The sequence below is a fragment of the Novosphingobium sp. UBA6272 genome, from assembly GCF_002440635.1.
In the GTDB taxonomy this organism is placed as follows: domain Bacteria; phylum Pseudomonadota; class Alphaproteobacteria; order Sphingomonadales; family Sphingomonadaceae; genus Novosphingobium.
In genome coordinates, this window is sequence record NZ_DJUW01000028.1 from 110914 (window position 1) to 168584 (window position 57671).

Genomic DNA, 57671 nt, shown 5'->3' on the forward strand with positions numbered 1-57671 from the left:
CCGGTGCCGCGCGCGATCTCGCCATGGCCGCCACGATCTTCGACTGGGCGCTGCACCCCTGGGCGATCTTTGCCGTGGCAGGCCTTGCCATGGCTCTGTTCGCCTATGATTTCGGCATGCCGTTTTCGATGCGATCGGCGTTCTATCCGCTGATCGGCAAGGCTGCCTGGGGCCGGACCGGCGATGGGATCGAGATCCTGGCGGTCTTCGCCACGATCTTCGGCCTGGCTTCGTCGCTCGGCATAGGGGCGCAGCAGGCAATGGCGGGGGTGACCTTTCTCTACGCGATACCCAGCTCGCCATTGTCGATCCTGGCATTGATCGTGATCATGGCCTTCATCACCTTCCTGTCGGTGCGCGGCGGGATCGATCGCGGAATCCGGATCCTCAGCGAGGCCAATATGGTCATGGCGGTGGTGCTGGTGCTGTTCATCATGGTGACCGGCCCGGCCCTGGCACTACTCGGCGATCTGGCCCGCAACACCTTCCTTTACCTGTGGCACCTGCCCGCGCTGTCCAATCCGGTCGGGCGCGAGGACCAGGGGTTCTACCGCGACTGGTCGGTGTTCTACTGGGCCTGGTGGATCAGCTGGGCGCCGTTTGTCGGCACCTTCATGGCGCGGATCTCGCTGGGCCGCACGGTGCGGGAATTCATCGCCGGGGCGATGATCGCCCCCAGCCTGCTGGGGATCATCTGGCTGACCGTGTTCGGCGATGCCTCGATCGCGGCAATCGTTTCGGGCCAAGCGGCGGACTTGAGCTCGGCCAGCCTCGAAACCCAGCTGTTCGTGCTGCTGAAGTCGCTGCCCCTGGCGCAGATCACTTCGTTCGCTGCGGTGGTGTTGATCCTGGTGTTCTTCGTCACCGGCTGGGATTCGGGTACCCTGGTGATCGATACCATGACATCGGGCGGACGCACCGATACGCCGCTGCGGCAAAAGGTGTTCTGGCTGCTGGCGGTTGGCGGAATCGGTGTCGTGCTGCTGCTCAGCGGCGGGCTAAACTCGCTGCAGGCCGGGGCGATCGCTACCGGTTTGCCGCTCGCGCTGATCCTGCTGGCGATGTGCGCAGGGACTCTGAAGGGACTACTCGCCATCCACCGCCGGCAATAAAGTTAGGCCTTGAACATACTTTGTTGCGGATATGGTTTCATATGAAATCCGCATGGTCTTGAAGTGACCGGTCGCTGCTGCCAATCCAGACCCGGATTGGAGGCAGTCTGGCCATGCGCGATGCGTTCTACACCGGGGTCGCCAAGACCCTCGCGGAAATCGAAGAGCAGGGGCTGACCAAGGCCGAGCGCCAGTTGGTTTCAGCCCAGGGCGTCGAAGTTGAGGTCGATACGCCAGCCGGGAAGCGGCGCGTGATCAACTTCTGCGCCAACAATTACCTTGGCCTCGCCGATCATCCCGAGCTGGTCGCCGCAGCCCATGCCTATAGCCAGAGCCACGGCTTCGGCATGGCCTCGGTCCGGTTCATCTGCGGCACGCAAGACATCCACCGCCAGCTCGAGCGCCGGATCGCCGCATTCTTCGGCTATGAAGACAGCATCACCTTCGCCGCCTGTTTCGATGCCAACGGCGCGGTGTTCGAGCCGCTGTTCGGCGCGGACGATGCGATCGTTTCGGACAGCCTCAACCATGCCTCGATCATCGACGGGGTGCGGCTTTCAAAGGCGCGGCGCTACCGCTTCCAGAACAACGACATGGCCGATCTGGAGGCGCAGCTGAAACTGGCGGCCAGCGAAGGCAGCGGCACAACGGTGATCGTCACCGACGGCGTATTTTCGATGGACGGGTTCATCGCCCAGCTTGGCGCGATCTGCGATCTGGCCGACAAGTATGATGCGCTGGTGATGGTCGACGATTGCCACGCCGCCGGCTTCATGGGCGAAACCGGCCGCGGTACGATCGAGCATTGCGGGGTGATGGGCCGTATCGACCTGCTGACCGGCACACTCGGCAAGGCGCTCGGCGGCGGCATGGGCGGCTATATCTGCGCGCGGCAGGAAGTGATCGACTTGCTGCGCCAGCGGGCCCGGCCCTACCTGTTCTCCAACGCGCTCGCCCCCGGTCTGGTCGGGGCGAGCCTGAAGGTGTTCGACATGCTGGAGGCGGGCAATCCGTTTCGGGCGCAACTGTTTGCCAATGCCGCGCGTTTCAGGGCCGGAATGGAACAGGCCGGCTTCACCCTGCAACCGGGCGAGCACCCGATCATCCCGGTGATGCTGGGCGATGCCCGGCTGGCCCAGCAAATGGCGGCGCGGCTGCTGGACGAGGGGATCTATGTGACCGGATTTTCTTTCCCGGTGGTGCCGCGCGGGGCCGCGCGGATCCGCACTCAGATGAGCGCCGCCCATACATTCGACCACATCGACCGCGCGATTGCCGCCTTCACCAAGGTCGGCCGCGAACTGAAGGTAGTCTGACATGACCAACACCATGCCCGCGCTGGTCAAGGCCAAGCCCGAACCCGGGATCTGGCTGCAAAACGAACCGATCCCCGAGCCCGGCCCCGACGAGGTCCTGATCCGGGTCCACCGCACCGCGATCTGTGGCACCGACATCCATATCTACAACTGGGACGACTGGGCCCAGCGGACGATTCCGGTACCGATGATTGTTGGCCACGAATTCGGCGGGGAAATCGCCGCGATCGGCGATCATGTGAAACGTCCGCTCCGGATCGGCCAGCGGGTTTCGGGCGAAGGCCACCTGATCGGCGAAAAGAGCCGCGCGGTCCGCGCCGGACATTTCCACCTCGATCCCGAAACCCAGGGGGTCGGGGTCAATCGCCCCGGGGCTTTCGCCAAGTACCTCTGTATCCCGGCCTTCAACGTCATCGCCCTGCCGGACCATGTCGATATGGACGTGGCCGCCATGCTCGATCCGCTCGGCAACGCGGTCCACACCGCCCTCGCCTTTGACCTGATCGGCGAGGACGTGCTGATCACCGGTGCCGGCCCGATCGGGATCATGGCCGCTGCGGTCGCCCGCCATGTCGGCGCGCGCCACGTGGTGATTACCGATATCAATCCCTACCGGCTCGAACTCGCCGGCAAGATCGCCGACTGCCTGCCGGTCAACGTAGCGGAGGAAGACCTCGCCTCGGTCCGGCACAAGCTGGGCATGACCGAAGGCTTCGACGTGGCGATGGAAATGTCAGGCGCGGGCCAGGCGCTCGACCAGATCGTCGACAATATGGTGATGGGCGGCAAGGTCGCCATGCTGGGCTTCCCGCCGGGAGAAACCAAGATCGAGTGGAGCAGAATCGTGTTCAAGGCGCTGACCATCAAGACGATCTATGGACGCGAGATGTTTGAGACCTGGTACAAGATGCTGGCGATGCTCGGCTCGGGCTTGAACGTGTCCGGCCTGATCACCGACCGGATGCCTTACACAGATTTCGCGCGCGGGTTCGAGACGATGCGCTCGGGCAAGTCGGGCAAAATCATTCTCGACTGGACCGGGGCCTAGCCAAGCAGCCAGTCACGCACCTGCTCGGTGGCTGGAGCCAGCGTCTGGCCGCGCGGCCAGGTGACGTGAAAGCCGCGTCCGGTCCTGAGCGCATGGCCGGTCAGCCGCACCAGCACGCCCTTGGTGACGAGATCCTGGACCAGATGGTGCCAGCCGAGTGCAACGCCCTGCCCTTCAATCACCGCCTGGATCACCAGTACGTAATCGTTGATCTGCAGCCCGCCCGGCACCCGCGCCGCCGGGATGCCGCAGGCGCCGAACCACTCGGCCCAGCTGGCGGCGGTGCGGAACGGCTCGTCGAGGTGGATCAAGCGGTGGCTCAACAGGGCCTCCGGATTATCTGGCCGGGCATGCCGCCCGAGATAAAGCGGGCTACAGACCGGGTAGATCTCCTCCCCGGCCAGCTCGCGACTGTCCAGCTCGGGCCAGTCCGCCGCCCGCCCCCCGCGAATGCCAAGTGGAATACTTTCTCCGACCAGATCGAGGTCGCGGTCGGCAGTCTGAATCCGCAGGTCGATTCCCGGCAGCTGCTCGCGCAGCGCCTGCATCCGCGGCACCATCCAGTAGGCGGCAAAGGCGGTCGAGCAGGCCAGCGTCACGTGGCTGCCGGCGGCAGCGCGCAGGTTGGCGGCAGAGCGCTGGATATGCAGCAACCCGATCGAAACGTCCGCGTGGAAACGCTGACCGGCTTCGGTCAGATGGACCCGGCGAAACTGGCGGTGGAACAGCGCGGTGCCCAGCTGTTCCTCCAGCCGGGCAATCGCATAGGAAACCGCCGCCTGACTGACCCCCAGTTCGCGGGCCGCAGCACTAAAGCTGGCGAGCCGCCCCGCCGCCTCAAACACGGCGAGCGCATTGAGCGAGGGAACGGTGCGACGCAGGATTTCCATAAGCTGATCTTATCAAATTTCATGAACCTTTTCCAGCGTTACAGCGCGCCGGTCCGCTTCTATCTTTCCGCCAAACTTATGGAGGGATGGCGATGAGCGAAGCAGGCGTAGCAAGCCGGCCCCAGCGCGGTGGACGCAGCGCACGGCGCGAAGCGCGCAGCGGCGGGCCGCAAGGGCTGCACCGCCCCTACATCGTCCGTAACATCCCGACCTACGACATCCTCGGCGAGGAATCCTTGCTGCGGATCGAGGCCACCGCCGACCGGATCCTGGCCGAAGTCGGGATCGAATTCCGTGACGATCCGGCCACGCTGGAGCTGTGGCGCAAGGCCGGGGCCAGGGTCGACGGCCTGTTGGTGCGGTTCGAGCCGGGGATGCTGCGCGAACTGCTCAAGACCGCCCCGCGCGAATTCACCCAGCATGCCCGCAACCCGGCCAATTCGGTGCGGATCGGCGGAAAGAACGTGGTCTTCTCGCCCTCTTACGGCAGCCCCTTCGTGATGGATCTCGACAGGGGTCGCCGTTACGGCACGATCGAGGACTTCCGCAATTTCATCAAGCTGGGTCAGGCTTCGCCCTGGCTGCACCATTCGGGCGGAACGATCTGCGAGCCGACCGACATTCCGGTCAACAAACGCCATCTGGATATGGTCTATTCGCACCTGCGCTATTCCGACCGGGCATTCCTGGGATCGGTCACCGCCGAAAGCCGGGCCGAAGATTCGATCGCCATGGCCCAGATCGCTTTCGGGGCCGAGTTCGTCGATGCCAACTGCGTGATCATGGGCAACGTCAACGTCAATTCTCCGCTGGTCTGGGACGGGGTGATGACCAAGGTGATCCGCGCCTATGCCCGCGCCAACCAGGGATCGGTAATCGTGCCGTTCATCCTCGGCGGGGCGATGGGACCGGTCACCAACGCCGGGGCAATCGCCCAGTCGCTGGCCGAGACCATGGCCGGCTGCGCGCTGGCGCAGCTGGAGCGGCCCAGCGCGCCGGTGATCTTCGGCAACTTCCTTTCGACCATGTCGCTGCGTTCGGGCAGTCCGACCTTCGGCACGCCCGAACCGGCGATCGGTTCGATGGTGGTCGGCCAGCTCGCCCGCCAACTTGGCCTGCCACTGCGCTGCTCGGGCAATTTCACCACCTCGAAGCTGCCCGATGCCCAGGCGATGAACGAAAGCACCATGTCGATGCTGGCGGCGGTGCATTGCGGGGCGAACTTCCTGCTCCATTCCGCCGGGTTCCTCGATGGCCTGCTGTCGATGTCATACGAGAAGTTCGTGATGGACACCGATTTCTGCGGCGCGCTCCATTCCTACCTCGACGGGGTGGTGGTCGACGACAATAGCCTGGCCTTCGATGCCTTTGCCGAAGTCGGCCCGGGCAATCACTTCTTCGGTTCGAACCATACCCTGAAAAATTACGAGACCGCCTTCTGGGACAGCGAATTGGCCGATAACGAGGCCTTCGAGAACTGGGAGGAAGCCGGATCGGTTGATGCCGCGACCCGGGCCAACAAGCGCTGGAAGAAGGTGCTGGCCGAATACGTGGCCCCGCCGCTCGACGAAGCAATCGACGAGGAATTGAACGCCTACATGGCGCAGAAAAAGGCTTCGATGGAAGACATGTGGTACTGACCCCGATGACCAACGATCCGCTGCTCCAGCCCTACCAGCTCAAACACCTCACGCTGCGCAACCGGGTGATCCTGACCGCGCATGAACCGGCCTATCCCGAGGACGGGATGCCCAAGGGCCGCTACCGCGCCTATCATGTCGAGCGGGCCAAGGGCGGCGTCGCGCTGACCATGACTGCGGGTTCGGCCGCCGTCTCGCTCGATAGCCCGCCGGTGTTCAACAACATCCTCGCCTGGAAGGACGAGGTGGTGAAATGGACCCGCGAGCTGACCGACGCTGTGCACGAACAGGGCGCCGCGGTGATGATCCAGCTGACCCATCTCGGCCGCCGCACCCGCTGGGACAAGGCTGACTGGCTGCCGGTGGTATCCCCCAGCCACAAGCGCGAGAGCGCACACCGCGCTTTTCCCAAAAAGATGGAAGAATGGGACATTGCCCGGATCATCAAGGACTATGGCGACGCCGCCGAGCGGATGCAGGCCGGCGGCATGGACGGGATCGAGCTGCAGGCATACGGCCACCTGATGGACCAGTTCTGGTCGCCGCTGACCAACGAGCTCGATGCTCCCTACGGCGGCAGCCTCGACAACCGGCTGCGCTTTACCTTCGACGTGCTGACCGAGATTCGCAAACGCGTCGGGCCGGATTTCATCGTCGGGGTGCGCTATACCGGCGATGAGATGCTCGATGGCGGGCTGACCAGCGAAGACGGGATCGCGATCTCGCAGCGGCTGAAGGACAGCGGCCAGGTCGATTTCCTCAACGTGGTGCGCGGCCATATCGACACCGATCCCGGGCTGACCGACCTGATCCCGATCCAGGGCATGGCCAGCGCCCCGCACCTTGATTTCGCAGGCGCGATCCGCCAGGCCACCGGCTTTCCCACCTTCCACGCCGCGCGCATTCCCGATCTCGCCACAGCGCGGCACGCGATCGCTTCGGGCCTGCTCGACATGGTCGGGATGACCCGCGCGCACATGGCCGATCCGCACGTGCTGCAGAAGCTGATCGAGGGCCGCGAAGAGGATATCCGGCCCTGCGTCGGCGCGAACTATTGCCTCGACCGGATCTATCAGGGCGGGCTGGCGCATTGCCTCCACAACGCCGCAACCGGGCGCGAAGAGACCATGCCGCAAGTGATTGCGCCGGCGGCCAAGGCCCGCAAGGTGGTGATCGTCGGCACCGGCCCGGCTGGCCTCGAAGCGGCGCGAGTCGCCTCGCAGCGCGGCCATGCGGTGACCGTGTTCGAAGCTGCCGACCGCCCCGGCGGCCAGATCCGCCTGACCGCGCAGAGCATGCGGCGGCGCGAGATGATCGGGATCATCGATTGGCGGATGAGCCAGTGCGAAAAGCATGGCGCGAACTTTCACTTCAACACCTGGGCCGATGCCGACACGGTGCTGGCCGAAGCGCCCGACGTGGTGATCGTGGCGACCGGCGGCTTGCCGCACACCGATGTGCTGGCCAGCGGCAACGAACTGGTCGTCTCAAGCTGGGACCTGATCAGCGGCGATGTCCGCCCCGGATCGAACGTGCTAGTCTATGACGATGCCGGCGATCATGCCGGGCTGCAGGCCGCCGAGGTGATCGCCAAGGCCGGCGGGCGGGTGGAAATCATGACCCCCGACCGCAGCTTCGCGCCCGAGGTCATGGCGATGAACCTGGTCCCCTATATGCGCAGTCTGCAGGCACTCGACACGGTCTTTACCGTGACCTGGCGGCTCGAGGCGGTGGAGCGCGACGGCAACGCGCTGATTGCCCATATCGGTAGCGAATATGGCGGGGTCAGCCAGACCCGCCAGTTCGATCAGATCGTGGTCAACCACGGCACGATCCCGCTCGACGATCTGTACTTCGCGCTGAAGCCGCTCTCGTCGAATCTGGGAGAGGTCGATCACAAGGATCTGGTCGCGGGGCGTCCGCAGACGCTGGTCAGCAATCCGGCCGGGCAGTTCCAGCTGTTCCGGATCGGCGATGCCGTCGCCGCGCGCAATACCCACGCGGCGATCTATGACGCGCTGCGGCTGATGAAGGACCTTTAACGCAGGCCAACCGCCCAGGAATGGGTGGCCCAGACCAGCGCCGCGCAGGCGATCAGCGCCAGGTAGGGCAACATGCCAGCCTTGCGCACCACGACCTCGCGCTCGAACGGATCTTCCGCCGTACCTTCGCTGACCGGGAACTTGCCCTTGTCCTGCACATAGTGGCGGAAGGCAAAGACCGGGATGATCAGCAGTGCTGCAAGCAGACCGTTGCGCAGCGTGCCTTCACCCCAAACGTCTGCTCCGGCCCCCATCCACAGCATGTTGACGAAGCCGAACAGCGCGCCGGCAGCCAGCAGCCAGTTCGGGCAGCGATATGGCCGGGCCCAGTCCTTGCGGTCGATCCGGTGGATCCAGCCGGCCTGGAGGTTGAGGAAGTTGAAGATGAAATAGCAGACATTGCTCATCATCAGCACGGCGAAATAGTCCGAGGCCATCAGCAGGATCAGGTTGAACCCCAGGTCGGTCCACATCGCCGCGGTCGGCGCGCCGTGGTGATTCACCCGGCTGAGGTACTTGGGCAGCCAGCCATCGACCGAGGCCTGATAAAGCGTGCGGCTGGAACCGAGCATCGATGTCATCACGATCAGCAGCAGCGACAGGATCAGCATGACGATCACCAAGTTGCCGATCACCGCCCCGCCGCCGACGATCGTCGCCAGCGCCTGGGCCACGCCCGAACCGTCATAGATCGCCGGATCGAGCATGCCTTTGAGCCCGAGCGAGGCCTGGAAGGCCAGCGGCACCAGCGTGAAGATCGCGATGCACAGCAGCCCGGCGGCGATGATCGCCTTGGCGGTGTCCTTGGCCGGATTGCGGAATTCGCGGGTATAGCAGACCGCGGTTTCGAACCCGTAGGTTGACCAGCCCGCCCCGAACATCGCCCCGGCCATCAGTGCGAGTCCGGCTCCGTCCCAAGTGCCAAAGCCGACGTTGCCCGCCGCATCGCGGGCGATCGGCAGCAGCGGCAGCAGGTTCTCGCGCGGGAGGTCGCCGGTGATCAGCGGCACCAGCCCGACCAGCAGCAGCGGAGTCATGCAAACCAGCCCCAGCACCTTCTGGAAGTTCGCCGCGCGGGCCGCGCCGTGGTGCTGCAGCAGGAAGGTCAGCAGCAGGAACAGGCTGGCGATGATCGAGATCAGGTTGATCCGCACGTGCAGCCCGTCTCGGACAAAGCCGAGATCGAGCAGTTGCAGCTCCCAGGTGCGGATTGCCGCATCGGCCGGGAACAGGCTGACGGTGACATAGGCCGCGGCCAGGCCCGTCCCCAGCGCCAGTACCGGCGACCAGGCCAGCCAGTTGCACCACACCGAAATCGGCGCGATGAACTTGCCATAGGGCAGCCAGGCCGCCGCGCCGTAGACCGAGGCCCCGCCCGACTTGTTGGGATATAGCCCGGCGATCTCGGCATAGACGAAGCACTGGATGAAACCCATGAAGATCGAGGCGATCCAGATCACCCAACTCGGCTGGCCGATGATCGTGGCGATCCCGCCCATGGTGAGCAGCACGCCTGCCGGCACCCCGCTCGATGCCCAGAAGGCATCCTTCCAGTCGAGCTGGCGGCGCAGTTCGAGTTGTGCTGCCGCTGCGCTGGGCTCTGCCTGACTAGCCACGCTCTATTCCCCCCATCTCGAAGTGACAGGGGCCCGCCTTCGGATCAGCTCCAAAGGCGGGCCCCCAATGGCATCCGTCCCGGTGGGCTCAGTTGCCGAAGTTGTAGCGCAGGTTCACGCCCCAGGTCCGCGGCTTGGCATAAACGCCCAGCGTATCGCCCCAATAGAGCGACCCGTCGAAGGCGTAGACCCGGTACTCGCGGTTGAACAGGTTGTTGACGAACAGGGCCACGGAAAGCCGCCCATCGCCCGGCTCAAAGCCCAGCCGCAGGTTCTCCACGTGGTACGCGCCCTCTTCTTCGACCGGGGCGCACATTACCGTGAAGCAGGTGCTGCTCGAGAACATCGAGTCCGCCTGAAGCGAAGCCGTTCCGCCCGCCAAGGGGAATTCATAGCGGATCATCGCGCTGCCCGAGAAGCTTGGCGCCTGCGGCAGGTCATGGTTCACCAATGTGGCGCCATCGGGCAGCAACACATCCTTGACCTCGCTGTCCTGGAACGCCACATTCAATTGCAGCGTCAGGCCCTTTACCGGGCGTGATGTCAGCTCGGCCTCGATCCCCTTGTTGCTGGCCGGCAAGTTGCGAACCACCTGGCTGAAACCAACCTGCACGAAGGCCTGGTAGTCCTTGTAGTCGTAATAGAAGGCGGTCAGGTTGAAATCGGTGTTCGATCCGATCCGCGTTTTCAGGCCCAACTCATAGGCATCCAGCTTCTCGGGATTGTAGGGGATGTTGTTGATCGTATCGATCACATACTGCCCCAGGAACGGCGTGCCGGTTGAGAAGGTGAAGCCGCCCGATTTGGAGCCGCGGTTGAAGCTGGCATAGATCAGCGTGTCGGGGCTGGGCTTGTAGTCGAGCCCCATGCGCCAGGTCAGCCCGTCAAAGCTGGGCGTGGCCGCAGCCGGGGTGACGGTAACCCCGGTCAGAGGCGTGGTGCCGGTAGGATCGTTGTAAGTGATGGCATCGGGCCCCCAATGCATGGTGAAGCCCGAATGGAACTCGCTGGCGTCGTATGTCCCGCGCTTGCTGTCCTTCCAGTAGCGCAGACCCGTGATCAGCTTGAGCTGATCGCTGAACTTGAACTCGTTCTGCGCGAAGAAGGCGAATGACTCGGTCTTCTGCTTGATCGCCACGTCGGGATCGTAAAGCTGGAACGGGGTGGCATATTTGGCCTTGAAATCACCATCGATGATCAGCCCGTAGGCACCGACCACGAGATAGTTGTTGTCGGTCGACCAGGCGGCGCGGAGCTCCTGTGAATACTGCTTTACGTCGGCATCCTGGAAAAAGATCGTGCCCGAGGGATAGCAAGAAACCGACTGCGCGGGCGCAGGACAGGGAGCGGTGAAGTAGGCAAACGGATAGACTGGAGGATTGGCAAAGTCGTACGGCAGCTCGGGCACGCCATCGCCGCCTTCGATGTAAAACTTCTTGAGGCTCTGGAAATCGCTGATCGAGGTCAGGGAGACCGCGCCCACGTCAGCATCTATACGTAGTGTCGCGCCGAAGATCTTGCGGTCGACATAGGCCAGGCCTGTCCCGGCAGTCTTCCAAGGATCGCCGCCCTGCGATGGCGTGATCGCCGGATTGGTGTAGCCGTTGCCCGTCGACCCTGGAACACCGCCGTTAAGCGACGACCCGAAGTAATTGTTCCAGTAGTCGCAGACCTGATTGGCAGCCAGAAACTCGCCCTGGAACTGGGCATTCGGGCAAGCCGGAGCAAGCGAGTAGATCCCGGCCTGACGCTCCTTGTCGGCCTGGGCATAGCGCAGGGTCAGCTTGGCCGTGAAACTGCTGGATGGCTCGAACGCCAGTATTCCGCGCAGCGCCCAGTGATTGTTGGCCCCGCGATCCTTTTCGCCGGGCGTGATGTTTTCCATGTAACCGTCGTCACGGTTGTAGATGCCCGAAATGCGGGCCGAGAGGCTTTCGCCCAGCGGGCCGGACAGCGCCCCTTCGAAGATCGTCTGGTTGTAGCGGCCGTAGGTCAGGCTGGCATAGCCTTCGAATGTGTCGGTCGGCTGGTTCGATACGAACTGCACCGCGCCGCCGGTGGCATTGCGGCCGAACAGCGTGCCCTGCGGCCCGCGCAGCGCCTCGACCCGGGCGAGGTCGAAGACCGGGAAGCTCGCCGTGGTGATCGAGCTGGCGTAGCTGTCATCCTGATAGACCGCGACCGGCGGCTCCTGCTGGTCGCCATAGTCGTTCTGCGAAACCCCGCGGATGTTGAAAACCACCTGGGAGGAGCCATAGGCGTTGTACTTCAGATTGGGGATCGCACGGACGACATCAATCGCATTGTTGATGCCCATGCGCTGAACGTCTTCCTCGCCCACAACCGAAACCGCGATGCCCACATCGCGCAGCTTCTGCTCACGCTTCTGCGCGGTGACCACGATATCGCCGCCGTCGGCCTCTTCAGCTTCGGACGCGGTCTGCGCCGTGGCCGCAGTGCCGCTCAGTCCACTGGCGACAATCGCGAGCGAAGCCCCTGCGCGCAGCACAGTGGCGGACTTCGAAGAATGCGAACGAATGGCCATGGTTACCCTCCCGTTTAAGGGGCGACCCCGGGCTAGTGCACCAAAGGGTGGCCGCCTTCTGACCTTAATCCTGCGCAAGAGGATGATACATATTGAACGCACGTGCAAGAGGGCTTGGCTGTAGCCTTCCGCGAGCCATCGCCGCTCCCGACCGCAAATCTCGCTCGCGCTGCGCGATGCCCTCGCAAAAGCCTGCTTTTTGGGCGTGTTTTCCTTCTGCAACGATAGCTTCTGCCTCGGTCTAATGCGCCTTATCAATTCACCTAATGCGAAGCCTCAAGGCTTACGAATCTCGTGGCGCAGATGCCTTTCGCTTGCTATTGAACGCATGTTCAAGACGCTTGGGAAAGGGAATGCCGATGCGCCGACGCGAACCGGAAGACCGCAAGGTCCAGTTGCTAAAGGCGGCGCTTGCCGCGCTGGCTGAGACCGGCATCGAGCAATTCACCATGGCCGAAGTCGCGCGCCGGGCAGACGTTTCGCCCGCGCTGGTGGTTCATTACTTCGGTGATCGCGACAAGCTGATCGAAGCGACTTTCCGCCAGCTGGTCGAACGCGTCACCACCCTGCCGATGAAGGCGCTGGCCGGCGGCGAGGAACCCGAAGACCGGCTGCGCGCTTTCGTGCTCGCCCACCTCAACCCCGGCGAACTCAGTTCGGAAAGCTCGCGCGCCTGGCTCTCGTTCTGGGGGCTGGCGCTCTACACCCCTGCCCTCGCCCGCCTGCAGCGCGTGCACCAGGAGCGGATGGTCTCGAACCTCAAGCATGAGCTGCGCGCACTGGTGGTGCCGGACGCCGTGAACCGGATCGCCGAGACAATCGCGGCGCTGATTGACGGTTTCTGGCTGCGCGCGGCATTGGCGGGCGCATGGAAGCCCGACGTCGAGATACCGGTCGAATGGATCTTCGAAGCAATCGACCGTGATATCGCCACCGCGCGGCTGCCCGCCACCGGCGCGATGGAAACAAACAGCACGTTCGATACGCTCAACCCGGCGACCGGCGAAGTGCTCGCCACGATCACAATCGATGGCAAGGCCGAAGTCGACAAGGCGGTTGGCCGCGCCGCCGAAGCGCAGAAGCTGTGGGCCCGCACCCCCGGTGTCGAACGCGGTCGGATCCTCAATCGTGCCGCGCAGCTGCTGACCGAGCGCAACGAAAGCATCGCGCGGCTCGAAGCGCAGGACACAGGCAAGCCGATCCAGGAAACCATCGCTGTCGACGTCCTCTCCGGTGCGGATGCAATCGAATACTTCGCTGGCATTGCCCGCACCCTGTCGGGCGAACATTTCGATCTCGGCCCTGGCGCCTTTGGCTATACCCGGCGCGAACCGCTCGGCGTGGTCGCCGGGATCGGGGCGTGGAACTATCCGATCCAGATCGCCTGCTGGAAAAGCGCCCCGGCGCTGGCCTGCGGCAATGCGATGATCTTCAAGCCGGCCGAACTGACCCCGCTGACCGCGATCGAGCTGGAGAAGGCCTACCGCGATGCCGGCCTGCCCGATGGGCTGTTCCAGGTGGTCCAGGGCAAGGCCGACACCGGTCGGCTGCTCAGCCGCCATCCCGGCATCGCCAAAGTCTCGCTGACCGGCGAAGTCGGCACGGGCAAGAAAGTCATGGCCGATGCCTCCGCGACGTTGAAGGTGGTCACGCTGGAACTGGGCGGCAAATCAGCGTTGATCGTGTTTGAGGATGCCGATCTGGATGAGGCCGTATCGGGCGCGCTGCTCGCCAATTTCTATTCGGCAGGCGAGGTTTGCACCAACGGCACGCGGGTGTTTGTGCACCGTAAGGTCCGCGATCAGTTCCTCACCAAGCTCAAGGCGCGGACCGAGGCGATGGTGGTGGGCGATCCGCTCGACCCAGCCACCCAGATGGGCGCATTGATCTCGCAGGCGCATATGGAAAAGGTGCTGGGCTATATCGAGCTGGGCCAGCAACAGGGCGCGACCTTGCTGACCGGCGGCAAGCGCGTGACCCGAGGTGACCTGGCCAAGGGTGCCTTTGTCGAGCCGACGATTTTCACCCAGTGCACCGACGACATGGCGATCGTCCGCGAGGAGATCTTCGGCCCCGTCATGTCGGTGCTTGATTTCGAGGAAGAAGCCGAAGTCGTCGCCCGCGCGAACGATACCGATCTTGGCCTGGCCGCGGGAATTTTCACCAACGACCTGACCCGCGCGCACCGCGTGATCGCGGCACTGGAGGCCGGAACCTGCTGGATCAACACCTACAACGTGACCCCAATCGAACTGCCGTTTGGCGGCAACAAGCAATCGGGGCTGGGGCGTGAGAACGGCAAGGCCGCGATTGAATATTTCACCCAGCTGAAGAGCGTCTATGTGGCGATGGAGCCGATCGATGCCCCATACTGACAGCTATGATTTCATCGTGGTTGGCGCTGGGTCCGCTGGCTGCGTGCTGGCTGACCGGCTGAGTGCTGACGGCACGAACAAGGTGCTGCTGCTGGAGGCCGGCGGATCGGACCGGTCGATCTTCATCCAGATGCCCGCGGCTCTCGCCTATCCAATGAACACCAAACGGTGGAACTGGGGCTATTATTCGGAGCCCGAGCCGCACCTCAACAATCGCCGCCTGCACTGCCCGCGCGGGCTGGGACTGGGCGGGTCGAGCTCGATCAACGGCCTCGTTTATGTACGCGGCAACGCGCTCGACTTCGAACACTGGAAGGACGATCTGGGTGCGGCTGGCTGGGGCTATGCCGATGTGCTGCCCTATTTCAAACGCGCCGAAACCCGCGCCGAGGGCGGCAACGAATATCGCGGCGGCGATGGACCGCTTTCGACCACTTACGGAACGCTGAAGAACCCGCTCAACCAGGCCTGGCTCGATGCTGCGCAACAGGCGGGATACGAGCTCACCGAAGACTACAACGGCTTCCGTCAGGAAGGCTTCGGGCGGATGGACATGACGGTGCGCAAGGGCACGCGCTGTTCGGCAGCCAAGGCCTATCTCTATCCCGCGCGCAAACGTGCCAATCTGACCGTGGTGCAGCATGCGCTCGCCACCCGGGTGCTGTTCGAAGGCAAGCGTGCTGTCGGGATCGAATACGAGCAACATGGCAAGCTCCACCAGGTCCGGGCCAGCCGCGAAGTGCTGCTGTCGGGCGGATCGATCAATTCAGTCCAGCTGCTCAAGCTGTCAGGGATCGGCCCGGCCGAGGAATTGCGCAGCCTGGGGATCGAGGTGAGGGCTGACCGGCCCGGCGTCGGCGCCAACCTGCAGGATCACCTCGAATTCTATTTCCAGATGGCCTGCACCAAGCCGGTCACCTTGTTCGGCAAGGCGAACCTGCTGGGCAAGGCCCTGGTCGGGGCCGAATGGCTGTTCCTGCGGCGCGGGATCGGGGCTTCGAACCAGTTCGAAAGCTGCGGCTTCATCCGCAGCAAGGCCGGGATCAAGTATCCCGACATCCAGTACCATTTCTTTCCGATGGCGATTAATTACGACGGCTCGTCACTGGCGACCGAACACGGCTTTCAGGCCCATGTCGGCCCAATGCGCTCGAAGAGCCGCGGCACGGTAACGCTGCGCAGCAAGGACCCGCGCGAGCATCCGAAGATCCTGTTCAATTACATGAGCCACCCCGACGACTGGACCGAAATGCGCGCCTGCGTGCGGCTGACCCGCGAGATTTTCCAGCAGGATGCGTTCAAGCCCTGGCGCGGGCGCGAGATCCAGCCGGGCGCCGATTGCGTGACCGACGAACAGATCGACGCCTTCATCGCCGATCACGTCGAAAGCGCGCTGCACCCCTCGTGCACCTGCAAGATGGGCGATGCCAAGGACCCGATGGCCGTGGTCGATCCCGTGCTCAAGGTGATCGGCTTCGAAGGACTGCGGGTGATCGACAGTTCGGTGATGCCTTCGATCCCCACCGGCAACCTCAACGCGCCGACGATCATGATCGGCGAAAAGGGCGCGGACCACGTGCTGGGCAAGGGCCTGCTACCCGCATCCAATGCCCCCTACTACGTCGCTCCCAACTGGGAGACCTCGCAGCGATGAGCCGCACCATCGCCGAACCGGCCCGCGAAGTGCCGGTGATCCACGAAACCGACGTGCTGGTGATCGGATCGGGACCGGGCGGACTGGCGGCGGCGCTGGCTTCGGCCCGGGCCGGGGTCAAGACCACGCTGGTTGAGCGCTATGGCTGCTTCGGCGGCAATATCACCCAGGTCGGGGTGGAAGGCTTTGCCTGGTACCGCCACCCGGCGACGATCGACAGCGAAGGCATCGGCCGCGAGTTCGAGGACCGGGCCAGAACAATGGGCGCAGCCATCCCCGAACCGCAATCGATCAGCCACGCGCTCGATGCCGAGGCGTTCAAGTATGTGGCGGATTGCCTGGTCGAAGAGGCCGGGGTGATCCCGATGCTGCACCGCATGTTTGTCGCGCCGATCATGGCGGGAGACACGATCCGCGGGGTAATCGTCGAGAGCAAGGCCGGGCGCGAGGCGATCCTCGCCAAGCTGGTGATCGATGCCAGCGGTGATGCCGATGTCGCCCACCGTGCCGGCGCCCCCACCCACATGCATCCCAAGGCCGAGATGATGTCGGTCTCGGTGATGTTCTCGATGTGCGGGGTGGACAAGGCCCGGTTCATCGATGCGGTCAAGGCCGATCCGCAGACCTATGCCGACTGGGCCAAGGATGGTGAATGGTCGGTCACCACCTCGGGCAAGGAGGACGCGATGTTCTCACCCTTCCTCCGCAAGCCGTTCCAGCAGGCCCACAAGGCCGGAATCCTGCCCGACAATCTCAAGACCATCGCCGGAACCTGGGGCACGGTCAGCGACCAGGGCGACCTGACCTACCTCAACATGGTCCACATGACGCTCGACGGGACCGATCCCGACGATCTGACCCACGGCGAGATCGAGGGACGCCGCCAGGCGATGCAGGCGATCGAGGCGCTCAAACGCTTCCAGCCCGGCTGCGAAGCGGCCAAGCTGCGCAACTTCGGCATGACACTGGGGATCCGCGACACCCGCAAGATCGACGCCATTTATAACCTCACCGCCGCAGACGTTCAGGGCGAAGGCCGGTTTGAGGATTCGATCGGGATCTTCCCCGAATTCATCGATGGTTATGGTCTGTTGATCATCCCGACCACCGGACGCTATTTCCACGTACCCTATCGGTCGATGCTGCCCAAGGGAGTCAGGAACCTGATCGTCACCGGCCGGACCATCGGCGGAGACAAGGTCAGCCATGCGGCGGTCCGCAACATGATGTGCTGCGCGGTCGCCGGCCAGGGTGCCGGAACCGCGGCAGCGGTCGCGATCAAGGCCGGGCGCGATTTTGGTGGGGTCGATGTGGCCCAGGTCCAGGCCGAGCTGCGCCGCCAGGGAGCGCGGATCGACTAAGGCTTGGTCAATTTCCCGTGGTCGTGTATAAGTCTCGCTTATGATAACGCGGACTTCTGCCGCGCGGGGGATCGGTAAGTGACATGTTGAACCAGGCCCAGTTGCCGGGGAATTTCGAGTTCCGCGCCTTGCAGGTATTCGTGGTCACGGCCGAGCAGGGCAGCATGACCCAGGCCGCCAAGGTGCTGGGGCTGACCCAATCCGGGGTATCGCAGATCATCGCCGGACTGGAAGACGCGGTGGGGCGCCAGCTGTTTGATCGCTCGATCCGTCCGATCGTACTGACCAAGGTCGGCCAGGTGCTGCTGCGCCAGAGCCAGAAGATCCTCGGCGATCTCAATTCAGCCTTTGTCGAAGCAACCGAAAGCGACCGCGGCGAGCTGTCCTCGCTGAGCATCGCCATGCCCGAAAGCCTGGCCAACGTGCTCGGACCGCGGCTCTACCGGCGCAAGGGTGATATCGCGAAGAACTGGCGGATCTCCAATGGGCTGATGCCGGACCAGCGGGCCAAGTTCAACACCCACGCGGCCGACGTGATGATCACCGAGGAAAGCAATACCTCGGACATGCTTGATGTCGAGCGGTACAATCTGTTCACCGAACCATACGTCCTGATCTTTCCGAAGAACTTCGCCCCAGCGTCGGAACTGGGGCCACACCTGGCCGACCACCCCTTCATCCGCTTTTCGCTGCGGTCATCGATGGGCCGGCAGACCGAAGCCCAGCTCAACCGGCTGCAGCTAAAATTTCCGTCACACATCGAATTCGATTCGATCGTCGGCCATGCGACGGCAGTGTCATACGGTCTGGGCTGGGGGATCACCACGCCGCTGTGCCTGTTCCAGGTGCCCTGGGCCTTCGATCAGCTCTCGATCCACCCGATCGTGCGCGGCAAGTTCGGGAGGCGGATGACCCTGCTGGCCCGCCCGCAGGTACTAGGCACCGCCCCACGGATTCTGGCCGAGGAATGCCGCGGCATCCTGCAGGAAGAAGTCTTCCCCGCACTTCATGCCCATTTGCCATGGCTGGAGGGATCGTTCCGGATCGGCGACGATTGATCACCGCGCTTCATTACCTGCGGACATGATAGCGATCATTTTCGGCATGGCGGCTTGTGCAATCCCCGCGCATGGCGGAAATCGCGGCTGCCGGCGCGTGCCAAGCGTGTTGTTTACCGGTTGCCAAAAACTCTGAAATTGAGAGGCAAGGGCCTTTGCGCTCTTGAAAAGGGGATGCAAGAGAATCAACTGCCTGCGCCGGGTGCCCCGGACATCGAGATCGCCCGCGCCGCCAAGATGGCGCCGATCCTGCCATTGGCGGAAGCCCGCCTCGGCATCGCGCCAGAAGCGCTGGTCCCCTATGGCCACTTCAAGGCCAAGGTCAGCCTGGAATACATTGCTTCGCTCAAGGATCGCCCCAACGGCAAGCTGGTGCTGGTCACCGCGATCACCCCTACGCCGGCAGGTGAAGGCAAGACAACGACTTCGGTGGGCCTCAACGACGGGCTCAACCTGATCGGGATCAAGTCGATCGTCTGCCTGCGCGAACCCTCGCTGGGTCCGTGCTTCGGCATGAAGGGCGGCGCCGCCGGTGGCGGGCGCGCTCAGGTCATCCCGATGGAGGACATCAACCTCCACTTCAACGGCGATTTCCACGCGATCACGTCTGCGCACAGCCTGCTGGCCGCGCTGCTCGACAATCACCTGCAATGGGGTAACGAGCTCAACATCGATCCCCGCCGCGTTGTCTGGCGCCGCGTGGTCGACATGAACGACCGCGCGCTGCGCAATATCAACGTTGGCCTTGGCGGCGTCACCCACGGGGTGCCACGCGAAACCGGGTTTGACATCACGGTCGCTTCGGAAATCATGGCGATCCTGTGCCTGGCAACCGACATCAAGGACCTGCAGCGGCGGCTTGGCGACATCATCGTCGCCCGCACTTACGACAAGACCCCGGTCACTGCGCGCGACCTCAAGGCCGATGGCGCGATGGCCGTGCTGCTGCGCGATGCGATCCAGCCCAACCTGGTCCAGTCGATCGAGCACAACCCGGCCTTCATCCACGGCGGGCCCTTCGCCAACATCGCCCATGGCTGCAACTCGGTCATGGCCACCCAGACCGCGCTCAAGCTGGCCGATGTGGTGGTGACCGAAGCCGGCTTTGGCGCCGACCTGGGGGCTGAAAAGTTCCTCGACATCAAGTGCCGCCATTCCGGCCTGCGCCCCGATGCAGTGGTGCTGGTCGCCACGGTCCGCGCGCTCAAGATGCAGGGCGGAGTCAAGAAGGACGACCTGGGCAATCCCGACGTCGATGCGCTGATGCGCGGCGCGGTTAACCTCGAACGCCATATCCAGAACCTGCAGAAATTCGGCCTGACCCCGGTGGTGGCGATCAACCACTTCATCAAGGACACCGAAGAAGAGCTCGAAGCGCTCAAGGCGGTTTGCGGCAAGTACGGCGCGCGCGTCGCGCTGGCCAAGCACTGGGCCGAAGGCGGCAAGGGTGCCGAGGAACTGGCCCACCAGGTCAAGGCCCAGCTCGACGCAGGCCAGGCCGAGGTCAAGCTGCTCTACCCCGACGACATGCCGCTGGCCGAGAAGATCGAAACCATCGCGCGCGAAATCTACCGCGCTGATGGGATCGTGCTGACCGGATCGACCGCTTCGACGCTCAAGGACTACGAAAAGCTGGGTTACGGCAAGCTGCCGGTCTGCATCGCCAAGACGCAGTACAGCTTCTCGACCGATCCGGCCAAGTCCGGCGCGCCGATTGGCCACACGGTGGAAGTGCGCGAAGTGCGCCTGTCCGCCGGGGCCGGGTTCATTGTCGCGGTCTGCGGCGATATCATGACCATGCCGGGGCTGCCGCGCCGCCCGGCTTCAAACGAAATTGGGCTTGATGAAAGCGGCCAGATCGTGGGCCTTGCCTGACAAATGATGAAGGGGACTTTGCTTGACCGAGACAACTGAGTCCTCTTCGCGCCGCGCGGGCGGCCGTGCCGCCCGTCAAGCCCTTCGTGCCGCACCGCTTGCCGAAGACCTGCGCCCGATCCGCGCTGGACTCGAGGGCGGGCAGTACAAGCCGCTGACCGACGCCGGGGTGCAGCGCATCCACCAGGGCGCGCTCGATGCGCTGGAACAGATTGGCCTCGCCAATGCCCCAGCTTCGGGGGTAGAAATCCTGACCGGCGCGGGCGCGATCTTGGGCGACGATGGCCGGATCCGCTTCCCGCGCGCACTGGTTGAAGACATGCTGGCGATCGCCGCGCGCGACATCACGCTGTTCGCCCGCGATCCCAAGCACGATCTGCACCTGGGGCCCAACAAGGTTCACTACGGCACTGCCGGAGCGGCGGTGCATGTAGTTGACCTTGAAACCAACGATTATCGCGATTCGACCGCCAAGGACCTCTACGAGGCGGCCAAGATCGTCGACAATCTCGACAACGTCCATTTCTTCCAGCGGATGATGGTCTGCCGCGATGTGAAGGACCTGGTCGATATGGACATGAACACGCTTTACGCGTGCCTGTCCGGCACTACCAAGCACGTCGGCACCTCGTTCTCCGATCCGATCAGCGTCGAACCCGGGTTCGAAATGCTGCACATGGTCGCGGGCGGCGAAGCGGCCTGGCGTGCGCGGCCGTTCGTATCCAATTCGAACTGCTTCGTGGTCCCGCCGATGAAATTCGCCGAGGAAAGCTGCATCACCATGGAAGCCTGCGTGCGCGCTGGCATGCCGATGCTGCTGCTCTCGGCCGGGCAAGCCGGGGCCACTGCCCCCGCCTCGATTGCGCTGGCAATCACCCAGGCCGTGGCCGAGTGCCTCGCGGGCGTGGTTTACGTCAATGCGATCACGCCCGGGGCTCCGGCAATCTTCGGGACCTGGCCGTTCGTTTCGGACCTGCGCACCGGTTCGATGTCAGGCGGCAGCGCCGAACAGGGCCTGCTGACCGCGGGCTGCGCGCAGATGCACCGCTTCTACGGTCTGCCCGGTGGAGCCGCCGGCGGGATGACCGACAGCAAGCTGCCCGACATGCAATGCGGCTGGGAACAGGGCATCATCAACGTGATGGCGGGTCTCGCCGGCCTCAACATGGTCTATGAATCGGTCGGCATGCAGGCCTCGCTGCTGGGCTTCTCGTTCGAAAGCCTGATCCTGGGCGACGATATCCTCGGACAGGCCCAGCGCGCCGTGCGCGGGATCGAGGTGACCGAGGACAAGATGAACCTCGACGTGATGAAGGAAGTCTGTCTGGGCGGACCCGGTCACTACCTCGGCTCCGAACAGACGATGAGTCTGATGCAAACCGACTATGTCTATCCCGCAGTCGGCAACCGGATGAGCCCGAAGGAATGGAACGAGGCGCAAAAGCCGATGCTGCTCGACGGCGCACGCAAGCGCATGCACTCAATCCTGTCGAGCGCCGGTTGCACGATCGATCCCGCAATTGACGAAGCGATCCGCCGCAAGTTCAACATCGCTTTCATGGCCTGAATTCCCCAGCGCTCATGAGCGCATCCAGTTTTGGTATGTCTGAACGATCGTGATTGGCGATAAGCAGGTGTCATGAACGACATGCCTGCTCCTGCCCGTTCGCGCGGCGGCCGCGATGCCAAACGCGCCGCCCGCCTTGGCAATTCCGCTACCGCGGTGCCCTTCATCAGCCGCAAGATCCCTTACGTCTCGCTGATGGACGATGAGGGCCTCGCGCTGATCGAGGAGAATGCCGAGCGGATCCTCAGCGAAATCGGCTGCGAATTTCGCGACGATCCCGAAGCGCTGGAAATCTGGAAGGCGGCCGGGGCCGAGGTGACCGGAGAACTGGTGCGGATGCCGCGCGGCACGTGCCGCAAGCTGATCCAGGACCATGCTCCCAGCGAGTTCGTGCATCAGGCCCGCAACCCGGCGCGCAGCACCACGATCGGCGGCAAGCGCACCGTCTTCGCCCCCACCGCCGGTCCGCCGTTCGTGCGCTGCCTCGACAAGGGCCGCCGCTATGGCACGATCGAGGACTTCAACAATTTCGCCAAGCTGACCCAGGCCTCGCCTTGGCTGCACAGTTCGTCGACCGCGATGTGCGAGCCGGTCGACCTGCCGGTCAACAAGCGCCATTTCGACATGTTCCTGGGCAATGCGGTCCACACCGACAAGCCGTTCTTCAGCGCGGTTTCCCAGCCCAGCCGGTCTGAAGACTGCGTCGAGATGGCGCAGATCCTGTTTGGCGATCGCTGGATCAATCCGCTCACGGGTGAACCCAACACCTGCCTGATGGGGGTGATGAACGGCAACTCACCGCTGACCTACGATGCCACCATGCTCGGCGCGGCCAAGGCTCTGGCCCGGGCCAATCAGGGCGTGCTGGTGACCCCGTTCATCATGGCCGGGGCGATGGCGCCAACCGGTCTGGCCGGCGCGATCGCGGTGACCCTGGCCGAAGCCATGGCCGGGATGGCCTTCCTCCAGCTGGTAAAGCCGGGTGCGCCGGTAATCTTCGGCAGTTTCGTCACCACGCTTTCAATGCAGAGCGGCGCGCCGACATATGGCACGCCCGAAACCAGCCTGATGAAGAGCGCGCTGATGGCGCTGGCCCGGCGGCTGGGCGTCCCTTCGCGGACCGGCGGCAGCCTCTGCGCCTCAAAGATCGCCGATGCCCAGGCTGCCTACGAATCGAGCCAGACCCTGATGACCACGGTGATGGGCGGGGCCAGCTTCGTGCTGCAATCGGCTGGCTGGCTGGAAGGCGGACTGGTCACCGGTTATGAGAAGTTCATGATGGACTGCGACCAGCTGGGCATGATGCATGTCCTGCTGAACGGCTATGACATGAGCGAAAATGGCCAGGCGATGGACGCGATCCGCGAGGTCGGCCCCGGCAAGCACTTCTTCGGCTGCGCCCACACTCAGGCCAATTTCGAAACCGCGTTCTATCGCTCGTCGCTGGCCGACTATGGCAGCTGGGAACAGTGGGAATCCGAAGGCGCGCATGACATTCAGCAGCGCGCCAATACGGCCTGGAAGAAGACCCTGGCCGAGCATGAGGATCCCGCGCTCGATCCCGGCATCCGCGAAGGGCTGGAGGACTACATCAAGCGCCGCAAGGGCCAGATGCCCGACGCCAATTATTGATGCTCAGTTGCGTTCGCGGAACGTGGCGAAGCGGCTGATCAGCCACGAACGGAACACCGCGATCGCCGGATCGGCGAGGTCGTCGGGGTGCAGCTTGAGGTAATAGCCATAGCCGTCCTCGATCACCGCATCATAGGGCACCACCAACTGCCCCGCGGCGATCTCCGCCGCGAACATGTCGACATCGCCCAGCATCACCCCGCCTGAGGTGATTGCATAACGCGCCTCTGCCAGGCCGGTATCGAAGGCGAGGCCGCCGTGGGTCGGCAAGGCGATCCCCTGACGGCGCAAATAATCGCCCCACAACAGGTCGCGCGGCTGAAAATCGAGCTTCACGTGCAGCAGTTCCTGACCGGCAAGGAATTCCGCCATCGACTTGCCTTCGGCAGCCCTGGCCACCGTCGGCGAGCACAGCGGCGCAACGCGCACCATCCACAACAGGTCGGTGATCTTGTCATCGACATTGGGGCGGTCATAGACGATCGCCATATCGAGCTCGGTTTCGGGGAAACCGGTGACATTGGCGCTGAACACGTCAATCCGGACCTCCGGATGTTCGCGGTGAAATTCAGCCAGCATCGGCATGAACAGCTGATGCAACAGGGTGGGCGGCACATGCATGCGCATCGCCCGGGTCGGCACGCTATCGTCGCGGATCGCGTTCATCGTCTGCTCGATCCGCTCGAACGACTTGGCGACCACTGCGAGCAGTTCCTGCCCGGCGGGGGTCAGCGCCAGACGGCCGGCATCGCGATCGAACAACCGCTGACCCAGCAGATCTTCAAGCGCCGCGACATGGCGGCTCATCGCGCTCTGCGAGACCGACAGCGCCGCCGCGCCCCCGGTAAAGCTGAGGTGCTTGCCCACGGCCTCAAACGCCCGCAATGCATTGAGCGGCAGCCACCGCCGATTGATGGCCGATCTCGCGGCTATGATACCCTCCTGCCCTGATTGCCCTGCGCTTGTACTGCCTGGGCGCAGCGCCGTGAATAGCCCCTCTGCATGAGATAGGGCTATGCGAAAATTCAATTGTTCTCACCAGCGGGAATTGCCCACACGATTGCCCTGTCTGGAGGCCCCGATGAACGACCTGTCCTGGGCAGCCACGCAGCTGGCCGCCCGAAAGCCCGATCACAGTTTGCCGCAGGGGCTCTACACCGATCCGCGCGCCTTCGACTTCGATCTCGATGCGATCTATGCACGGTCCTGGCTGATGGCCGGGCTGGAATGCGAATTGCCAACGGCAGGCAGCCGGTTGGCGCTGACTATCGGCAAATGGCCGGTCCTGATCGTGCGCGACAAGACCGGCGAAATTCGCGCCTTTCACAACAGCTGCAGCCATCGCGGTTCGATCCTGTGCGAGGCCGGGCACGGTTCCGCTCCCAGGCTGATCTGCCCCTATCACCGCTGGACCTATGGACTGGACGGCTCGTTACTGGCGGCCGGCCGGATGCCCGCCGATTTCAACAAGGGCGAACACAGCCTGCGGCCCGTCCCGCTGCGCCGCGTCGCGGGCGCGATCTTCATCTGCCTGGCCGACGACCCGCCCGAGTTCGACAGCTTCGGCCAGCAGTTCGAAGCCTATGCCGGCCCGCTCAACTTCGCCAATCTCAAGCTCGCAGCCACCGACCTGATGGTCGAGGAGGCGAACTGGAAGCTGGTGATGGAAAATGCCCGCGAATGCTATCACTGCCCGACCGGGCACCCCGAACTGGGGCAGAGCTTCCCGGTCCAGAGCGCGCAGGACACGGTGGACCGTGACTTTGTCGAGGCAATGGATAGGCTTGGCCTGCCCCACGCTGGCGTCGAGGGTTCGTGGTGGCAGCTGGCGCGGTTTGCGCTCAATGCCGGATGCAGCTCGATCAGCATGGACGGCCAGCCGGTTTGTTCCAGACCGTTGACCACGCTGAACGGCGGCAACGTCGGCTCGCTGCGCTGGGCGATCGATCCGCACCTGTTCGCCCACGCCACCGGCGATCATGTGTTCGTGTTCAGCTGCATGCCGGTCGGCCCGCGCGAAACCCACGTATTCAGCCGCTGGTATGTTCACAAGGACGCCGAAGAGGGCAGGGACTATCAGATCCCGGCGCTCAAGGAACTGTGGCTCAAGACCAACCTGCAGGACAAGGAACTGGCCGAAAACAACCACCGCGGCGTGCTCAGCCCCGGCTATCGTCCCGGCCCCTACTCGCTTGAAGCCGAACGTCTGGTGACCCGATTTGCCGACTGGTACTGCCAGAGCGCCAAGGACTATGTTGCATCCCATGGCTGACCCCAAGACTCCCCCGTTCCGTCCCGAAACGCTGGCGATTTCGCACGGCTGGGATCCCGAAGACGCGCTGCGCAGCGCCAAGCCGCCGATCTTCATGACCGCGACTTTCACCTATCCCTCGGCCCAGACCGCCAAGGACGTACACCGCGCATATTTCGACGGCGACGGTCCCGAAGCTGGCGGTGCGCTGCACATCTATTCGCGGCTCGGCCACCCGGGGCTCGACATTCTGGAAGCCCGCCTTGCCGCGATCGACGGGGCCGAGGCGGCGCTGGCCTATTGCAGCGGAATGGCGGCGCATACCGCTGTCGCGCTGGCCTATCTCAAGCCCGGCGAAGGCGTGGTTCACGGCCGGCCGTTCTATTCGGGCGTCGACGGCCTGTTCAATGAGATCATGCCGCAGTTCGGCGCCCATGGCACCGCCTGGACCGACGGCTGCGACGAAGCGAACATGTGGGCGGCCTGCGAAGCGGCGATGGCCAAGGGCCCGGTCGCGCTGCTCGCCGCTGAAAGTCCCGGCAACCCGACCGCCGCACTGGTCGACCTGGACCTGCTGGTAAAGATCGCCGGACGGATCGAGGCGGCGCAGGGCCGGCGACCGATCGTGATGGTCGACAACACCCTGCTCGGCCCGTTCCACCAGCGCCCGATCGAGCACGGGGTCGATTTGGTCGTCACCTCGCTGACCAAATATTGCGCGGGCCATTCGGACCTGCTGGCGGGCGCGATCAGCGGGCGCAAGGACTTGATTGCACCGCTGAAATTGCAGCGTCTGACCTGGGGCAATCACCTCGATCCCTACAACGCCTGGCTGGTGCTGCGCAGCCTTGAGACGGTCCATATCCGGACCGAGCGGGCGATGGAAAATGCCCTGGCCGTGGCCGAATGGCTGCGCGCCCATCCCAAGGTTGCGGGGGTCACCTACCTTGGTTTCACCCCCGAAGGCACCGCGGCGCGGGCGGTGTTCGAGCGGCAATGCCGCGGGGCCGGATCGACCTTCTCGTTCCACCTGCATGGCGGGGAGGCCGAAGCATTTCGCATGCTCGACCAGCTCAGGCTGCTGAAAATGGCGGTTAATCTGGGCGGCTCCAACACCCTGATCTGCCATTCCGCCAGCACCACCCACTATGCCGTCAGCAGCGAGAACCGGCTGGCCAGCGGGATCACCGACGGGACGATCCGGCTCTCGGTTGGCCTTGAGCATGTCGATGATATCATTGCCGATTTGGCCCAGGCATTTGAGGTGGTATGAGCCAGCGCGGACACGATCCACACGCCATTGACGGCAAGTTTCCCGCGCCATCACATCACTATGACGTGGTGGTGATTGGCGGTGGGCCAAGCGGCACTGAGGCAGCACTCAAGGCCGCCCAAGTAGGCACCAAGGTGTTACTTGTCGATGAGAACCCTGTGTCCGGCGCACTGATCGGCACCGATGTCCCGTTCTTCTTCGGCGGCCGCGCCACCACCGCGGTCCAGAACCGCGAGCGGATGGTCGAGACGGTGTTCATGAACATGCCGTGGTTGGAACCGGCATTCGAAGCCGGGGTCGAGGTCCAGTTGGCTACTACCGCCTGGGGCGTCTATCGCAACGGGCCACTGGTCGGCAGTCTGCCCGGCCAGGTCGTTGGCCTCGCCGATGCGGAACGCTCGTGGCTGGTAGGCTTTGACAAGCTCGTAATCGCCACCGGCGCGCGTGACTTGCCGCTGGCCTTCCCCGGCTGGAACCAGCCCGGGGTGATGGGCGCCAAGGCGCTCGCCATGCTGCTGGAGCGCTACGATGCCTTTGCCGGGCGGCGGATCGTGGTGGTCGGTTCGCACGATCTGGGCCTCGAAACCGCTTTGCTTGCCAAGGCCAAGGGACTCGAAGTCCTCGCAATTCTTGAACTTCGCAATACGGTCCAAGGCAACACCGATCTGGCCGCGCAAGTCGCGGCTGCCGGGATTCAGGTGCGCTGCGGTGTGACTCCGGTCGAGGCCAAGGGCGGGCTTGACGGGGTTGAAGCACTGGTCCTCTCCGATGGCGAGACCCTCGCCTGCGACTCGGTGGTCATGGGCGTAGGCCTGGTGCCGATGATCGAACTCAACGACGCCGCCGATGGCCCGCGCCGCTTCGATGCCAATCGCGGCGGCTGGGTGCCCGAGGAAAGCGAAGCGATCGCTTTCGCCGGAAGCTGCGCCGGGCTGGTCAATACCGGGTTCGATCATGCCAGCTACCGGCAAGACTGGATGGACGCGCTGGGCGGAGCTTGCGGCGGCGATACGATCATTTGCCAGTGCGAGGAAATGACCCTGGCCGACCTGACCGGGCTCCAGCCTCCCCGCTATCTCGAGCGCCCCCCGGCACTGCAGAAGCGCTCGCTCAAGACCTTGCTGCAGGATGGTCCGCCCAATCAGGACCAGGTCAAACGCCTGACCCGCACCGGTATGGGCCAGTGCCAGGGCCGCCGTTGCCGCGATCAGGTGGCGATGATCCTTGCCGCCGAAGCGGGCAAGAACCTGGCCGAAGTGCCACTTGCCACTCACCGCGCACCGGTTCGGCCGCTGCCGCTCAAGGTGATCGCCGACTGGGAGGAAAGCGAAGCGATGCGTGCCGGCTGGGACGTGTGGATGGGCATTCCCACGCAGTGGGTGCCTTATGCCGATATCGGAACCCCCTATGAGGAGGAAAACCGGCGGCGGCTTGGCGGAGCAATGGCACTGTGAGCGCGCAGAAAGTTGTTGTCGTCGGTGCCGGCGCCTCGGGGCTGAGCGCCGCCTGGTGGCTGGCGCGTTCGGGCGTGTCCGTGACCGTGCTCGACAAGGGGATCGTCGGCTGGGAAGCATCGGGCCGCAACGGCGGCGGGTGCTCGCACTACCAGAGCCCGCTGTTCAAGGAAGAGCAGCGGCTGTGGCCGCAGATGGACGAATTGCTGGGCTATCCGACCGAGTTCAGCCCTGAGCGGATCGTCATGGCGGTCACCCCGCGCCAGCTCGATCAGTACCACTACATCGCCGAGATGAACAACCGGCTGGGCCACCGGGTTGACCTGCTCGACGCTAGCCAAGTCCGCGAGGCGGTGCCGCTGGCAGGTGACAATTGCCTGGGCGGGATCCATTACCGCTTCGGCGGCCACGCCAATCCGCACCGCAGCGTGCAGGCCTATGCCTGGGCCTTGCAGGACCTGGGCGGCCAGATTGTCCAGCATTCGCCTGTCACAGGCTTCCAAGTGGCAAGCGGCACAGTCACCGCAGTCGAAAGCACCAGTGGCACTTACGAATGCGATGCGGTGGTAATCGCCGCAGGCCCGCAGACCGGCCAGCTCGCCGCACAGGTCGGGATCGACTTGCCGCTGGCCAATGCCCGCGCCGAAATGATCGTCACCGAACCTGCGCCGATGATGAAGCTGGGCGGAGTAGACGGCAACGGACTCTATGGCCGCCAGACGCTGCGCGGCAACCTGGCCTATGGCGGAGGTCCGCACGAATGGGTCGAATTCGGCGATCTGGGTCCGGAAACGAAGCCGAGCACGCCTTTGACGCGCAACCTCGCCCGGCGGCTCGCCGAACTGTTCCCGGGTGCCGCGCACCTCAACGTGATCCGGTCCTGGGCCGGGGTGATCGAGATGACCCCTGATGGCCGCCCGGTGATCGACCGGCGTGAGAATGTGACTGTCTGCACCATGTCGGGCGTCGGTTTCGGACTCTCACCTGCCAGCGGCCACGCGGTCAGCGATCTGGTTCTCGAAGGCAGATGCAGCTTTACCGATATCGAGAAACTGGGCCTCAGCCGGTTTGACGGGATTGAGGCGGACTGGCGGATAAGCAAGGGTTGGTTGCCGCTGTGATCGTAACCAGCCCCGTTCGTGGTGAGGAGGGACTGAGCGGAGCGAAGGCCCGTCTCGAACCACTGTTGCGCAAGCGTCCTTCGAGACGGCTCCTCAGCCTTTGGGTTGCGCTTCGCGCAGCCTTCGGCCGGGACGCCTCCTCAGGACGAACGGAGTTTGGATTCCAGTGACCAAGTACTCCGCCCTCTCCCTGCTGCGCGGCGCGTTCAACGGGCAGTCGCATTGGCAGCCCGCCTGGCGCGATCCTGAACCGAAGCCAAGCTATGACGTGGTCATCATCGGCGGCGGCGGGCATGGGCTGGCAACCGCCTTTTACCTCGCCAAAGTCCACGGCATCACCAATGTCGCGGTGATCGAGAAGGGCTACATCGGCGGCGGCAATGTTGGGCGCAACACCACCATCGTGCGCTCGAACTATCGGTTGGAGCCGCTCAGCCGGTTCTACGAATTCAGCCTCAAGCTGTGGGAAGGCCTGTCGGACGATCTCAACTACAACGTGATGTTCAGCCCGCGCGGCGCGCTGACGCTGGGGCATTCGGATGCCGACATGATCCGCCTTGCCGAAAAGGGCGATGCCATGGCGGTGCAAGGTATCGACGCCGAACTGCTGACCCGCGACCAGGTGATGAAGCTCGAGCCCTGCCTAGATTTCTCGCGCCAGGCCCGCTTCCCGATCGAAGGGGCGATGATCCAGTGGCGCGGCGGGACTGCCCGGCACGATGCGGTGGCCTGGGGCTTTGCCCGCGGGGCCGACAGCCGCGGCGTGGACATCATCCAGAAGTGCGAAGTCACCGGCATGGTGATGGACGGCAATCGGGTGGTTGGAGTGGAGACTACGCGCGGCCGGATCAATGCCGGCACGGTCGCGATCTGCGCTGCAGGCCATTCGGGCCATGTAGCGGCGATGGCCGGCCTGAAACTGCCGGTAGAAAGCCAGACCCTGCAGGCGATGGTCACCGAAGGCGTCAAGCCGATGGTCAACACTGTCGTGATGACCCAATCATTGCACTGCTACATCAGCCAGAGCGACAAGGGCGGGATCGTGTTCGGCGGCGATCCCGACAACTGGCCTTCATACGCCCAGCGCGGGCAGCCGGTGACGATGGAGCTGGCGGTGCAGCAGGGTCTGGCGCTGATCCCGGCGCTGTCACGCCTGCGTATGCTGCGCTGCTGGGCCGGGGTGACCGACATGAGCTTTGACGGCAGCCCGATCATCGGCACCACGCCGGTGGATGGCCTGTGGATCAACGGCGGCTGGTGTTACGGCGGGTTCAAGGCCACCCCCGGTTCCGGCTACCTGTTCGCGCATTCGCTGGCCCATGGCCGTCCCCACGAAATAGTCGAGCCGTTCAGCCTCGACCGGTTTGAGCGCGGCTCACCGGTCGATGAGAACGGCACTGGCCCGTTCCCGAATCATCGGTGATGGAAATGTGTACGCAGACCTCTCGAACGCCCATCGTCCCCCCTCCCCGCCGGGGAGGGGCCGGGGGTGGGGGCTCGACGCTGGCGTGGCCCCCCCACCCCAACCCCTCCCCATTGGGTAGGGGCTATAGATCATGAAACTGATCCCCTGCCCCCACTGCGGTAACCGCGCCCAGGCCGAGTTCGTTTATGAACGCACGGCGGATTCGGTCGTACCGCTGGATGCCGCACCAGAAGTCGCGGTTGCCGCACTGTTCACGCGCGCCAACTTGCGCGGGGTTGAAGAGGAGATCTGGCGCCACACCTACGGCTGCGGCAGCTGGATGCTGATCCGCCGTGACCGGGTGAGCCACGCCATCGAATGGGTCAAACCGATTGGGCCGAAGGTGCTGCCATGACCGGCCAGATCAATTTCACGTTCGATGGCCGCGCGCTGACAGCGAAGCCCGGCCAAACGCTGGCCGCTGCCTTGCTCGATAACGGGATCAAGCTGGTCGGCCGCAGCTTCAAATATCACCGCCCGCGCGGGATACTGTCTGCCGGGATCGAAGAGCCCAATGCGCTGGTCACCGTGGGCAGCGGCGGGCGCACCGAACCCAACACCCGCGCGACCGACCTCTTCGTCTACGAAGGCCTGGTCGCGACCAGTCAGAATCGTTGGCCGAGCCTGTCGAGCGATCTTGGCTCTGCGCTGCAACTGGTATCCAGGGCGCTGCCGGCGGGGTTCTATTACAAGACCTTTTTCGGCCCGCCCAAGCTGTGGCTGTTCTACGAGAAGTTCATCCGCCGCGCCGCTGGCCTTGGCCCAGCCCCGGCCGAGATCGATCCCGATCGCTACGCCCAGCGTGCGGCGTTCTGTGATGTGCTAGTTGTCGGATCTGGTCCGGCAGGCCTGATTGCCGCGCGCGATGCGGTTCGCGCTGGCAAGAAGGTGTTTCTGGTCGAGCAGGATGCGGAACTGGCACCCTCTCTGCTGCGCGATCCGCAAGAAATCGACGGTAAACAGGGCCGAGCCTGGGCGGGCGAGATCGCCACCGAAGTGCGCACATCCGGCGGGCGCGTCCTTACCCGGACCAGCGCCAGCGGACTGTGGGACGATCAGTTCGTCTGCCTTTCGGAGAAGCTGGTCGAACCCGGTCAGGTTCCCGTGAATGGCTTTACCCAGCGCTACTGGCATGTCCGCGCGGGCGAAGTTGTGCTGGCCACCGGCGCAATCGAGCGCCCACTGACTTTCGCGAACAACGACCGGCCCGGCGTGATGCTCAGCCAGTCGGTGCGGACCTATGTGAACCGGTTCGGCGTGGTGCCGGGCAAGCGCGTGGTCGTGGCGACCACCAATGACGATGGCTACCTGACCGCGAAGGCGCTGAGGCAAGCCGGTGCCGAAGTGATCGCCGTGCTCGACAGCCGCCCGGCTCCGGTCGGCGGGGATAGCGAATTCGCCGTGTTCAACGCTGCCGCGCCGGTGACTGCCAAGGGCGGGAAGAACGGCGTGACCGGGCTGGTGGCCGACGTGGACGGGACCACTCAGACCTTCGCTTGCGACCTGATCGCCATGTCGGGCGGGTTCACCCCGGTGGTGCACCTCCACATGCAGGCCGGCGGCAAGCTGGACTGGGATGAAGCTGCACAGGCCTTTGTTCCCGGCGCAAGCCGCTGGAACGTGCGCACCGTTGGCCTCGCCGCGCAGCCGGCCCCGGCCGAAACCGTGGGTGCAACCGGCGCTGCCAAACAGGCCTTCGTCGATTTCCAGAACGATGTGACCGTGGCCGACCTCGATCTCGCCTGGCGCGAGGGTTATCGCTCGGTCGAGCACTTGAAGCGCTACACCACGCTGGGCATGGCGACCGACCAGGGCAAGACCGGCAACATGGCCGCGCTTGACCGGATCGCGCGGCGTGAGGGGATGACCGTGCCCGAGGCCGGGCTCACGACTTTCCGCCCGCCCTATACCCCGGTTTCAATGGGCGCACTGGCCGGTATGGGAACCGGCGAACACGCCCAGCCCACCCGGCGTCCCGCGCTCTATGATCTGCATGCCGCGAAAGACCCGATCTGGCTCAACGCCGGATACTGGAAGCGCCCGCGGGCCTATCCGATTGGCGCTGAGACGCTGGCTCAAGCCGGCCTTCGCGAGGCGCGCGCAGTGCGATCTTCGGTTGGGATGTGTGACGTTTCGACCCTCGCCAAGTTTGAGGTGCAAGGCCCTGATGCGGTACAGTTCCTTGAGCGGGTCTGCCAGACCACGGTTGGCAAACTTGCTGTCGGGCGTGGGCGCTATACTTTCATGGCCCGCGAGGACGGACTGGTGTTCGATGACGGCACCGTCTGGCGGCTCGAGGAAAACCGCTACCTGCTGACCAGTTCGACCGGCGGGGCAAGCCGGATGGCGACCTGGCTGTCCTATGTCCGCAATCATCTCTGCGCAGACCTGAAGGTCTCGGTCGTCTGCGTGCAGGAGCATTACGCCGCGATGGCCGTGGCCGGGCCGCAGAGCAGCGCAGTGATGGCCGCGCTGACTGGTGAGGAAGCTCCGCGCCATATGTCGGTGGTCGAAGCCAAGATCGCCGGAGCGCCGGTGCTGGTCATGGCCGCAAGCTTTTCAGGCGAGCGCGCCTTCGAGGTCCATTTCGATGCCAGCCATGCCGAAGCGGTGTGGCGGGCAATCGAGGCTGAGGGCTGCTGTCCCTACGGGCTCGAGGCGATGGAGCTGCTGCGGATCGAAAAAGGCCACATGGTGGTCGGCACCGATATCGACGGCCGGCTGACCGCCGGGGAATTGGGCCTCGGCAAGATGGTAAGCAAGGCTGGCACCTGGATCGGCGCCGCGACTTTGCAACGCCCCGACTTTGCCGACCCGCTGCGCAAGCAATTCGTCGGGCTGGTAGCCTTGGACGGCGGCTCGATCCCCGAAGGCTCGATGCTGGTCCGCTTTATCGGCGGCGAGGCCGAGGGCCATGTTACCGGATCGGGCCTGCGGGTGCTGGAAGGCGGATCGATCGCGATCGGGCACCTCAAGGGCGGACAGGCGCGGCACGGCGAAGATCTCTACGCCTGGTCGCCCACACGCAAGCAGAAGGCGAAGGTTCGCGTCACGAGCCCACACTTCTACGATCCGGCCGGGGAGCGCTACCGTGACTGATGTGACGATCGAACAGCTCGGCCGCGCGCCGCTGCACATGCTCGAGCTGTGGGGCGATCCCAAGGCCGCGGCCAAACGGATCGCCAAGGCGCTGGGCCATGACTTACCCAAGGTTGGTAAGGCCCAGGGCAATGTTCTGCGCCTATCCCCAACCACCTGGCTGGTCGAAGGCGAAGCAGCAGCGATCGAGGCTGCCCTGGGTGACGGCGGCGCACTGACGCCAACTGGTGGCGGTTACGAGCGGGTACGGCTGTCAGGCCCGGCCTGGCGCAGCCTGCTGATGGAAGGCAGCCTGTTCGACGCGGAAAGCGCTCAATTCGCTATCGATTGCGTAGCCACCACCCCAATCGATCACGTTGCGGTGACGCTGCGGGTTGAAAGCGAGAACGCCTGCCTGGCCTATGTCCCGGCCAGCCATGCGGCTGATCTGCAGCACTTCTGGCGGCTTAGCGCAGGTGGCTTGCCGCAGTCGTAAGCCCGGTCCACAGCCACGGCGCGAAGCTGCGCCAGACATCGACGCTCCAGCGTTCTTCGCCTTTGCGGACCAGCACGATCTCGACCGTTTCGTAGATCGTCCGGCTGCCATAGCCGACCGCGAACTTCGACAGATCGCGCGGGCAGCCGCTTGACAGCACCTCGATCGCGCGCGGACCTTCAAGCACCAGCGTGACCGCACGCTCGGAAATGTCGACCACGCTCAGCGGAAGACCCTCGCCCATCGGAACCGTCGCGCCTTCGGGCAGGCGCAGCAGCCATTCGTCGGGACCGAGGCAGAGCATGCCGCCTGCGCTTTCGCCGATCTTGCCGGGAACCATGTGGCCGATCGCCTTGGCCAGCGCTGCAGGATCGCGCGCGCGCAGCGACCAGCGCGCCAGCGGCGGCGAGAGCGAGATCGAAACGCCGGGGAACTCGGCCGGCTCAGCCGGAACCGGCGCGGTGCGTGTCGCCAGATCAGACATTGAGGCGGCTCCCTTCGGCGTCATAGAACATCGGCTTCACCACCTTGGCGGTGATCGTCCTGCCCGGCATCGGCACGTGCAGGGTATCGCCCATCCGGTCGAACCCGCCGGCCACCAATGCCATCGCGATCGACCGGCCCAGGCTCGCGCTCCAGTAGCTTGAGGTCACATGGCCGATCATCTTCATCGGGATCGGCTGATTGGGATCCTCGACGATCTGCGCGCCTTCGACCAGCACTTCGGCCGGATCGTCGGTCAGCAAACCGACCAGCTGCTTGCGCCCGTTCGCCACGATATCGGGCCGCGCCAGCGAGCGCTTGCCGACGAAATCCGCCTTCTTCTTGCCCACCGCCCAGTCAAGCCCGGCGTCATAAGGGGTCACCGTGCCGTCGGTATCCTGCCCGACGATGATGAAGCCCTTTTCGGCGCGCAGCACGTGCATCGTCTCGGTGCCATAGGGGATGATCCCATGGGCCTGTCCGGCCTGCCACACCGCTTCCCAGACATGACGTCCGTAAGCCGAGGGAACGTTGATTTCAAAGCCCAGCTCTCCGGTGAAGCTGACCCGGAACAGCCGGGTCGGAACCCCGCAGATCGTGCCTTCGCGCACTGCCATGTGCGGGAAGGCGTCACCCGACAGGTCGATCCCGGAAACCAGCGGCGCGATCACCTCGCGCGCCTTGGGCCCTTGCACCGCAATCACCGCCCACTGCTCGGTGGTGCTGGTCAGCCATACGTTCAAATCAGGCCATTCGGTCTGGAGGTAGTCCTCCATCATGTTCAGCACCCGCGCCGCGCCGCCGGTGGTGGTGGTCAGGTGGAACCGGTCGGGCGCCAAACGTGCCGAGACACCGTCATCGGTGATAAATCCGTCTTCTCTGAGCAACAGGCCATAGCGGCACCGCCCCGGCTCGAGCCCCTTCCAAGGATTGGTGTACATGCGATTGAGGAATTCGGCCGCATCCGGCCCGACGACTTCGATCTTGCCGAGGGTCGATGCATCGAAAATCCCAACGCTCTGCCGCACCGCCAGGCATTCGCGCGCGACCGCCGCGTGCATGTCTTCGCCCGCCTTGGGGAAATAGCGCGCACGCCGCCACTGCGCGACCGGCTCGAACACCGCGCCCTGCGCTTCGGCCCAAGGGTCGATCGGGGTCTTGCGGGTGGGCTGGAATAGCGCGTCCTTGGCGTGACCGGCCAGTGCCCCGAAGGTCTGCGGGGTATAGGGCGGACGGAACGTGGTCAGCCCGATCGCCTGAACCGGACGATCAAGCGCGGCAGAGGCCAGCTGCAAAGCATTGAGATTGCTAGTCTTGCCCTGATCGGTCGCCATCCCGTTGGTGGTGTAGCGCTTGATATGCTCGACCGACTTCATCCCCTCGCGGATCGCCAGCGCGATGTCCTTGGCGGTCACGTCGTTCTGGAAATCGACAAAGGCCTTGATCGTCGCCGGGTTCTTCGGTGTGGGCAGCTGGCCGACATAGACCCCGCTGCCAAAGCTCCACTTGCCGCCGCAGGCGCCCAGGCAGCGGACGTTCTCGTTGGCTTTGCCGGGCAGGTACGCTCCCCAGTCCTCCGACCATTCAAGCTTGCCGAGCGAATGCGACCAGAGATGGACCGATGGGGTCCAGCCGCCCGCCATCAGCACCGCATCGCAATCAAGCTGCTGCCGCGCCGAACCGTCGGCACGGGCGATCTCGATCCCCTCGACCGCGTGGCGACCGGCAACGCCGATCACCGCCGAGCCCAGTTCCACCCGCACACCAAGTTCAGCGGCCTCGGCCAGCAACACCGCATCGACCGTCTCGCGCAGGTCGACAATCGCCGCGATCCGGACGCCAGCACGGGCCAACGCAAACGCATCGCGCCAGCCGCTGTCATGCGTCGCCATCAACGCTACATTACGGCCCACCGCGACCCCAAAGCGGTTGAGATAGGTCCGCGCCGCCGAAGCCAGCATCACGCCGGGCACATCGTTCCCTGCGAATACCAGCGGGCGTTCGATCGCGCCCTGGGCCAGCACCACCTCGCCCGCGCGGATCCGCCACAGCTTTTCGCGCGCGCCGTGTCCGGGATCGGGCAGGTGCTCGGTCAGCCGTTCGACCGCGCCGATGAAGTTGTCATGGTAATAGCCGAACGCCGTGGTGCGCGGCAGCAGCGTCACATTGGTCAGCTTGGCCAGGTCCTTCAGGCTCTCGGCCAGCCACGGCCAGAGCGTCGGATCGGCCAAGGCACCGCCGCCGAGTTCGTCCTGCTCGTCGATCAGAATGACCTTCTTCTTCGATGCCGAAGCCGCCAGCGCGGCGTCGATTCCGGCCGGTCCCGCCCCGACGATCAGTACGTCGCAGTGGGCATAGCAGGCATCGTAAACGTCGGGATCAGCATCGGTCGGCGCGTCGCCCAGCCCGGCCATCCGGCGGATCGCCGGCTCATAGAGCTTTTCCCAGAACGAGCGCGGCCACATGAAAGTCTTGTTGTAGAACCCGGCCGGGAAGAACCGCCCCAGCCGGTCGTTGATCGCGCCCAGATCGTTCTGCAGGCTGGGCCAGCGGTTCTGGCTGCGGGCATCGAGCCCTTCGTAGAGCTCGATCGCCGTGGCGCGCAGGTTGGGGGTGAAACGGCCGCCGCCGCGATCGACGCTGATCAGCGCATTGGGCTCTTCCGCGCCCGCCCCCAGCAGCCCGCGCGGGCGGTGATACTTGAAGCTGCGGCCCATCAGCAGCACGCCATTGGCGAGCAATGCCGAGGCCAGACTGTCCCCCGCCCGGCCCTGATAGCGCTTGCCATCGAAGGTGAAGTTCACCGCTGCGGCTTCGGCCACGCGGCCCAGCCCGGAAATCCGATAGGCGCTCATTTGCGGGGCTCTCCCGCCTTGTAGGTCAGCTCGAACTTGTCGGTCACCGTATCGCGCACCGCGTTGAAGAACCGGCCGCAGCCGTGAACATGGCGCCAGCGTTCATTGTGCCGCCCCTTTGGATTGGCGCGGATGAAAAGGTAGCGTTCCCAATCCGCATCGGACAGTGCCGAAGGATCGAGTGGACGGGCGATATGGGCCTCGCCGGCATAGGCGAACTCCAGCTCGGGGCGCGTGTCGTCGCAATAGGGGCAATGGATCAGGATCATGTCAGTGCGCCACCGCTGCTGCTGCCGCTTCGTCGATCAGGCGGCCGTTGCGGAACCGGTCGAGATTGAAGGGGGCATTGATCCAGTGCGGTTCATCCTTGGCCATGGTGTAGGCCAGCAGGTCGCCCGCGCCGGGGGTCGCTTTGAACCCGCCGGTGCCCCAGCCGCAATTGACGTAAAGCCCGGGAACCGGCGTCTTGCCCAGGATCGGCGAGCGATCGGGGGTAACGTCAACGATCCCGCCCCAGTTGCGCAGCATCCGCATCCGCCGGAACAGCGGAAAGATTTCGCAGATCGCGGCCAGGGTATGTTCGACGATGTGCAGCGCGCCCCGCTGCGAATAGGACACGTACTGGTCGGTCCCCGCGCCGATCACCAGCTCGCCCTTGTCGGACTGGCTGATATAGGCGTGAACCGTGTTCGACATGACTACGCAGGGGAACACCGGCTTGACCGGCTCCGAAACCAGGGCCTGGAGCGGGTAGCTTTCCAGCGGGAAATCGAGCCCGGCCATCTGCATGATCACCGAGCTGTTGCCGGCCGCAGATACGCCGACCTTTTTCGACTTGATGAAGCCGCGCTCGGTCTCCACCCCCTCGATCGCGCCGTCCGGACCGCGGCGGATGGCGGTGACGGCGCAGTTCTGGATGATGTCCACGCCCAGCGCCGCCGCCGCCCGGGCATAGCCCCAGGCCACGCTATCGTGCCGCGCGGTGCCGCCGCGGCGTTGCAGCGCCGCGCCCATCACCGGGTAACGGGCGTTGGGATTGATATCGAGCGGCGGGCAGTATTCCTTGGCCTGCTCTGCGGTCAGCCATTCGTTGTCCACCCCGTTGAGGCGGTTGGCATGGATGTGGCGCTGGAAGCTCTGCACATCGTGCACATTGTGCGCGAGCATCATCACCCCGCGCTTGGAATACATCACATTGAAATTGAGGTCTTGGCTGAGCCCGTCCCACAGCTTTACCGCGTGGTCATAGAGGTGCGCGCTTTCATCGTAGAGGTAGTTCGAGCGGACGATCGTGGTGTTGCGTCCGGTGTTGCCGCCGCCCAGCCAGCCCTTCTCGATCACCGCGACCTTGGTGATGCCGTACTTCTTGGCGAGGTAATAGGCCGCGCCCAGGCCGTGGCCACCGGCCCCGACGATGATCGCGTCATATTCGGCCTTGGGCTGGGCATCGGGCCACAATTCGGGCCACGACTGGTGCCCGCCGAGCGCTTTGGCGAACAGGCTGAATGCGGAAAAGCGGGTCACTGGGATGCTCCCTGCAGCGATGCCAGGGCCGCGCGCGAGCGGCTGACATAGAAATCCTTGAAGGCTTCGACCATTTGTTCGTCGAGCGAGTAATGCCCCTGCGTGTAACCGTCGGTGGCGATCCCGGCGTGGTTGAGTTCGGACAGATGCCCGTCCTGCCGATTGGTCGCGCGCCACACCGCGCATAGGCTCTCGGTGTGGTAATCCTGCCCTTCGACCGCGTCTTCGTGGACCAGCCACGACGTACGCAGCAAGGTGCTGTCGGGCCCAAGCGGGGTCAGCGAGAAGGTGACCACGTGGTCGCAGAAGAAGTGGTGCCAGCTGTTGGGCTGGGTGTGGACCGACAGGCTGGAACTGTCGCTTTCAGGCAGGCTCCAGATCGGCAGGCGTGAGGCGGGCTGCCCATCGAGCGTCGCCGAGGTTGTGCCCTGCGCCATCGGCAGACGCGAGACGCGGTGCCAGCCATCATCGGGAAATTCGATCAGGTCGCGGTAGATGCCAAGTTCTTTCCACTTGGCGATCTGGCTGCCGACATAGGCATCGCAGGCCTTGCTTTCCTCGCTTTCGACCGGGGTGTCGCTGTCAAAGCCATAGGCCAGGAAGGTCTGGTTGAGTTCCGGGTGATTGCTATCGCAGTGATAGCATTCGCGGTTGTTCTCCATCACCAGCTTCCAGTTGGCCTGGTGGGCCATGTCTTCCTGCACCGCGACCTTCAGCCGATCGAGATTGTAGAGCGATACCTGGTCGGCAATGTCATGCTTGGCGCGGTCGATCGGCGGAGGATTGTCGGCCAGGCAGATGAACAGCAGTCCGCCCAGGTTTTCCAGCGCGACCGGCTTCAGGCCGTGCTCCGTCTTGGCGAACCCATCGGGCATATTGCGCGCGGCCAGCAGCTTGCCGTCAAGGCCATAGGACCATTGGTGATAGGGACAGGTGAAGCGCGGATTGCTGCCCTTGCCGGCGGTGCAGATTTTTGCCCCGCGGTGCGAGCAGGTGTTGTGGAACGCGCGCACTTCACCGTCGCGGCCGCGGACCACGATGATCGAGGCGTTGGCCATCTCGAACAGGTAGAAATCGCCCGGGTTCTTCACGTGTGCGACGGTGCAGGCGTAAAGCCAGACCGACTTGAGCAGAGTCTGCGTATCGAATTCGAACGCGGCATCGCTGATGTAGAGCCCCTGTGGCAGGCTGCGCCCGCGTTGGTCCTGACCAAGCCAGCCCGCCACAGAGGAATACATAGTCATCAGCTCATGCCTTCAGCGCGGTATTGTCCGGATCGAACGGACTATCGGGGATCACCACAGCCTTGTGGCGCTGGCCGAGGATCGAAATCTCCAGCTCGGTGCCGACGACGGCCAGCTCGGGTCGGACCATCGCCAAGGCCAGGCTCTTGTTCACGCGCCAGCCATAGCCGCCCGAGGTGACCCGGCCGACCAGTTCATCGCCCTGATAGATCGGCTCGCTGCCGCGCGCGTCGGCATCGGTCACTCCCAGCACTTCCATCGTGACGAGCTGATTGCCAAGGCCCGCTTCCTTGCCGGCCAGCAATGCGTCCTTGCCGTGGAAACCGGGCTTCTTCAGGCTGATGAAGCGATCAAGCCCGCTTTCGTAGGCGTTGTATTCGATCGACAGTTCGCGCGGGATCAGCTTGTAGCTCTTCTCCAGCGCCATCAGGGTCATCGCCTTGATCCCGAACGGCTTGATGTCGAACTCGGCACCGGCCTCCATCAGCTTGTCGAAGATGTAGTTCTGCATCTCGATCGGGTGGTGGATTTCCCAGCCGAGCTCGCCGATGAAGTTGACCCGCAGCGCGTCGACCGGGGCCGCACCGATCGAGATCCACTGGCCGGTCAGCCAGGGGAACGCCTCGTTCGAAAGGTCGGCGCGGGTCAGCTTGGCCAGCACGTCACGGCTGCGCGGACCGGCCAGAACCAGCACACCCATCGCGGTGGTCAGGCGCTCGAAAGTGACCGAACCATCGCTGGGCAGCGCCTTCTTGAGATAATCCTGATCGTGCCGTTCATAAGCGCCCGCCGAGACCAGGTAGTATTCCTGCGGAGCGGTCTTGTAGACCGTGAATTCGGCGCGCACACCGCCCTTGGCTGTCAGCAGGTAGGACAGGGTTACCCGGCCGACCTTCTTGGGCACGGCATTGGTCAGCAGCCCGTCGAGCCAGGCCTCGGCACCCGGGCCGCTGATCCGGCACTTGGCGAACGCGCTCATGTCCTGCAGCCCGACCTTTTCGGTCACGTGGCGGCATTCGTTGCCGACATGCTCGAAATAGTTCGAACGGCGGAACGACCATTTCTCGCGGATCGGCTCGCCGGGGGCATCAGGGTGGTTGTGGTTGAGCAACACGTCAGGCCGGTCAAGATCGGCATCCGACAGTTCATAGCCCTTGGGCGCGAACCAGTTCGGCCGTTCCCAGCCGAAGACCGAGCCGAACACCGCGCCGAGGTCCTTCATCCGGCCATAGCACGGGGTCTGGCGCAGCGGGCGGGCCGCCTCGCGCTCTTCGTCCGGGTAGTGCACGGTGAAGACCTTGGCATAGGCTTCTTCGTTCTTCTGGATCAGATAGCCTTCGCCGGCATAGTCACCGAAGCGGCGCGGATCGACGCCCATCATGTCGACGCTGGGCTCGCCCTCGACGATCCAGTGCGCAAGCTGCCAGCCGGCCCCGCCCGCCGCGGTGATCCCGAACGAGTGGCCTTCGTTGAGCCAGAAGTTCTTGCGGTCCCAGGCCGGGCCGACGATCGGCGAGCCATCGGGGGTATAGGCGATCGCGCCGTTGTAGACCTTCTTGACGCCAACCTCGCCGAACGCCGGCACGCGGGCGATCGCGGTTTCGATATAGGGCATCAGCCGGTCAAGCGCGTCGGGGAACAGTTCGTATTCGCTGTTCGCGGCCGGGCCATCGACGTAGCAGGCCGGCGCGCCGATCTCGTAGGGGCCGAGCAGCAATCCGCCCGCTTCCTCGCGCATGTACCATGAGCTGTCGCTTTCGCGCAGCACGCCCATTTCGGGCAGGCCCTTGGCCCGGCGCTCCATGATTGCGGGGTGCTGGTCGGTGACGATGTACTGGTGCTCGACCGGAATCACCGGCACGTCGAGCCCGACCATGCGGCCGGTCTGGCGCGCGAAGTTGCCGGTCGCCGAAACCACGTGTTCGCAGGTGATTTCGCCCCCCACACCATTGCATTCGGTCGAGACCACCCATTCGCCGTTCGGCTTCTGCAGGATGCCGGTGACGGTGGTGTTGCGTTCGATCGTCGCGCCGCGTTGGCGCGCGCCCTTAGCCAGCGCCTGGGTCAGGTCGGCGGGCTGGATATAGCCATCGGCCGGATGCTGGATCGCGCCGATGATTCCGTCGACATCGCACAGCGGCCAGACTTCCTTGACCTGGTCCGGGGTGAGGAAGTTGACTTCCACCCCGATCGTCTTGGCGACCCCGGCATAGTACTTGTATTCGTCGAACCGGTCTTCGGTGCGTGCCAGGCGGATGTTGCTGACCTGGGAGAAGCCGACGTTGAGCTCGGTCTCCGCCTCGAGGCTGGGATAGAAATCGACCGAATACTGGTGCAGCTTGCCGACCGAGTAAGACAGGTTGAACAGCGGCAGCAGCCCGGCAGCGTGCCAGGTCGAGCCCGAGGTCAGTTCCTTGCGCTCGATCAGGACAACATCCGACCAGCCCATCTTTGCGAGATGATAAAGCGTCGATACGCCCACCACGCCGCCGCCAATCACCACCACCCGCGCCGTCGATTTCATTGCAATAGCCTGCCTGTCCTACGTCGAGCCTGCCCCATGCCAGCGAGAGGGCCACCGCGACAACAGCAGTGCGCGTTATGGCGCTTTCTTATGGTTTGGATTAGCCCGCTTTGGCTGGACTAGATCGTCAAAACGATCTTTCCGACGTGGCGTTTTTCCATGAAGACCCGCTGCGCCGCCTCGATCTTCTCAAGCGGATAGGTGGCGCAGACCAGCGGGCGCACTTCGCCGCGTTCGATATGGCCGACCAGCTGGGCGAAGACCCCGGCATCCAGCGCGGTACAGCCGAACAGGGTCAGATCCTTGAGGTAAAGCGTGCGCAGGTCCAGTTCCACCACTGGTCCGGCGATCGCGCCCGAGCAGGCATAGCGCCCGCCGGGCCTTAGCGCGCCCAGCAGACCGCCAAAGCCTGGCCCGCCGACCACGTCGATCACCGCATCGAAATGGTCGCCTTCCAGCGGAGCATGCCGATCAAGTACTTCGTCGGCTCCAATATCGGCCACTGCGCGGTGCTTGGAGCTGCCGGCCAGCGCGGAAACGAAGGCACCGCGCCGCCGCGCCAGCTGCACCGCTGCCGAACCGACCCCACCCGATGCGCCAGTCACCAGCACCCGCTCGCCCGCCTTCACGCCGCTGCGATGCAGCAGGTTCTCGGCGGTCGAATAGGCACAGGGGAACGAGGCAAGTTCGGTATCGCTGAGCGGTGATTCGATCGCGTGGGCATGGGCCGAAGGGGCCTTGGTATATTCGGCAAAGGCCCCGTCGCATTCCGAACCGAAGAAATCGACCCCGCCATCGGCCCGGCGGAGGGCCGGTTCGACCAGCACCCGCTGCCCAATTCGCGTTTCGCTGACCCCTTCGCCAACCGCAACGATCTCTCCTGCGGCATCGATCCCCTGGATCCGGGGAAAGGAAAACTGCGCCCCGCTCCAGCCCTCGCCCTGAGCCTCGGAAAAGCCTTCGGCGCTGCCCGACGACGTGGAGCCTTCGACCGCCGGGGAATACCAGCCGATCCGGGTGTTGATATCGGTATTGTTGACGCCCGCCGCACTCACCCTGATCAGCACCTCGCCCGGGCCGGGCGTGGGTGTGGGCAAGTCGATCCGGTATTCCAGCTTGTCGAAGCCACCGAAGCCGGTGAGGATTACCCCCCGCATTTCGGCAGGCACCTCGTCAGCCATGCTTCAGGTGCCTGAGGTACCAGTTCTGGAACGTCACCAGAGCTCGCTCCTGCGTTGAATAGCGCCCAGGCTGATAACGCGAGGAGAGGATTCCGGTCTGGTTATCCTCGGTGATCTGCTTGTCTTGCATGGTCGTGGTGTGCCAGCCCCAGGTCATCTTCCCAACGTCATAGTCCTGGGCCGCGCCGTCAACCAGCCAGATCACATCAACATCGGTTTGCATCGGTCCGCGCGGAGTAAAGCGGAACAGCATGGCGAAATCACTATCGGCGACAATGTGGCTGAATGGGCTGAAACTAACGTGCATCCTGCCCAGATCCCAGTCACTGCGCTTGCCCATCAGGCTGGAGGCGGGCTGACCATCTTGCGTCTCGGTCAGAAAGCCGTCGCGGATCGAACGCTGGATCATCGCACGCAGATGCGTGCTCTCTGGCCCATCGTCGATTGAATAGATGGGGCGGCCCATCGCCTCGGCCCGCGCTTCCCATGCTTCAAGCACAGGGGCATATTTCTCGACCGCTTCTTGCGGGCCAGAACTTGGTCCCGCTCCCACTGCCAGCAAAGCTTCGGGTGGGTGCATGGAGCAGAACTCCGGATGAGCCGGAACGCAGTGGTAACATTCGAGGAAATTCTCGACCACCAGTTTCCAATTGGCCGCCGTGGGATAGCGCCCGACGTGCACCACCTTGGCCCCGGCAAAGCCGTGGTAATCGAGGATCGGGTCGAGCTCGGCGAAAGTTGCGTCGAAATCCTCGGGCTCGGCTTCGGACAGGTTCACGAAAATCAGGCCATGGAAGACGCGGACATGGCATTTGTGCAGGCTGTGTTCGGCCTTGTCGAAATCCTCCGGCATCAATCGCGCCGAAAGGAGTGAGCCATCGAGGCTGAAGCTCCAGGCGTGGTAAGGACAGACCAGCACCCGGGCATTCCCGCTTTCCGCCGAACACAGCGTTGATCCGCGGTGGCGGCAGACGTTGTAGAAGGCCCGGACGGTGTCAGCATTCTCGCGCACGATCAGGATCTGCTCGCCGCCGACCTTGAACAGGAAGTAGTCGCCCTTGCCCGGAATCTGCGAGACATGGCCGGCAATCAGCCACTTGCGCGAAACGATCGCATCCATATCGGCCGCAAACACGTCCGGGCTGGCATAGAACGCCTGCGGCAGGCTGTAGCCCTCACGGGTCTGGGCCAGCAGGTCGCCAATCAAGGCCTTGCGGTCCATCAGCATCGGATTTTCTCATTCCCCGCATCGAACAGCGGCTTGAGGGATGCCGTGGCGGGATAACGCACCCCGGCGATCTCGATTTCATAATCGTCGGCACCGATCGCGCCGACAACACCGCCATCGGGCGCGGTAACATAGCCAAGGGCTCCGCAAGCCCCCAGCGTGTGGCAATACATGCCCGAGCGGACATAGCCGGCGATCCGCTCACCCTGCCAGATCGGCTCATTGTGGTAGACCATCGGTGCCGGGTCCTTGAGCAGGAACTGCACCAGCTTCTGCCGCACGCCTTCCGCCTCCTGCCGGACCAGCGCATCGCGGCCGATGAAGCCGCCGGGCTTGTTCAGCTTCACCGCAAAGCCCAGCCCCGCTTCCAGCGGCGTATCCTCGTCGGTCACGTCATGGCCCCAGTGGCGATAGCCCTTTTCCATCCGCATCGAATTGAGCGCATGATAGCCGCAATGCTTGAGGCCAAATGCTGCGCCCGCGGCGACGATTTCGTCATAAACCCCGGCCATGAACTCGCTCGGCACATAAAGCTCCCAGCCCAGCTCACCGACGAAGGTGATCCGGCTGGCGCGCACCAGGCCATAGCCCAGCTCGATCTCGCGGCTGGTGGCGAAGGGGAAGGCTTCGTTCGACAGATCTTCAGGGGTCAGCGACTGCAGCAATGCCCGCGACTGGGGCCCCATGATCGCGATCACCCCCATGCCCGAAGTGACATCGGTCAGCACCGCATGGGCATCGGCCGGGGTGTGCCGCTTGACCCATTCGAAGTCCTTGGTCTGGGTTTCCGCACCGCCGACAATCAGATAGGCGGTTTGCGACAAGCGGGTCACGGTCAGGTCGGCCTCGATCCCGCCCTTTTCGTTGAGCCACTGGGTATAGACCATTCGCCCCGGTTCGACATCGACGTCGTTGGCGCAGATCCGATTGAGCACCGCACAGGCATCGCGGCCTTCGAGGCGGAATTTGGCGAAGCTCGACTGGTCGAACAGGCCCACCGCCTCGCGCACCGCCTTGCATTCCGCCGCGCTGCTTTCGAACCAGTTCTGGCGGCCGTAGGAATATTTATATTTGGGCGTGGTGCCGGGCTCGCCATACCAGTTGGCGCGTTCCCAGCCGAACGCCTCGCCAAAGCAGGCGCCCTGCGCGGCGAGCCGGTCATGCAGCACCGATTTGCGCACGCCGCGGGCCGTTTCGTACTGCTTGAACGGGTAATGCGTGGCGTAAAGCAGGCCCAGGCTTTCGCTGACGCGTTCCTGCAAGTACTTGCGGTTGATCTGGAACGGCATGTTGCGGCGAACGTCGACGGTCCACAGGTCCGCCGGCGGCATCCCGTCGCGAATCCATTCGGCCATGACCTTGCCGACCCCGCCGGCCGATTGCAGCCCGATCGAATTGAGTCCGGCCGAAACGAAACAGCCCTTCAGCTCGGGCGCTTCGCCGATGTGATAGCGCACATCCGGGGTAAAGCTTTCGGGGCCGCAGAAGAACTTCTGGATCCCGGCATTCTCCAGCGCCGGAACCCGCTTCATCGCGTCGAGCAGCAGCGGCTCGAAGTGTTCGAACGATCCCGCGATCTCGTCAAAGCAGAAATCTTCGGAAATGCCCTCCATTCCCCAGGGCCGGGCATTGGGCTCGAACGCGCCGACCAGCAGCTTGCCGGCATCGTATTTGTAGTAGCCGCAGTGGTCATAGTCGCGCAGCACCGGCAGGCTCGGATCGATCCCGGCAACCCCTTCGAACATCACGTAATAATGCTCGCAGGCATGCAGCGGCACGGCCACGCCGATCCCCGCACCCAGATCGCGGGTCCACATCCCGCCGGCCAGAACCACGTAGTCGGCATCGATCGCGCCGTGCTCGGTATCGATCCCGGTTACCCGCTCGCCGTCGTGACGGATCCGGGTGACCTTGCAATTCTCGACTATCTTCGCTCCGCCAGCCCGGGCGCCCTTGGCCAGCGCCTGGGTAATATCGACCGCATTGGCATAGCCATCCGACGGAATGTGGATCCCGCCCACCAGATCGCCGACCTCAACGATCGGGGCCATCGCCTTGATCTCTACCGGGGTAACGACATGAACCGGCAGGTCGAAGACCTTGGCCATCGAGGCACTGCGCTTCAGTTCCTCGAACCGCTCGGCATTGGTCGCCATCGAGATCGAGCCGCACTGGCGGTAGCCGGTCGCCTGGCCGGTTTCGGCCTCAAGCCCGCGATAGAGCTCGCCGGTGTACTTGGCGAGCTTGGTCATGTTGATCGAGGTGCGCAGCTGGCCGACCAGCCCGGCGGCGTGCCAGGTGGTGCCGCAGGTCAGCTGCTTGCGTTCGCACAGCACAACATCGCTCCAGCCGATCTTGGTCAGGTGATAGGCGATCGAGGTTCCGATCACGCCGCCGCCGACAATGACGACGCGGGCGCGCTTGGGCAGGTCGACCATCGGTTCAGGCCTTCATTCGCGAGTTGTCTGGATCATAGGCCGGATCGGCCAGCACGGTTGCCGGGCGGCGTTCGCCCTGCAGCACGATGTCGAACTTCGATCCTGGCGCGGCATATTCGGGCGGGACACAGGCGAAGAACAGGCTCTTGCCTGTACGGTGGCCATAGCCGCCGGAGGTGACGAGGCCGATGCAGGCCTCGCCGACCAGGCACGGCTCGGTGCCGCGCGGATCGACATTGGCCGCATCGACCTCGCCGTAAACGATGCGCAGTCCCCTTTCCTGCGCATCGAGGGAGGCCTGTTTGCCGGTGAAATCTTCCTTCTTCAGGTTGATGAAGCGGCCCATGTCGGCCTCGAACATGGTCAGTTCGTTGGTCAGCTCGCTGCCCCAGGCCTTGTAGCCCTTTTCCATCCGCATCGCGTTGGCGGCATAGAGCCCATAGTCAACAATGCCGTGCGCCTCGCCCGCCGCCCAAATCGCGTCATAGACCGCCTCCAGGTCCGCCATCAGCGGGTGCAGTTCCCAGCCGAGCTCGCCGGCATAGGACACCCGCAGCGCGCGGACCGGGCACCCGGCGATCTCGATCTCCTGCCCGCTAAGCCAGCGGAAACCGGCGTTGCTGAGGTCGGCGGCGGTCACCGCAGAGAGCACATCGCGGCTCTTCGGACCGTTCATCACCAGCACACCGCGGTCCATGGTGACGTTGGCCAGCGCGACCTGCTCGCCCGGCAGGCGGTGCTGGACCAACCAGTCCCAGTCGCGCTGCTCGGCAGCAGCGGCGCTCAGGCAATAGAAGTGATCGTCGGCCAGCCGGGTGACGGTCATTTCGCCCTGGATCCGCCCACCGCTCGAAAGGATATGAACCAGCGCGATCCCGCCCTGTTTGGTTGGCATGCGATTGGCGCAAAGGCGGTTGAGGAAGGCCTCTGCATCGGGGCCGGTCACCTCGTATTTGGCGAAGCCCGACAGGTCGAGCACGCCGACGCCATCGGCCACCGCCCTACATTCCGCCGCGACAACTTCGACCACGTTGGTGCGGTGGTAGCCGCCTTCTTCCTCGCGCCCGTCGAGGCTGAACCATTTGGGCCGTTCCCAGCCATAGGTCTCGGCATAGACCGCGCCCTTGGCCTTCAGCTTTTCGTACAGCGGGCTGACCTTCTGCGGACGGCCATCGGGCTCTTCCTCGCCCGGCAGGCGGGTGGTGAAGGTCATCCGGTAATCGAGGAACACCTTGTCGCGGCTGTACTGCTCGTCGGCATAGGGGCCGTAACGGCGCGGATCGAATTCGACCATGTTGATCTCGCTGTCGCCGTGGACCATCCACTGGGCGAGATACTTGCCGGCCCCGCCGCCCTGGGCGATGCCAAAGCTGGTGCCGCAGCAATGCCAGAAATTGGTGAGACCGGTCGCCGGCCCCAAGAGCGGCCCGCCATCGGGGGTGTGCGGGATCGCACCGTTGACGACCCGGCGGATGCCGACTTCGCCGAACACCGGGATCCGCTCGATCGCGCGCTCAAGCCATTTGGAGATCCGGTCGAGATCGTCGGGGAACAGCTCGCTGGTCGATTGCCATTCGGGGTGGCCGCCGCGCGGGGCCCAGGCTTCGGCCAGGCCGATGTCCTCATAGACCCCGATCAGCCCGCTCTTCTGCTCCTGCCGCATATAGCCGGACATGTAGGAATCGCGCATCACCGGCATTTCTTCCGACCGTTCCTGGAACGCCGGGATCGGATCGGTGACGAGGTAGTGGTGCTCCATATTGGTGACCGGAATGTCGATCCCGGCCATCTGCGCGACCTGCCGGGCATAACAGCCGGCAGCATTGACCACCATCCCGGCGCGGACCGTGCCCTGCTCGGTCTCCACATCCCAATCGCCGCTGGGCAGCTGGGTGAAAGCGGTCACGCGGTTCTTGCGGACGATCTTCGCGCCCATCTGCCGCGCTCCGATCGCCAGCGCGTTGCAGATGCCCGATGGGTCGGCGTGGCCGTCATCGGTGGTCCAGGCCCCGGCTATCACGCCGTCGGTTGTAACGAACGGGTTGATCTCGCGGATCTTGGCCGGGTCGATCAGCTCCATGTTGAAGCCGACCACCTTCGAGAAGCCCTGGATATATTTCATCCAGGCCAGTTCGCGCTCGTTGGTCGCAAGGCGGATCCCGCCCGACTTGTGCCAGCTGACATATTGACCGGTCAGCCCTTCGAGCTGCGGATAGAGCCAGTTGGAATAGGCATGCATCTTGGCGAGGTTGAAGCTGCCGGTGATGTTGGGGCATTGCCCGGCGGCGTGCCAGGTCGAACCCGAAGTCAGCTCGTCCTTTTCGATCAGCAGGATGTCGGTCCAGCCCTCTTGGGCGAGATGGTAAAGCAGGCTTGCCCCCATGATCCCGCCGCCGATGATAACGACCCGCGCTTGCGCCTGCATCGAATTTACCTCTCCCATGATCGGTCCAACTTAGGGTGCCGGATGCGGCCTCGACAAATGTGCAATTCCGAACGATCGGTGCAAAAAACTTACGGGTCCATGACTTTGTTCGGCTGCTAGAGCCGCGGCAAGGCAAGGAGAGACGGCAATGCAGACGGCAGTAATCACGGGCGCGGCGCAGGGATTGGGGCTGGTTACAGCCAGGCTGTTTGCCGAGGCCGGTTACCGCGTGGTGCTGACCGATGTGCAGCCGCTCGATGCCGTGCTCGCAAGCTTTGCCGGCGCAGAAGTCAGCGGGCTGAGCGGTGACGTTTCGAGCGAGGCCTTCATCGCCGAGCTCGCCGCCCATGTCGCCGCGTTGGGCGGGGCCGATGTGCTGGTCAACAATGCCGGGATCAGCATGATCGTCCCGGCCGAGGAAACCACGCTGGAACAATGGCAGCGGATGATGGCAATCAACCTCGACGGGCCGTTCCTGCTGTGCCGCGAGCTGGGCAAGCAGATGCTGGCCAAGGGCAACGGCGCGATCGTCAATGTCGCTTCGGTTGCAGGCCTTGGCGGGGTAATCCACCGCGCCGCCTACAACACCTCGAAGCACGGGCTGATCGGCCTGACCCGCACGCTCGCCGCCGAATGGGGCGGGCGCGGAGTTCGGGTCAACGCGGTCTGCCCGGGTTGGATCAAGACCGAGATGGACGCGAAGGACATGGGTTCGGGCGCCTATACCGATGCCGATATCGTCAACCGTGTGCCGATGGCGCGCTTCGCCAAGCCGGAAGATATTGCGGCCGCGATCCTGTTCCTCGCCCGCGACGGACTGTTCGTGAACGGGGTGGCGCTGCCGGTCGATGGCGGATGGAACGGCGATTCTAGCTGGGACGCCTTGCGGCTCAAGTCGCGCTAGCAGCCAAAAAATATTCAGGCTTTCGCCCAAATTTTTCAATTGTGAGCAGCCCGGCACCGATTTCTAACCGACCCTTGGAAGAGTGACGCCCGGCCATCTATCAGCCCGGCACCGAGGGGACCTGACCTGGCTATGAAGATCGGATTTATCGGCCTTGGCAATGTCGGCGGCAAGCTGGCCGGCAGCCTGGTGCGCAACGGCCATGACGTTTGGGTGCGCGATCTTGACGCAGCGCTGGTGGACGAATTCGTGGCGCGCGGAGCCACGGCAGCGGCCAGCCCGCGTGAGCTTGGCGAAAGCTGCGACGTGATCGTCACCTGCCTGCCCTCGCCCGCCGCCAGCGCCGCCGTGGCCGAAGGTGAGGACGGTTTCCTGGCCGTGCTGCGTCCAGGCCAGGTCTGGATGGAGATGAGCACCACCGATTATGAGGAAGTGATCCGGCTGGGCGCGCTGGTCGAAGCCCGAGGCGCGCTGTTCATGGAATGCCCGGTTTCGGGCGGGTGCCACCGGGCCGATACCGGCAACATCTCGATCTTCGCCGGTGGCCCGCGCGAAGGGTTTGACAAGGTCCTGCCGCTGCTCAAATCGATGGGCCGGCGGATTCTCCACACCGGCGATCTGGGCACCGCGTCCAAGCTCAAGGTGATGACCAATTACCTCTGCACCGTCCACCTGGTCGCGCTGGCCGAGGCACTGACCACTTGCAAAGCTGCCGGGCTCGACATGAACACCACCTATGAAGCGATCCGGATTTCCAGCGGCAACAGCTTTGTCCACGAAACCGAAAGCCAGGTGATCCTGAACGGCAGCCGCGATATCAACTTCACCATGGACCTGGTCAGCAAGGACATCGGGCTGTTCGACGAGATCGCGCAGGAAAACGGCGTGCCGGTCGAACTGTCGCCGCTGATCGTGCGGCTGTTCAAGGAAGCCCGCGCACAATACGGCGACCGCGAATTCTCCCCCAACATCATCCGCCGCTATGAAGAGCCGCTGGGACTAAAGGTACTCGGCAGCGGTTTCCCGGACCAGATGGTCGACGATGAACCCGAAGAACCCGGCTACGAAGTGGTTCCGAACCGGTGAAGAGCCTGGCCGACTGGCAGGAGCTGGCGGCTGGGCTGCGCACCGAAACCGGCCTGGTGATCGACGGCAACTGCGTTCCCGCCAGTGATGGCCGCACACTCGCTGTGATCAACCCGGCCAATGGCACGATTGTCGCCGAAGCGGCCTGCGGCGGTGAAGCCGACATTGATCGCGCGGTCGCCTCGGCCAAGGCAGCCTGGGATCTCGGCAGTTGGCGGCACATGGTTCCGCGCGAGCGCATGGCGATCATGCGCCGCTGGGCCGACCTGGTCGAGGCGCATAGCGAAGAGCTGGCGCTGCTCGAAACGCTGTCGATGGGCAAGCCGATCTCCGATGCGTTGTCTATCGACCTGCCCGAAGTGGTGGTGACGATCCGCTATTTCGGCGAAGCGATCGACAAATTGGCCGGGCTGGCGACCACCAGCGCGCACGATGCAGTCCATACCGTCACGCATGAGCCGCTGGGGGTCGTCGGGGCAATCAGCCCATGGAACTATCCGCTGCTGATGGCTGCCTGGAAGATCGCCCCGGCGCTGGCGGCGGGCAATTGCGTGGTGCTCAAGCCCTCGGAACTTGCGCCATTCGGGCCGATCCGCCTGGCGCAGCTGTTCCTCGAAGCTGGCGGCCCGGCGGGCGTGTTCAACGTGGTCAACGGCACCGGGATCGAGGCCGGGCAGGCGCTGGCGCTCCATCCGGGCGTCGCCAAGATCAGCTTCACCGGATCGACTGCCGTCGGCAAGCAGCTCATGATCTATGCCGGGCAATCGAACATGAAGCGGGTGGCGCTGGAAACCGGCGGCAAGAGCCCGCAGATCTTCATGCCCGACCTGCCCGATCTGGACCGCGCTGCGGAATATGCGGTGCGCGGGATCTTCGACAATGCCGGCCAGGTCTGCAACGCCGGCTCGCGGCTGCTGGTCCACGAAACGATCCACGACGAGTTCGTCGCCGCCTTCACCCGCAAGGCGGCAGAGCTTTATGCCCCCGGCGATCCGCTTGACCCCGCAACCACGCTCGGCCCGCTGGTTTCGCGCGGGCAGCAGACCAAGGTTCTGCAGTGGATCGAGCGCGGGATCGGCGAAGGCGCAGTGCTTGAATTCGGCGGCATGGCCGATCCTGCACGCGCCGATGGCGCCTATGTGCTGCCAACCCTGTTCCGTCGGGTCGCTCCGGCGATGGCGATCGGGCGCGAAGAAGTGTTCGGCCCGGTCGCCACCCTCCTTACCTTTGCCAGCGAGGAAGAAGCGATCCGGCTGGCCAACGATTCGATCTATGGCCTGGCCGCCAGTGTCTGGACCGCTGACCTTGCCCGCGCGCACCGCATGGTCAAGGCACTGGAGGCCGGGGTAGTCTGGGTCAACTGCTTCGGCGATGGCGACATGACCCAGCCGTTCGGCGGCTTCAAGCAATCGGGCAACACCCGCGACAAATCGCTGGAAAGTCTGGCCGGATACATGCAATCCAAATCCAGCTGGATCAGCCTGACATAGGGAGCGGAATAACATGCGCAGCTGGAAGTTTATCGTACCGGCGGCGCTGATCCTTGCCGCAACCGCCGCCCAGTCGCAGCAAGCACCGCTTTCGGCCGCCGAGAGCGATCCGGTCCGGATGGGCTGGATGCAGGGCACCCCGACCCCGCCGGATAAATTGGTCCGCTTCAACGATGGCAATGCGCTGGCCTTTCCGCGCAATCGCTGGTCCTTCGCCCACTTCCGCGAAATCCTGCCAACCGCCCGGGTTTCGCGCGGAGCAGGTCCGGTTTCGCCGCTGCCGCTCGCGCTGCGCCCGGATATTGCCAAGCTGACGATCACCTGGCCCGGCCAGACGCAGCCGGTGAACTGGGTCGACGCCTTCGATGCCAGCTATGCCGATGCGATCCTGGTCCTCCATCGCGGCAAGATCGTGTTCGAGAAATACAACGGGGTGATGAACCGCGACCGGCCCCACATCGGCTTTTCGATGACCAAGTCGCTGTACGGCACACTGGCTGAGACCCTGATCGCCGAGGGCAAGATCGACGAGCGCCGGACGGTCGTCAGCTATCTGCCGGAACTCGGGACAAGCGGTTTTGCCGATGTCACCGTTCGCCAGTTGCTCGACATGACCACCAGCCTCGATTTCAACGAGGATACCGACGAAGGCACCAAGAAGTTCGGCGCATTCATGTTGGGCACCGGATTCTATCCCCGGCCCGCGGGATACACCGGTCCTGCCACCGCTTTCGGTGCCCTAACGACGGTCCGCAAGGTCGATGACCATGGCAAGCGGTTCGACTACCAATCGGTCGATACCGAAGTGCTGGGGCTGATCATCGCCAAGGTAATGGGCAAACGCTCGCACGAGGTCCTGTCGGAGCGGATCTGGTCGCGGATCGGGGCCGAGCACGATGCCGACATCGTGGTCGATGCAAACGGCCAGCCGATTGCCATGGGCGGCCTCTCTGCCACCTTGCGTGATTTCGCCCGCTTCGGGGAAATGATGCGGCTGGGCGGGCGCTACAACGGGAAGCAGATTGTCCCTGCCAAGATCGTCGCCGGCATCCGCGCCGGCGGTGATCGGGGCCTCTTTGCCAAGGCGCTGTGGGACTACAATACCCGCCGCGGCTGGAGCTATCGCAGCCAGTGGTGGGTCCGCCACAACGCCAACGGCGCCTATATGGCGATCGGTGCTTATGGCCAGGCGATCTATGTCGACCCGAAGGCGGAGATGGTGATGGTCCGGTTCATGTCGGGCCCGGTGGGTTCAACCGTGGACATGGATCCGATGACTCACGCGGCGGTCGATGCCCTGGCCGCCCGCCTTCAGCAGGCGCGCTGACTTCAGGCGGCAGCGCGGCTTTCGGCCGAGCCGCTGTTCAGCGTCATCCATTCTATGAAGGTTCGCGCCCGGACATTGTCCTTCATGTCCTTGCGGCAGATCAGCCCCCAGGCTCCGGGGCAGACCTCGCGGTGGGTGACCGGCACGACCAGCCGGCCATCGGCCAGCTCCTCATCGGCGAAGGGACCATTGACCAGGGTGACCCCACGCCCGGACTGGGCCATCTCCAGCGCCACTGCAAGCGTATCGACCTTCACGTAAGGCTTCGCAGGAGCGAATGCGATCCCGGCGGTTTCGAACCAGCCTTCCCAGTTCTGTTCTTCGGTATAGATCGTCACCAGCGGCATTGCCATCAGGCCTGCCACGTCGACCTTACCGCCATATTCAGCCAGCAGCGCCGGGCTGCAGACCGGAAACGGAGCATAGTCGAACAAGGGCACCCAGTGGTACTTGCCGGGATCGGGCGGGCTTTGGCAGTAGACCAGTCCGACATCGGCGTGCAGCTCGTCAAAATCCCACTCGACCGCACAGGTCGAAAGCGTCAGCCGCACCTCGGGATGATCCTCGATGAACTTCGGGATACGCTTGGCCAGCCAGCGGATCGAGGCGGTGACATAGGTCTGCACCCGCAGCGGCTTGTCGAGCGCGTTGCGCTGGACCGCGTCGACCCCTTCCAGCAGCGATTCGAACGCGGCTCGGACATAGGGGTACAGCACCCGCCCTTCCTCGGTCGAGACGATGTGCCGTCCTTCCTGCTGGAACAAGGGCACGCCCAGCGCTTCCTCGATCAGCTGGACCTGATGGCTGACCGCCGGGTGAGTGAGGCACAATTCATCGGCGGCGTCGCGGATCGACTGGTGGCGGGTTGCTGCTTCGAACCCGCGCAAGGCCTTGAGCGGCGGCAGCTTGCGCATATCGATCTTGCCGGCCATTCGCCTTCCACCCCTGAATCGTCTGGTTTCGCAGAGGCTAGCACGCCTCGGCCCAACCGGTAAATTTTTCTTATGCGTCTGCCCCGATCAGGTCGGCGGCCTTCTCGCCCACCATCACCGTCGGGGCATTGGTATTGCCTGAAGTGACGGTGGGGAAAATCGAGGCGTCGGCAACCCGCAGGCTGTCGATCCCGTGCACCCGCAAGCGATGGTCGACTACCGCCGTGGCGGGGCCGGGGCCCATCATGCAGGTCGAGGTCGGGTGGTAGACGGTGTCGGCGCGGGCGCGGAAATCGTCAAGCCATTCATCCGCGCTGACGACTGCGGCATCGGGTACCAGCCGCCCCGTGATGACATCGCTGAGCGGTGCGGCGGCGGCGATCCGCTGCATGACCGCAATCCCTTGCCGCGCTTCGGCAATGTCATGCTCGGTCGCGAGATAGTTCGGCTGGATCTGCGGATGCGCCATGGGATCAGCACTGACGAGCTTCAGCCAGCCCCGGCTGGTCGGGCGGCAGGCGTTGAACGAGAGCAGGAAGGCCGAGAACGGATCGGGATTGGCCAGCCGCCGCTCGGACAGCGGCGTGCGGGTATAGCTGACCGGCGAAAAATAGAGCTGCAGGTTGACCCGCTCCGCCTCTGGCGTGCCGCGCACGAAACCGCCGGCCTGATTGACGCTCATCGACAGCGGCCCACCCCGGTTCCAGGCATAGTTGAGCGCGGCCCGGACCTTACCCAACAACGGCCCCAGCTCATCGTTGAGCGTCGGCACCGCGCTGCCGTAGAAATAGCTTACCGCCAGATGGTCCTGCAGGTTGGTGCCGACCCCGGGCAGATGTGCCACGGCCTCAATTCCCAGGCCGGACAAGTGCGCGCCATCGCCCACGCCCGACAGCTGGAGCAACTGCGGCGAGGCAATCGATCCGCCGCACAGCACCACTTCGCCGCGCGCCCGCGCTGTCTTGAGCACGCCGTGCTGGAGATATTCGATCCCCACCGCACGCCGACCCTCGAACAGGATGCGGGTGGCGTGGGCCTTGGTCTGCAGGTCAATCCCGCCGCGCCGGATCGCCGGGCGCAGATATTCGTTGGCGGTCGAGGCGCGGCGGCCGTTCCGGGTGGTGATCTGGAAGATCCCCAGCCCCTCGCCCCGGCTGCCGT

The 57671-nt window shown here is 64.3% G+C and carries 40 protein-coding genes (2 of these 40 only partly in view); 24 read left to right on the forward strand and 16 right to left on the reverse strand.

All coding sequences use genetic code 11. The annotated features are described in order from the left end of the window. The 3 genes from B2V17_RS13515 to tdh all read left to right on the forward strand — a co-directional run. Positions 1-1112, forward strand: partial view of a BCCT family transporter gene (locus tag B2V17_RS13515; protein ID WP_292998552.1) — the 3' portion only. It extends 454 nt beyond the left edge of the window; the window shows 1112 of its 1566 coding nt (coding positions 455-1566); the start codon falls outside the window, past its left edge; it ends in the stop codon at positions 1110-1112. Between the two features lie 113 nt (positions 1113-1225). Then, complete coding sequence (locus B2V17_RS13520; RefSeq protein WP_292998554.1) at positions 1226-2428, forward strand: glycine C-acetyltransferase; 1203 nt, start codon at positions 1226-1228, stop codon at positions 2426-2428. A 13-nt stretch (positions 2429-2441) separates the two neighbouring features. After that, complete coding sequence (tdh, locus tag B2V17_RS13525; RefSeq protein WP_414690816.1) at positions 2442-3476, forward strand: L-threonine 3-dehydrogenase; 1035 nt, start codon at positions 2442-2444, stop codon at positions 3474-3476. On the opposite strand, the gene B2V17_RS13530 is transcribed toward tdh, so the two are convergent. Then, complete coding sequence (locus B2V17_RS13530) at positions 3473-4366, reverse strand: LysR substrate-binding domain-containing protein (RefSeq protein ID WP_292998558.1); 894 nt, start codon at positions 4364-4366, stop codon at positions 3473-3475. The two genes, tdh and B2V17_RS13530, sit on opposite strands and share 4 nt — an antisense overlap. A gap of 92 nt (positions 4367-4458) precedes the next feature. On the opposite strand from B2V17_RS13530, the gene B2V17_RS13535 reads away from it, so the two are divergent. Together B2V17_RS13535 and B2V17_RS13540 are read left to right on the forward strand one after the other, a co-directional pair. Then, positions 4459-6006, forward strand: a complete 1548-nt coding sequence (locus B2V17_RS13535) for a trimethylamine methyltransferase family protein (protein WP_292998560.1) — start codon at positions 4459-4461, stop codon at positions 6004-6006. A gap of 5 nt (positions 6007-6011) precedes the next feature. Next, a complete protein-coding gene (locus B2V17_RS13540) occupies positions 6012-8048 on the forward strand; it encodes an NADH:flavin oxidoreductase (RefSeq protein WP_292998759.1) in 2037 nt (678 codons plus the stop codon). Here the strand turns inward: B2V17_RS13540 and B2V17_RS13545 are convergent. Then, a complete protein-coding gene (locus B2V17_RS13545; RefSeq protein WP_292998562.1) occupies positions 8045-9664 on the reverse strand; it encodes an APC family permease in 1620 nt (539 codons plus the stop codon). The genes B2V17_RS13540 and B2V17_RS13545 overlap by 4 nt on opposite strands. An 88-nt stretch (positions 9665-9752) precedes the next feature. Next, positions 9753-12209 (reverse strand): TonB-dependent receptor, encoded by a 2457-nt coding sequence (locus B2V17_RS13550; protein ID WP_292998564.1) that lies wholly within the window; start codon positions 12207-12209, stop codon positions 9753-9755. Positions 12210-12568: 359 nt separating this feature from the next. Between B2V17_RS13550 and betB the strand changes: the two genes are divergently transcribed. The 7 genes from betB to B2V17_RS13585 all read left to right on the forward strand — a co-directional run bounded on the left by betB (position 12569) and on the right by B2V17_RS13585 (position 23731). Further along, positions 12569-14584, forward strand: coding sequence for a betaine-aldehyde dehydrogenase (betB, locus tag B2V17_RS13555; protein ID WP_292998566.1), 2016 nt, complete (start codon positions 12569-12571; stop codon positions 14582-14584). After that, a complete protein-coding gene (gene betA, locus B2V17_RS13560) occupies positions 14571-16238 on the forward strand; it encodes a choline dehydrogenase (protein ID WP_292998568.1) in 1668 nt (555 codons plus the stop codon). The genes betB and betA overlap by 14 nt, the downstream gene beginning before the upstream one ends. Further along, on the forward strand, positions 16235-17599 hold the full coding sequence (locus tag B2V17_RS13565; RefSeq protein WP_292998570.1) for an FAD-dependent oxidoreductase: 1365 nt from the start codon (positions 16235-16237) through the stop codon (positions 17597-17599). Before betA ends, B2V17_RS13565 begins: the two co-directional genes overlap by 4 nt. Before the next feature lie 83 nt (positions 17600-17682). Beyond that, positions 17683-18657, forward strand: coding sequence for a LysR family transcriptional regulator (locus B2V17_RS13570; protein ID WP_292998572.1), 975 nt, complete (start codon positions 17683-17685; stop codon positions 18655-18657). Positions 18658-18831: 174 nt separating this feature from the next. Then, on the forward strand, positions 18832-20532 hold the full coding sequence (locus B2V17_RS13575; RefSeq protein ID WP_292998573.1) for a formate--tetrahydrofolate ligase: 1701 nt from the start codon (positions 18832-18834) through the stop codon (positions 20530-20532). A gap of 22 nt (positions 20533-20554) precedes the next feature. Beyond that, on the forward strand, positions 20555-22099 hold the full coding sequence (locus B2V17_RS13580; RefSeq protein WP_292998575.1) for a trimethylamine methyltransferase family protein: 1545 nt from the start codon (positions 20555-20557) through the stop codon (positions 22097-22099). Between the two features lie 72 nt (positions 22100-22171). Beyond that, the gene (locus tag B2V17_RS13585; protein ID WP_292998576.1) at positions 22172-23731 is read left to right on the forward strand and encodes a trimethylamine methyltransferase family protein; all 1560 of its coding nucleotides are present in this window, start codon (positions 22172-22174) and stop codon (positions 23729-23731) included. 3 nt (positions 23732-23734) lie between these two features. Here the strand turns inward: B2V17_RS13585 and B2V17_RS13590 are convergent, their stop codons facing one another. Next, entirely contained in the window at positions 23735-24616 is an 882-nt protein-coding gene (locus B2V17_RS13590; RefSeq protein ID WP_292998578.1) for a LysR substrate-binding domain-containing protein, read from the reverse strand. A 196-nt stretch (positions 24617-24812) separates the two neighbouring features. Between B2V17_RS13590 and B2V17_RS13595 the strand changes: the two genes are divergently transcribed. From B2V17_RS13595 to B2V17_RS13630, 8 genes are all read left to right on the forward strand, one after another. Further along, positions 24813-26003, forward strand: coding sequence for an aromatic ring-hydroxylating oxygenase subunit alpha (locus tag B2V17_RS13595; RefSeq protein WP_292998579.1), 1191 nt, complete (start codon positions 24813-24815; stop codon positions 26001-26003). Further along, complete coding sequence (locus B2V17_RS13600; RefSeq protein WP_292998581.1) at positions 25996-27255, forward strand: aminotransferase class I/II-fold pyridoxal phosphate-dependent enzyme; 1260 nt, start codon at positions 25996-25998, stop codon at positions 27253-27255. Before B2V17_RS13595 ends, B2V17_RS13600 begins: the two co-directional genes overlap by 8 nt. Beyond that, positions 27252-28709 carry an FAD-dependent oxidoreductase gene (locus B2V17_RS13605; protein WP_292998582.1) on the forward strand — a complete coding sequence of 486 codons (1458 nt, stop codon included), beginning with the start codon at positions 27252-27254 and terminating at the stop codon, positions 28707-28709. Before B2V17_RS13600 ends, B2V17_RS13605 begins: the two co-directional genes overlap by 4 nt. Continuing rightward, positions 28706-29830: an NAD(P)/FAD-dependent oxidoreductase gene (locus tag B2V17_RS13610; protein ID WP_292998584.1), complete on the forward strand. Its 1125-nt coding sequence runs from the start codon at positions 28706-28708 to the stop codon at positions 29828-29830. Before B2V17_RS13605 ends, B2V17_RS13610 begins: the two co-directional genes overlap by 4 nt. 166 nt (positions 29831-29996) lie before the next feature. After that, positions 29997-31253 carry a sarcosine oxidase subunit beta family protein gene (locus tag B2V17_RS13615; protein ID WP_292998586.1) on the forward strand — a complete coding sequence of 419 codons (1257 nt, stop codon included), beginning with the start codon at positions 29997-29999 and terminating at the stop codon, positions 31251-31253. A 133-nt stretch (positions 31254-31386) separates the two neighbouring features. Beyond that, positions 31387-31650, forward strand: coding sequence for a sarcosine oxidase subunit delta (locus B2V17_RS13620; RefSeq protein WP_292998588.1), 264 nt, complete (start codon positions 31387-31389; stop codon positions 31648-31650). Beyond that, the gene (locus tag B2V17_RS13625) at positions 31647-34394 is read left to right on the forward strand and encodes a 2Fe-2S iron-sulfur cluster-binding protein (RefSeq protein WP_292998590.1); all 2748 of its coding nucleotides are present in this window, start codon (positions 31647-31649) and stop codon (positions 34392-34394) included. The genes B2V17_RS13620 and B2V17_RS13625 overlap by 4 nt, the downstream gene beginning before the upstream one ends. Then, positions 34387-34869, forward strand: a complete 483-nt coding sequence (locus B2V17_RS13630) for a sarcosine oxidase gamma subunit (protein ID WP_292998591.1) — start codon at positions 34387-34389, stop codon at positions 34867-34869. The genes B2V17_RS13625 and B2V17_RS13630 overlap by 8 nt, the downstream gene beginning before the upstream one ends. On the opposite strand, the gene B2V17_RS13635 is transcribed toward B2V17_RS13630, so the two are convergent. From B2V17_RS13635 to B2V17_RS13680, 10 genes are all read right to left on the reverse strand, one after another. Then, positions 34841-35353, reverse strand: coding sequence for a sarcosine oxidase subunit gamma (locus B2V17_RS13635; RefSeq protein ID WP_292998593.1), 513 nt, complete (start codon positions 35351-35353; stop codon positions 34841-34843). The genes B2V17_RS13630 and B2V17_RS13635 overlap by 29 nt on opposite strands. Beyond that, positions 35346-38207 carry a 2Fe-2S iron-sulfur cluster-binding protein gene (locus B2V17_RS13640; protein ID WP_292998595.1) on the reverse strand — a complete coding sequence of 954 codons (2862 nt, stop codon included), beginning with the start codon at positions 38205-38207 and terminating at the stop codon, positions 35346-35348. The genes B2V17_RS13635 and B2V17_RS13640 overlap by 8 nt, the downstream gene beginning before the upstream one ends. Next, positions 38204-38476 (reverse strand): sarcosine oxidase subunit delta, encoded by a 273-nt coding sequence (locus B2V17_RS13645; RefSeq protein WP_292998597.1) that lies wholly within the window; start codon positions 38474-38476, stop codon positions 38204-38206. The genes B2V17_RS13640 and B2V17_RS13645 overlap by 4 nt, the downstream gene beginning before the upstream one ends. A gap of 1 nt (position 38477) precedes the next feature. Then, positions 38478-39731, reverse strand: a complete 1254-nt coding sequence (locus tag B2V17_RS13650) for a sarcosine oxidase subunit beta family protein (protein ID WP_292998599.1) — start codon at positions 39729-39731, stop codon at positions 38478-38480. Continuing rightward, complete coding sequence (locus B2V17_RS13655) at positions 39728-40975, reverse strand: aromatic ring-hydroxylating oxygenase subunit alpha (protein ID WP_292998601.1); 1248 nt, start codon at positions 40973-40975, stop codon at positions 39728-39730. The genes B2V17_RS13650 and B2V17_RS13655 overlap by 4 nt, the downstream gene beginning before the upstream one ends. A 4-nt stretch (positions 40976-40979) precedes the next feature. Next, positions 40980-43499 (reverse strand): GcvT family protein, encoded by a 2520-nt coding sequence (locus B2V17_RS13660; protein WP_292998602.1) that lies wholly within the window; start codon positions 43497-43499, stop codon positions 40980-40982. Between the two features lie 119 nt (positions 43500-43618). Beyond that, positions 43619-44680 (reverse strand): alcohol dehydrogenase family protein, encoded by a 1062-nt coding sequence (locus tag B2V17_RS13665; RefSeq protein ID WP_292998603.1) that lies wholly within the window; start codon positions 44678-44680, stop codon positions 43619-43621. After that, the gene (locus B2V17_RS13670) at positions 44673-45908 is read right to left on the reverse strand and encodes an aromatic ring-hydroxylating oxygenase subunit alpha (RefSeq protein ID WP_292998604.1); all 1236 of its coding nucleotides are present in this window, start codon (positions 45906-45908) and stop codon (positions 44673-44675) included. The genes B2V17_RS13665 and B2V17_RS13670 overlap by 8 nt, the downstream gene beginning before the upstream one ends. Further along, complete coding sequence (locus B2V17_RS13675; protein ID WP_292998606.1) at positions 45902-48346, reverse strand: GcvT family protein; 2445 nt, start codon at positions 48344-48346, stop codon at positions 45902-45904. Before B2V17_RS13675 ends, B2V17_RS13670 begins: the two co-directional genes overlap by 7 nt. A gap of 4 nt (positions 48347-48350) precedes the next feature. Continuing rightward, entirely contained in the window at positions 48351-50789 is a 2439-nt protein-coding gene (locus tag B2V17_RS13680; RefSeq protein WP_292998608.1) for an FAD-dependent oxidoreductase, read from the reverse strand. A 130-nt stretch (positions 50790-50919) separates the two neighbouring features. Between B2V17_RS13680 and B2V17_RS13685 the strand changes: the two genes are divergently transcribed. The 4 genes from B2V17_RS13685 (at position 50920) to B2V17_RS13700 (ending at position 55578) form a co-directional block, all read left to right on the forward strand. After that, a complete protein-coding gene (locus B2V17_RS13685; protein ID WP_292998610.1) occupies positions 50920-51675 on the forward strand; it encodes an SDR family NAD(P)-dependent oxidoreductase in 756 nt (251 codons plus the stop codon). A gap of 132 nt (positions 51676-51807) precedes the next feature. Continuing rightward, positions 51808-52761 (forward strand): NAD(P)-dependent oxidoreductase, encoded by a 954-nt coding sequence (locus tag B2V17_RS13690; RefSeq protein ID WP_292998612.1) that lies wholly within the window; start codon positions 51808-51810, stop codon positions 52759-52761. After that, complete coding sequence (locus B2V17_RS13695) at positions 52758-54251, forward strand: aldehyde dehydrogenase family protein (protein WP_292998614.1); 1494 nt, start codon at positions 52758-52760, stop codon at positions 54249-54251. The genes B2V17_RS13690 and B2V17_RS13695 overlap by 4 nt, the downstream gene beginning before the upstream one ends. A gap of 13 nt (positions 54252-54264) precedes the next feature. Further along, positions 54265-55578, forward strand: a complete 1314-nt coding sequence (locus B2V17_RS13700) for a serine hydrolase domain-containing protein (RefSeq protein ID WP_292998616.1) — start codon at positions 54265-54267, stop codon at positions 55576-55578. Between the two features lie 2 nt (positions 55579-55580). Here the strand turns inward: B2V17_RS13700 and B2V17_RS13705 are convergent, their stop codons facing one another. Continuing rightward, entirely contained in the window at positions 55581-56510 is a 930-nt protein-coding gene (locus tag B2V17_RS13705; RefSeq protein WP_292998618.1) for a LysR substrate-binding domain-containing protein, read from the reverse strand. Positions 56511-56580: 70 nt separating this feature from the next. Next, positions 56581-57671 carry the 3' portion of a GMC family oxidoreductase gene (locus B2V17_RS13710; protein ID WP_292998620.1) on the reverse strand. 526 nt of this gene lie beyond the right edge of the window, so 1091 of the gene's 1617 nt are visible here — the last part of the coding sequence; its start codon lies off the right edge, out of view; it ends in the stop codon at positions 56581-56583.

Bases quoted from the DNA above. Each gene is read 5' to 3' on its own strand.
- B2V17_RS13635 (WP_292998593.1), bottom strand. From the start codon at position 35,353: ATGTCTGATCTGGCGACACGCACCGCGCCGGTTCCGGCTGAGCCGGCC.
- B2V17_RS13520 (WP_292998554.1), top strand. From the start codon at position 1,226: ATGCGCGATGCGTTCTACACCGGGGTCGCCAAGACCCTCGCGGAAATC.
- B2V17_RS13605 (WP_292998582.1), top strand. From the start codon at position 27,252: ATGAGCCAGCGCGGACACGATCCACACGCCATTGACGGCAAGTTTCCC.
- B2V17_RS13565 (WP_292998570.1), top strand. From the start codon at position 16,235: ATGAGCCGCACCATCGCCGAACCGGCCCGCGAAGTGCCGGTGATCCAC.
- B2V17_RS13620 (WP_292998588.1), top strand. From the start codon at position 31,387: ATGAAACTGATCCCCTGCCCCCACTGCGGTAACCGCGCCCAGGCCGAG.
- betA (WP_292998568.1), top strand. From the start codon at position 14,571: ATGCCCCATACTGACAGCTATGATTTCATCGTGGTTGGCGCTGGGTCC.
- B2V17_RS13660 (WP_292998602.1), bottom strand. From the start codon at position 43,499: ATGAAATCGACGGCGCGGGTGGTGGTGATTGGCGGCGGCGTGGTGGGC.
- B2V17_RS13700 (WP_292998616.1), top strand. From the start codon at position 54,265: ATGCGCAGCTGGAAGTTTATCGTACCGGCGGCGCTGATCCTTGCCGCA.
- B2V17_RS13685 (WP_292998610.1), top strand. From the start codon at position 50,920: ATGCAGACGGCAGTAATCACGGGCGCGGCGCAGGGATTGGGGCTGGTT.
- B2V17_RS13540 (WP_292998759.1), top strand. From the start codon at position 6,012: ATGACCAACGATCCGCTGCTCCAGCCCTACCAGCTCAAACACCTCACG.
- B2V17_RS13595 (WP_292998579.1), top strand. From the start codon at position 24,813: ATGAACGACCTGTCCTGGGCAGCCACGCAGCTGGCCGCCCGAAAGCCC.
- B2V17_RS13625 (WP_292998590.1), top strand. From the start codon at position 31,647: ATGACCGGCCAGATCAATTTCACGTTCGATGGCCGCGCGCTGACAGCG.
- B2V17_RS13675 (WP_292998606.1), bottom strand. From the start codon at position 48,346: ATGGTCGACCTGCCCAAGCGCGCCCGCGTCGTCATTGTCGGCGGCGGC.
- tdh (WP_414690816.1), top strand. From the start codon at position 2,442: ATGCCCGCGCTGGTCAAGGCCAAGCCCGAACCCGGGATCTGGCTGCAA.
- B2V17_RS13655 (WP_292998601.1), bottom strand. From the start codon at position 40,975: ATGACTATGTATTCCTCTGTGGCGGGCTGGCTTGGTCAGGACCAACGC.
- B2V17_RS13645 (WP_292998597.1), bottom strand. From the start codon at position 38,476: ATGATCCTGATCCATTGCCCCTATTGCGACGACACGCGCCCCGAGCTG.
- B2V17_RS13530 (WP_292998558.1), bottom strand. From the start codon at position 4,366: ATGGAAATCCTGCGTCGCACCGTTCCCTCGCTCAATGCGCTCGCCGTG.
- B2V17_RS13640 (WP_292998595.1), bottom strand. From the start codon at position 38,207: ATGAGCGCCTATCGGATTTCCGGGCTGGGCCGCGTGGCCGAAGCCGCA.
- B2V17_RS13690 (WP_292998612.1), top strand. From the start codon at position 51,808: ATGAAGATCGGATTTATCGGCCTTGGCAATGTCGGCGGCAAGCTGGCC.
- B2V17_RS13680 (WP_292998608.1), bottom strand. From the start codon at position 50,789: ATGGGAGAGGTAAATTCGATGCAGGCGCAAGCGCGGGTCGTTATCATC.
- betB (WP_292998566.1), top strand. From the start codon at position 12,569: ATGCGCCGACGCGAACCGGAAGACCGCAAGGTCCAGTTGCTAAAGGCG.
- B2V17_RS13550 (WP_292998564.1), bottom strand. From the start codon at position 12,209: ATGGCCATTCGTTCGCATTCTTCGAAGTCCGCCACTGTGCTGCGCGCA.
- B2V17_RS13665 (WP_292998603.1), bottom strand. From the start codon at position 44,680: ATGGCTGACGAGGTGCCTGCCGAAATGCGGGGGGTAATCCTCACCGGC.
- B2V17_RS13570 (WP_292998572.1), top strand. From the start codon at position 17,683: ATGTTGAACCAGGCCCAGTTGCCGGGGAATTTCGAGTTCCGCGCCTTG.
- B2V17_RS13600 (WP_292998581.1), top strand. From the start codon at position 25,996: ATGGCTGACCCCAAGACTCCCCCGTTCCGTCCCGAAACGCTGGCGATT.
- B2V17_RS13705 (WP_292998618.1), bottom strand. From the start codon at position 56,510: ATGGCCGGCAAGATCGATATGCGCAAGCTGCCGCCGCTCAAGGCCTTG.
- B2V17_RS13575 (WP_292998573.1), top strand. From the start codon at position 18,832: ATGCAAGAGAATCAACTGCCTGCGCCGGGTGCCCCGGACATCGAGATC.
- B2V17_RS13670 (WP_292998604.1), bottom strand. From the start codon at position 45,908: ATGCTGATGGACCGCAAGGCCTTGATTGGCGACCTGCTGGCCCAGACC.
- B2V17_RS13535 (WP_292998560.1), top strand. From the start codon at position 4,459: ATGAGCGAAGCAGGCGTAGCAAGCCGGCCCCAGCGCGGTGGACGCAGC.
- B2V17_RS13585 (WP_292998576.1), top strand. From the start codon at position 22,172: ATGAACGACATGCCTGCTCCTGCCCGTTCGCGCGGCGGCCGCGATGCC.